Origin of the sequence: Acidovorax sp. A1169 (genome assembly GCF_030704685.1) — a bacterium.
In the GTDB taxonomy this organism is placed as follows: Bacteria; Pseudomonadota; Gammaproteobacteria; order Burkholderiales; family Burkholderiaceae_C; genus Acidovorax.
Genome location: NZ_JAUZDX010000003.1, coordinates 331527 through 386989, shown reverse-complemented (window position 1 = coordinate 386989; position 55463 = coordinate 331527). Strand labels below are relative to the sequence as shown.

Below are 55463 nucleotides of genomic sequence, written 5' to 3'. Positions count from 1 at the left end.
GGCGCACCTTCCAGCGCCGCCATGCGCTGCAGCACGCCATCCGCACCCACCCAGCCAATGGCCGATGCCACGCATTCGCCGTCCGCATAGCTGTCGTCGGTGTTCTCGGCCACGGCGCTGAACAGCCAGCCCTCGCCATTGGCCAGCGCCGCGCCATCGGTAAAGCCCAGTGGCACACCGTCCACCATGCCCAGGTCGAACTGGGTGGTGCGCAGCGCCGCCGGTGGCTCTGTGCGCGTGCCGGCCAGCCAGGCCAGCAATGCTGCCAACGGGTAGCTGATGCAGGCATTGCGCGCATCGTCCTTGTTGCCGCGCTGCAGCAGGTGCAGGCAGTCATTCGCGATGAATGCGCCTTCGATGTTCAGGTCGGCAAACTCCGCGCGCAGGGGCGCGTAGAGCGCAGACAGGTCCACCACCTGCGCAGCGCCATCGGGCCGCCCGGTGGCATCGAGCGCGATGACAACGCCCCGCTGCCGATTGGGCTTGGACCCGGACCCGAGGGCCAGCAGCGCTCCGCTCGGGTGCGCGGGCGACGCGGGCAGCAGGGCCAGCGCTTCCAGATCGGGCTTGCGCTTTTTGCGAGCCTTCGGCTCGGCTGGCAGGTCGCCTGGCAAGATGCGGTGCAACTGCACCAGAGGTGCCTGTGGCAAGTGCTGCAGCACGGCTGCGCCGGCTGGCAGCAGGCCCAGGTGGTGCTCATCGTCGGCCACCAGGTAGAGCCATGCCCCGGCCCGCACCAGTCCGCTGGCCGCGCTCAGGTGGGCCTGGCCACGCGGGTGGGTGGCGGGGTCGAGCAGCAGGTCCTGCAGAGGGGTTGGTGTGATGAGGTGCATGGCGATGTGAGCATAGATGAAAGCAAGGGCGCAGACGAAAAGGAGAGGGGGCGCCAAAGCCAGTTCCATGCCGTCTGCCTCCCGGAAGTGGGCTAGGATTCAGCGTCTGAAATCAAAGGAGGAGGGTGCATGAAATTCCCAACCATGGCGTTCCTGGCAGTGGCGGCCTTGCTGGCCCTGCCAGCATGCAGTTCGACCGAGGTGGTGCGCGCGCCGGTCGAGGCCACCATCGGCCAGCAGTTGATCGACCTCAAGAGCGCGTTCAACAACGGCGCATTGAGCCGCAGCGAGTACGACAGCCAGCGCCGCCGGCTGATCGACAGCGTGAAGTGAGTGAGAACAGCGCCATGAACAAGCACAGCAACCATCGGATTGCCACCATCACCATCGTCTGCGCATGCCTGGCATCGCTGGCCGGCTGCGTCAGCAGCAGCACCTCGAGCGTGACCGTGCAGGAGGGCGTCAAGTTCTCCAAGGGCCGCGAGCTCGATGACCTGGTGAAGGCCTACGACGCCCAGGCCGTGACCCGCAGCGAGTACGAAGAGCTGCGCCAGGTGATCATGAAGCGGCCCAACTGAACTGCCATTGCGAAGGCGAGGGCGATGTCATGAAACCCCCGGCACCGCCAGGCCGGGCCCTGCGCGACCTGGCGCCGCACTCACGCCCCAGCAGAGCGCCCGGTTTTCTGCCCGAGCTGTGGCTGCTCGTGCCGATCGAGTACCAGCTGCGCAAGACTCTGCGCAAGCTTGGGCTGCGCACGGGCAGGGACATCGCCAAGGTCAATATCTACGGGGTGGAGCATCCGGTAGCCTGGTCCGGCGAGGTGTTCGATGGCTGCTCCGATGTGGAGATTGAGGCCACTGGAACGCCATTGCCCTGTTGCCTGCCCCCGAGCGGGCGCTGGCAGCCCATGCTGCCCTTGTGGCGGGGCTGCAGACCGTGCTGGATGCCTGCGGGGTGGACCGCAATGCCTACCTGCCGGGCTTACAGGCGTTGGCAGCCGAGGGCTTTTGCCACGCAGTGAAAATGGCCACGGTGAAGCACGACAGCGGGGTATTGGCGCTGTGGCTGGAGTGGGATGGCTCGCTGGACCTGGCTCGGCTGGTTGTGCGCGGCAAGGTGGGTGCGCGCAAGGCTGCCACCGAGCAGTTGCTGGGCCACGCCTGGCCCGACTTCGATGGCATCCGCCCGCAGGACGTGGCGGTGGGCGAGGGCGGGCGCGTCAGCATAGAGGTGTTTGCGGGCTTCATGAGCATCTCCTTCACTAACCCTCCATCCCCGGAAACCAGGCCCGAGAAGTGTGCCAGCCCTTCACGATCAACGTGGCGGACGCGGACGTAAGGGGCGTGATGATGCCCTTGCCTGTGACCGGGCTGGGCACTAATTTTGCCATCCGAATATCGTTGGAACGGCGAACAGGAATGCGGCGATGGCGACTCCGAAAACGCCGCCCATCCAGCAATTTGGCGAAGGAGTTGCAACGACTTGATGGGCGCCTCTACGACACGCAGCGGGCCGGCAGTTGGACAGTAAACGTCGAGCCTTTCCCAAGACCTTGGCTGGTCACCCTGACGTCACCCCCGTGCAGCCGCACAATCTGCTTCACGAGCGCCAATCCGAGGCCCAAGCCTGATTGTTGACTGTGCCCTGCGGGGGCCTGCACAAATGGCTCGAATACTGATTCAAACATGTGCGGCTCGATGCCGACGCCATAGTCGACTACGCTGACTTCATATGTGTCGCCGACCTGCTTCGCCTCTACGTCCACTGTGCAGCCCTCCTCGCTGAACTTGATGGCGTTGGTTAGGAGGTTACTGAAGACTTGGATGAGCCGCCCTGCATCGGCCTCTAAAGCCATTTCCACATCAGGTAGGCGCAGCTCGACGTTGATGGACTTGTGCTGGGCAAGTTCTAGCGAGGCTTCCTTCGCTGAGTGCAGTATCGTCTTCAAGTCTGCAGCAGATCGGGTCAACTCGACAACGTTGGCTCGGATGCGGTTAAGGTCCATGAGATCCTGAACCAAACGCGACATCTGGGTCGTCTGTCGCCGCATTGCAGAGATCGTTCGACTGAGCGCCGGGGGAGGGTCGGGTAGGCGCTCCAACAAAGCAATTCCGGCGGCAAAGGTCATCAGCGGGTTTCGAAGCTCGTGAGCGACAGTCGCCAACATTTGATCTTTCTGTGCATCGTGCGCCCGCAGGGCGCGTTCGTGTCGGTCAATCTCGGAAATATCTCGCGTCACCCCCAGTACCGATTTAACAGATGCCCGTTCAGGACCGAACTCCGGTACTAGTGTCGCAGCAAACACGGCACCTTCATATTCGAAACGTAAGGACACCGGGCGAGCCTCACGGAACACAGATGCGAGCGCGTTCTCCCACAGATTGCAGAGGTCGTAGGGCATTCCCAATTCGCGATTGGTTTTGCCGATAAAGTCGGAGATCGGCCTCCCGGTCAGGCGCTCGATGGCACCGCTCACGAACATATGCCGGTATTCGCTGTCGAAGCGGGTCAGCACATCTGGCGAGTTCCCCGTAAGCTCACGAAGATCCCGCTCGCGGTCGGCAGCCAGCCTGCGAGAGCGGCGAAGCATGTGCAGAACGACGCACTCCACCAGCAATATTGAGCTGAAGAAAATCAACGCGATCAAGTCCCCCTTCTCGAGTCCGGTGAAGGTTTGCGCTTCACGTGGGATGAAGGACGCGTAGGCGGCCGCCACACTCAATGCTGCGCACAGCAGGCCGGGGCCAAACCCAAAGAAATAGGCGGCCAGCATGACTGCCGGGAAAAATGTCAGGAACGGAAAGCCCTGTGGGGGCAGGATGCCGACAAGCGCAAAGCGGGCAACGTATGCCAGCGCCCACTGCGCGACGCTGGCAAAGTAACCACATGCGTTGAGCCAGGCTGTCCGATGGTCGGAATAAGGTCGCAGAAGTGGCATGTGACTGGTTAGACGGGGCATTCTAGCGGGTAGCTATGTGTCCCTCGCGGGCTGAAAAAACACCTGCCGCTCGCCCAACGGTGCAGACAAACCCGGTACGCTTGCATGCATGTGTTCGTGCGTGCAGTCTATCGATGTTGTTGCATTGCCTGAACGGGGTGACCCGCCAAGCGGCGCGTTGCATGAACTTCGCGTTTCAGTGGCAATGGAGCCGCCACTGACCCGCGAGGCTGGTCCCAAGCCAAAGCGCCTGGTAGATGCGAAGTTCGATCTGGCCTGCCGACAGTCCGTGGTAGCCCACGATGACTGAAGCGGCGCAACTGAGCGGCCATGGCGAAGGGGAGGGCGATACCATTGAAGCCACGGCATTGCCGGGCCGGGTCCTGCGAGACCTCGCACGCCAATCGCGCACCAGCGGAGCGCCCGTTTTTCTGCCCGAGCTTTGGCTGCTCGGGCCTATCGAATACCAGTTGCACAAGATCCTGCGCAAGCTTGGGCTGCGCACGGGCCGAGACATCGCCAAGGTCAATATCTACGGGGTGGAGCATCCGGTAGCCTGGTCCGGCGAGGTGTTCGATGGCTGCACCGAGGTGGAGATCGCTGCCGACTGGAGCGCCATCGCCATGCTGCCTGCCCCCGAGCGAGCGCTGGCGGCCCATGCCGCCTTTGTGGCGGGGCTGCAGACCGTGCTGGACGCCTGCGGTGTGGAGCGCCATACCTACCTGCCGGCCTTGCAGGCTTTGGCCGCCGATGGTTTTTGCCATGCAGCGAAACTGGCCACGGTGAAGCACGACAGCGGCACATTGGCGCTTTGGCTGGAGTGGGATGGCTCGCTGGACCTGGCTCGGCTGGTCGTGCGCGGCAAGGCGGGCGCGCGCAAGGACGCCACCGAGCAGTTGCTGGGCCATGCCTGGCCTGACTTCGATGGCATCCGCCCGCAGGACGTGGCGGTGGATGACAGCGGGGGCATCACCATCGAGGTGTTTGCGGGCTTCATGCAGCCAGACCGGCTGTTGAGGGGCCGCCCTTACATCGACATCCCTGGTGCGATGAGGACGGCGGTTCGGGGGCGGGAGCGGATCTCGCTCAGCTTCACCCTGCCGCAGGTGGGGCCTGTATAGCCCATGGCTTGCTCTGGTGGTAGCCACCCACACGCCAGCGTGCGCCGCCGAGTCACCTGCGGGGCCATCACCAATCTTCGCTGCACAAAAGTAACAGTTCGTTATAGGATATCGCCAAACTGCCCGACCCCAACGCTTCCATTCCTCATCCATGGGCACCGCCAGCGGGCCCCCCCGCATCTCTGAGGACTCCGCGCCCACCTTGCGCCTGAGGGTGCTGCTGCGCTTTGAGTCGGCGCAGCTTGAGCGAGCGTTTGGCGAGCACTACCTGTCGTTCTACTACCGCTATGCGCAGGGCGCGCTGGTGTTGGGCCTGTTGCTGGTGCTGGGCGACTTCCTGGTCGACTGGCTGGCCTACCCCACGGTGGCGGGCAACGCGCTGCGGCTGCAGGTGGCCGTGCCCATTTTGCTGTTGGGCCTGGCGTATACCTTTTTGCCGCAGACGCGCCGGCACTGGCAGCCGGTGCTGGCCGGCTTCATCGTGGCGCTGTCGCTGTGCCTGTTCTGGATACTGCTGCGCATCGATGCGGCCGGCGGTGAGGGGCTGACCTCCTGGGTCGGCATCCTGAACTTCACCTTTCTGGAGTTCTATTGCTTCATCGTGCTGGGCCTGCAGTTCCGCTGGGCGCTGATGGCGGGCCTGTCCATCCTCGCGGCCTTCTGCGCCACGCTGTGGTGGCACCCCGGGCAGTCTCTGGCCGAGGCTGCCTACTGGTCCTACCACGTGCTCACGCTGTTTTTGCTGGCGGTGGGGGTGGGCTGGTGGCGCGAGTTCATCGTGCGCAAGGACTATGCGGCCCAATGGGCGCTGGAGCGTGCGCGCCTGGCGGCCGAGCAAATGGCCCTGGTCAAGAGCGAGTTCCTGGCCACCATCAGCCACGAGATCCGCACGCCGCTCAATGGCGTGCTGGGCATGAACGAGCTGCTGCTGGGCAGCGGCCTGAGCAGCGAACAGCGCGGGTGGGCCGGTGCGGTGCAGGCTTCGGGCCGGCACCTGCTGGCGCTGATCGACGACGTGCTGGATGTATCCAAGATCGAGGCCGGGCAACTGCGGCTGGAGCGGGTCGACTTCGACCTGCGGCGCGAGATCGATGGGGCGCAGGCCATGTTCGTGCAGCCCGCGCTGGCCAAGGGCCTGGACCTGCAGGCGCAGGTGAAGTGGCATATGCCCGAGTGCCAATTTGTGGGCGACCCGCTGCGCCTGCGCCAGATTGTGGCCAACCTCATCGGCAACGCGATCAAGTTCACGGAACAGGGCCAGGTGGGTGTGCAGGTGTTGGTGGCGCCGGCGCAGGTGGCCGGGCGCGCCCAAGTGGACATCGTGGTGCAGGACTCGGGCATTGGCATACCGGCCGAGGCGCAGCAGCGCATCTTCGAGCGCTTTGCCCAGGCCGACGGGTCGACCACACGCCGCTATGGCGGCACGGGCCTGGGGCTGGCGATCTGCCGCGACCTGGCGCGGGCCATGGGGGGTGATATTGCGGTGCAGAGCCAGCCGGGGGCCGGCTCGCGCTTTGCGGTGCAACTGGAGCTGCCCTTGGCCGGCCCAGTGCCCGCCCGTACCGACCGCGAGGAAGGTGCTGCAGGGGCGGTTGCAGACGCCGTGCCCCGGCTGCAAGGCACGGTGCTGCTGGTGGAGGACCACCCGGTCAACCGCGCCGTGGCGGCGGGCATGCTGCGCAAGCTGGGGCTGGCCTGGCGTGAGGCGCACGACGGCGCGCAGGCCATCGAACAGGTGCGCGCGCACGATTTCGACGCCGTGCTCATGGACTGCCAGATGCCCGTGGTGGATGGCTATGCCGCCACCCGGGCCATACGCGGCCTGCCGGATGGACGCGGGGCCAGCCTGCCCATCATCGCGCTCACGGCCAACGCCCGTGCCGACGACGCGGCCCGGTGCCGCGCCAGCGGGATGGACGGCTTCATCGCCAAGCCTTACGGCATGGGCACCCTGGCGGCCGCCCTGGCGCCCTGGCTGCAGGCCCCGAGTGCCCCGCCTGTGGAGGTGCCGGGGGATCCCGTGGCGCCGGCCGGTGACCACGCGACCATCGACGCGCGCGCGGTCGAGACCCTGCTGTACCTGGACGAGCACGGCGGCACGGGGCTGCTGCGCGAGGTGGTGACAGGCTTCCTCGATGCCGCCGCGCAAGGCCTGGCGGGCATGGAGCAGGCGCTGGCCGATGGCCGGCTGGCCGATGCCGCGCGCATTGCGCACAGCCTCAAGTCCTCGGCCGCCCATGCGGGCGCGCTGGAGCTGGCCGAGGGCCTGCGCAGCGTGGAGCGCCACGCGGTCGCGGGCGACGCCCCGGCGGTGCGCCAGGGGCTGTCGCGCATGCACGCTGCCCACAGCCGCACCGTGGCCGGCCTGCAGGCTGTGCTGGGGGCGCACCCATGAGCAAGGAGGCGCTGGCCTTGCTGGATGGGAAGCCGCCTGAAGCGGCGCCGGTGGCCGCCACCCGCGTGCTGATCGCCGACGACGACCCCGGCATGCGCGCCATGTTGCGGGCCGCCGTGCGCAAACTCGGCTTCGAGCCCGTGCTGGCCGAGGACGGGGCCTCTGCGCTGCTCGCGTTCCGCCAATCGGCCTGCTCGCTGGTGCTGCTGGACGTGGAGATGCCTGGCCTCAACGGCTACGAGCTGTGCAGCATCTTGCGCGGCGAGGCCGGCCCCTTCGTGCCCATCATGCTGGTCACGGGCAATGACGACGTGGCGTCCGTCGAGAACGCGTATGCGGCTGGCGCTACGGACTTCATCTCCAAGCCTGTGAACTGGCCCATCCTGGGGCACCGGCTGCGGCACCTGCTCAAGAACTTCGGCATCCAGCGCGACCTGCAGCGCGCGCAGGCGCGCAACGCGGCCATCCTCGATGCGCTGCCCGACCTGCTGTTCGAGCTCGATGCCCAGGGCCGCTTCATCCAGTGCAATGTGCCCGCCAACGAAGAACTGGCCACGCACCACCGCGCACTGGTGGGCCGTACGGTCAGCGAGGCCCTCTCGCCCAAGCTGCGCGAGCTGGCCATGGCCGCCGCCGCCGAGGCGCGCACCCTGGGGCATGCAAGCCCGCGCACCTACCGCCTGCACCTGCCCGCCGGAGAGCGCTGGTTCGAGCTGTCGGTGGCGCGCAAGCCGGCCGATGGCCTGCGAGAGGGGCAAGAAGGACAAGGCGGGCCGGAGGGGCCCACCTTCATCGCCCTGTCGCGCGACGTCACCGCGCGCAAGCACGCCGAGCGCCGCATCTCCGACCTGGCTGACTCGCTGCGCCAGGCCAATGCCGACCTGCGGCGCGCCAACGACCAGCTGCAGCGCCAGGCCTTCGAAGACCCGCTCAGCGGCCTGCCCAACCGCGCCATGTTCCACGAGCGGCTGGACCTGGCCCTGCAGCGCATTGCCGCGCAGGGCGCGGCCACGGGCGCAGGGCTGCACTGCGCGCTGGGCGTGATGTTCATCGACCTCGACGGCTTCAAGCCCATCAACGACACCTTCGGCCACGCCGCGGGCGACGGTGTGCTCAAGGAGGTGGCGCGGCGCCTGCAGTCGGTGGTGCGGGGCGCCGACCTGCTGGCCCGGCTGGGTGGGGACGAGTTCGTGGCGCTGATCGAATCGTCCACGGCCGACGAGGACGCCATGCGCGTGGGCGGCCGCATCATCGAGGTGCTGCGGCGCCCTTACTCGGTGGGGCGCCACCGGGTCTCGCTGTCGTGTTCGATCGGTATCGTGCTGCACCCCGCGCAGGAGCCCTCGGGCGATCGCCTGCTGGCCTGCGCAGATGCGGCGATGTACGAGGCCAAACGCGCCGGCGGTGGCTGCTGCGTGCTGTATGACCAGTCCATGTCCGACGATGGGACCGAAGAGGTCCTGATGCGGCAGGCCTTGCGCGAATCGCTGGAGCGCGGCGACCTGGCGCTGCACTACCAGCCCAAGGTGGACTGCACCCAGGGCCAGGTGCATGGCCTGGAGGCCCTGCTGCGCTGGGAGCACGAGAAGTTCGGGCAGGTCAGCCCCGAGATCTTCATTCCGCTGGCCGAACGCTATGGCCTCATCGGCGCCATCGGCAACTGGGTGATCGACACGGCCTGCGCGCAGCTGGCGCATTGGCAGGCGCAGGGGCTACGGTGCCATATTGCCATCAACCTGTCGCCCCACCAGTTGCGCCAGCCCGATCTGGTGGATCGCATCGGCCAGGCGCTGGCGGCGCACCGGCTGCGCCCCTCGCAACTGGTGTGCGAGATCACCGAATCGACCATGATGGAGCATTCGGTGCAGGAGCGCGCCACGCTCGAACGCATCGCGGCCCTGGGGGTGCGGCTGTCCATCGACGACTTCGGCACCGGCTACTCGTCACTGGCGCACCTGCGCCACATTCCTGCACAGCAGCTCAAGATCGACCGCAGCTTCGTCACGGACCTGGCCAGCAGCGAACAGGCGCGCCATGTGGTGCAGGCCGTCATACAGCTTGCTCACGGGCTGGGCATGGAGGTGGTGGCCGAAGGCGTGGAGACCGAGGCGCAGATGCAGGTGCTGAGCAGGCAGGGCTGCGATCTGGTGCAGGGGTTTCACATAGCCTCACCCATGCCGGCGGCGGACGTGCCGGGCTGGATGCGCGACCGCGAGCACACGCCCAGCCTGTGGAGCCCGCTCCCGGGTCCTGCCGCCTGATCTGCCTGGGCTCCAACGCCACCGTGCTGTGGTTGCAGCGCTGTCGGGCGGGTCGTTACTGCGGCAGCGTGGTCGATAGCGCCGCCGTCCTCTGTGCCACGAAGTCCCTGAGCACCCGCACCAGCGGCGTGAGCTGCCGGCGGCTGGGCACCACCAGGAACAGCGGCGTGGGCTCCGTGGTCCACCCCTGGCACAGCGCCTGCAGCCGCCCTGCGGCCAGGTCCGCCGCCACATCCAGCCCGGCCTTGTAGGCGATGCCCTTGCCCAGCAGGGCCCAGCGGCGCATGGCGTCGCCGTCGTTCGACACGTTGACGCTGCGCACGCGCACGCTCACCTCGGGGCCGCCGTCACCGGGCGTGAAGCGCCAGCGGTCGTGTACCTCATCGCCGAGCATGAAGCACAGGCAGTCGTGGCCCGTGAGTTCGTGCGGGGTGGCGGGCGCACCATGCTTTGCGAGGTAGGCAGGTGACGCGCACAGCACGCGGCGCACGCCGGGGGCCAGGGGCAGGGCGACCAGGCCCGAATCGGGCGGCTTGCCGTAGCGAAAGGCGGCGTCCACCGGGTCGCTGTAGACATTGGCCACGCGGTCCGACAGCTGCAGGCGGATGTCCACCTGCGGGTGCTGCTCTTTGAACTCATGCAGCCAGGGCAGCAGCACGTTGCGCCCCAGGTCCGACGGGGCCGAGAGCTGCAGCACCCCGCGCAGCGCCTGCTCGCCGGCGGCCAGTTGCTGGCCGGCCTGCTGCAGCGCTGCGAGGGCAGGGCGGCACTGCTCCAGGAACAGCTCGCCCTGCTGCGTGAGCCGCAGACTGCGCGTGGAGCGCACGAACAGCTGCACGCCCAGCTCAGCCTCCAGGCGCTTCAGGGCCGCGCTGGTGGCGGCAGGCGTGAGGTCGAGCGCGCGGGCGGTGGCCGAGAGGCTGCCGTTGTCGACCGTGCGCACAAAGATGTCGAGGTCTTGCAGGGCTTTCATGTGTGAAGGGGCAGGGCAATGGCTTGATCTTCAATATTTTATTGAAAGTGGCTTCAATGGGGCAGGGGTTTTTCAATCGAGCGCAAAGGCGGACCATTGCGGCATGGCAATGGCAATGTCGCCGTCCCGCCCTCACCAGATACCGGAGCTCCGCTTATGACCGCCACCGCGTCCCCCTTGTTCCGCCCCCTGCAACTGGGCCCGCTGGCCCTGCCCAGCCGCATCGTGATGGCGCCCATGACGCGCGCCCGCAGCAGCCAGCCGGGCGATGTGCCCAACGCGCTGATGGCGCAGTATTACGCCCAGCGCGCCAGTGCCGGCTTGATCGTGAGCGAGGCCACGCAGATATCGCGGGAGGGCCAGGGCTACAGCTTCACACCCGGCATCTACAGCGATGCGCAGGTGGACGGTTGGCGCCGCGTGACCGATGCGGTGCATGCCGAGGGCGGGCGCATGGTGCTGCAGCTGTGGCATGTGGGCCGCATGTCGCACGCCAGCTTCCATGCCGACGGCTTGCCCGTGGCGCCCTCGGCCATTGCGCCGCAGGCCCAGGTGTGGGTGGCGGGCGATGACGGCGTGGGGCGCATGGTGGACAGCCCGGTGCCGCGTGCGCTCACGGCGGCGGATATCCAGGCCGTGATCGGCGACTTCCGCCGCGCGGCGGCCAATGCCATGCGCGCTGGCTTCGATGGCGTGGAGATCCACGGCGCCAATGGCTACCTGGTTGACCAGTTCTTGCGCACCACATCGAACCAGCGCACCGATGCCTACACCGGCGCCACGCTGGAAGGGCGCACGCGCTTTGCGCTGGAGGTGGCCACCGCCGTGGCCAGCGAAGCCGGGGCCGAGCGCACCGGCATGCGCCTGGCGCCCTTCATCACCCAGCGCGGCATGGACTGCTCCGAGATCATTCCCACCATATTGCACCTGGCGCGCCAGCTCGACGCCACGGGCCTGGCCTACCTGCACCTGGTGGAGGCCGATTGGGCCGATGCGCCGCAGATCCCCGACGCATTTCGCACCGCGCTGCGCCAGGCCTACCAGGGCCGCGTGATCGTGGCCGGCGGCTACGACGTCGCACGCGCCAGCCAGGTGCTGAGCGATGGCTTTGCCGACCTGGTGGCGTTTGGCCGGCCTTTCATAGCCAACCCCGATCTGCCTCGGCGCTTGCGCGATGGCCTGCCGCTGGCCGCGTTTGACCCCAAGGCGCTGTTCGGCGGTAGTGCGCAGGGCTACAGCGACTACCCACCTTATGAGGCTGCCACCGCCGACCTGGAAATCGCCTGACCCGTTCAACTGTCTTCTTTTTTGCTTACGCTCTTCCCTGAAAGGACCCTTCCCATGAAAGCCGTTGGTTACCAGCAATCCCAGCCCATCAGCCACCCCGATGCGCTGCTCGACATCACCCTGCCCGAACCCGTGGCCACCGGCCGGGACCTGCTGGTGGAGGTCAAGGCCGTCTCCGTGAACCCCGTGGACACCAAGGTGCGTGGCAGCAGCTCGCGCAGCGCCCCGGTCGAAGGGCAGGACTACAAGGTGCTCGGCTGGGACGCCAGCGGCATCGTCAAGGCCGTGGGCCCCGAGGTCACCCTGTTCCAGCCTGGCGACCGCGTGTGGTACGCCGGCTCCATCGCCCGCCCCGGCACCAATGCCGAGCTGCACCTGGTGGACGAGCGCATCGTGGGCCATGCGCCCCAGACGCTCGACTTTGCCCAGGCCGCCGCGCTGCCCCTGACAGCCATCACCGCGTGGGAGATGCTGTTCGACCGCTTGGGGCTGCAGCCCGGCAAGAAGCCCGAGGGCAAGACGCTGCTGATCATCGGCGCATCGGGCGGGGTCGGTTCCATCATGACGCAGCTGGCCTCGCGGCTCACCAGCCTCACGGTCATCGGCACCGCATCGCGCCCCGAAACCCAGGCCTGGGTGAAGGAGCTGGGTGCCCACCATGTCATCGACCACAGCCAGTCGCTGGCCGCGGAGCTCAAGGCCATCGGCTTCCCCACGGTGGACTACATCGTCAGCCTGACCCAGACCGACGAGCACCTGGCGCAGATCATCGAAGCCATCGCCCCGCAAGGCAAGTTCGGCCTGATCGACGACCCCCAGGCGCTGGACGTGATGCCCTTCAAGCGCAAGTCCGTCTCCATCCACTGGGAGCTGATGTTCACCCGCTCGCTGTTCGGCACCGCCGACATGGTCGGCCAGCACCATCTGCTCAACGAGGTGGCCGCCCTGGTCGACGCCGGCCTGCTGCGCACCACGCTGGCCGAGCGCTTTGGCAGCATCAACGCCCAGAACCTGAAGAAGGCGCACGCGCTGCTCGAATCGGGCAAGGCGCGCGGCAAGGTGGTGCTGGAAGGGTGGGCGTGATGGCGGCGCAACCAAAGCCAACCACGCCCCTGGTCATGTTGGCCGTTCTGCAGGCCCGACCGGACCAGCATGACCAGCTGCGCGCCGCCCTGAAGGCGCTGGTGCCCCTGACCCGCGAGGAACCGGGCTGCATCGACTACACCCTGTTCGAGCAGGCCGATGCACCCGGCACCTTCTACATGCGCGAGTCGTTCACCGACCAGGCGGCACTGGATGCACACATCGCCACGCCGTACTTCCAGGCGTTTGCAAAGCGCTTCGATGAGCTGCTCGATCGGCCGCTGCACCTGATCTATCTGAACGAGGTGGTTTGATACGGGCCGGGGCCAGTGCTGGCGCCCCCGTTGCACGCGGGCCTGGGCGCCTCAGGGCCGTGTGCGAACCTGTCCTTATAAGACGCCCTTAAGGCGCAGGCCGCAGCATGCAGTGATCTGTCTCCCGTAGCCACTGCCCGCTTGCATCACACGTTCACGCCATCTCTGTCCAGGCCAGTCCATCGCGCGCTGGCCTGGGCGGGTGCGCAGCCCGTGTCTTGCCAGGGCATGCATACGCCCGATCCGATAAGCGATGTTGTCTTGGATCAAGCCCGTGCGGGTTGGTCTCTGTTGTACTGGCCCACAGGCTGCGGGACGTGCGCCGCCGTACGGACGCAGGCCCTTGCGTTGGCAGATGCTTCATTCAACGATAAGGCCCCCACCATGAACGCCGATCCACGCTCCCATCCTGTTTTGCCATGAACTGGCGCAACACCAAACACCACTACGGTGCGCTGTCGATGGCGCTGCACTGGGCGATGGTGCTGCTCATCGCGGCGGCGTATGCCAGCATCGAGCTGCGCGAATTCTTCCCCAAAGGCAGCGGCTTGCGCCAGGACATGAAGACCTGGCACTTCACGCTGGGCCTGTCTGTGCTGGTGCTGGTGATGCTCAGGCTGGCGGTGGCCCTCACCAGCACCGTGCCCCGCATCCAGCCCGAGCCGGCCCGGTGGCAGCACCGGCTGGCCCGGCTGGCGCATTTCGCGCTGTATGGGTTGATGCTCGGCATGCCCCTGCTGGGCTGGCTGGCCTTGAGTTCACAAGGCAAAAGCATCCCGTTCTTCGGCATGCAGCTGCCGCAGTTGGTGGCTGAAAACAGATCGCTTGCCCATTGGGCCGAGGACATCCATGAAGCAGTCGGCTCCTTCGGCTACGCGCTGATAGGGGTGCATGCCGCAGCGGCGCTTTTCCATCACTACCTGATACGCGACAACACCTTGCGGCGCATGCTGCCCTGGGGTCAAAAGGGCGTTTCGGAGCTGCCGTGAACGCTCCTTCCACAGCGCCATCGCTGCGGTACAGGCCAGCCAGTTCCCCAAAGGAAAGACCCATGAAAATCCCCACCGCGACCGATGCCCCCCGACCCTCCCTGAATGCCGTCAGGTGCGCAGGCTCACGGGCGCTTGCGAGCACGCCCATCGGCCGCCGCCGGGTTCTGCCACGGCAGCCACTGGCGACCTTGGCCAGCACTTCGGTGGTGGTGAAATGATTCAGGGCGGCAATTTCCCTGACGAGTCCGAGGACACGCAGCACACTGCGGACGAGCGGGCGGCAGCGGGCTCGCGCAGCACATGGGTCAGCGTGGGCGTCAACATCTGCCTGACGGTGGCGCAGGTGTCCATCGGCATCCTGTCCCAATCACAGGGCCTGGTGGCAGATGGCATCCATTCGCTGTCGGACCTGGTGTCCGACTTCGTCGTGCTGCTGGCCGGCCACCAGGCCAGGAAAGACGCCGACGAAGACCACCCATACGGCCACCAGCGCTTCGAGACAGCAGCGTCGCTGGTACTGGGTGGGCTGCTGCTGGCGGTGGGCGTTGGCATGCTGTGGTCCGCATTTCGCAAGCTGGAGTCTCCCGAGACCGTGGCGCAGGTCCACATCGTCGCACTGTGGGCGGCGGGCGGTGCGCTGGTGGCCAAGGAGCTGCTGTTTCGCTACATGCTGGCGGTGGCCAAGCGGGTCAAGTCGAGCATGCTGGTGGCCAATGCATGGCATGCGCGCTCAGACGCTGCCTCTTCGCTGGTGGTGGGCCTGGGCATCATTGGCAATCTGGCCGGCTACCCGATCCTGGACCCCATTGCAGCCCTTATCGTCGGCTTCATGGTGTCGCGTATGGGGTGGAGTTTTGGCTGGGATGCCTTGCACGACCTGATGGATCGCTCGGCGGACGAGACCGAGGTCGCCGCCATTCGCCAGACACTGGCGCAGACGCCCGGCGTGCAGGGCGTGCACGACCTGCGCACCCGCAAGATGGGCGACCTGATCGTGGTCGACGCCCATCTGGAGGTCGATGCCGCCATCAGCGTCGAAGCGGGCCACGACATTGCCGTACAGGCCCGCCTGCGCGTACTGCAGCGCCACCGCGTGCTCAACCTGATGACGCACGTGGACCCCTGGCGCCGGCCTGACAGGGACCATGCCGGCGCCGCTGCGCCGGCGGCCTGATCCGGGCGAGCCCAGTGGCACTGTCCCTGCGCGCCGACTGCCTCATCCTGCCATCACCCGTCACCGCTTGCTGTGCCAGGCAGACGGGGTGGGTGCAACTTCACAAAGGACTGGTACCCTCTGCACTCTTTTTATAGGCAGGCAATCACCCATTGGGGTGGCTGACCCGCCATTCACAGGGAGTGAACAACATGGCCAGCAGCAAGCCAGAGATGAAGCCGCCTGCGCGCAAAGTGGCAGCGGCGAAGTCTTTACCTTCCAAAGCGAAAGCGCCCACCAAGGCGCCCGTGAAAGCGCTAACCCCCACGAAGAAGACTGCGGCCCTGGCCAAGCCCGCACCTGCGGCAACCAGGAGCGTGGCAGCTCCGGCCAGGAAGCCCACTGCCGTGGCCAAGAAAGCCGCAGCGCCCGCCAAAAAAGCCGCGCCCGCCAAGAAGCAGCCCTCCGCCGCACCTGCCAAGTCCGCCGCCAAGCCCGGGCTTTTATCAGGCGACAACCCCCAGATCGCCAAGGCCGACGGCGATGCGCCCGTGCAGGCCTATATCGCCGCCATCCCCGATGACTGGCGGCGCAGCCTGTGCGCCCGGCTCGATGCGCTGGTCGAGGCCAACGTGCCCCAGGTGACCAAGGCCGTGCGCTGGAACTCGCCGTTCTACGGCATCGCGGGGCAGGGCTGGTTCCTGGGCTACCACGTGTTCGCCAAGTTCATCAAGGTGAGCTTCTTCAAGGGCGCATCGCTCACACCACCGCCCGAAGGCGGCTCGGGCGAGGATGCGCGCTGGATCAACGTCCACGAAGGTGGGCTGAACGAGGCGCAGATGGTGGCATGGATCCGGCAGGCAGCAGCCTTGCCAGGGTGGGGCAAGAATTGAGCCTTGCCGAAGTCTGTCGATAGCGAGTTGGCTCGCGGACAGGCTTGGCGGATCTTTTGGGTTGAGCGCCAAAAACCAACAGGGGGTGGAGCCGTGATCGCGGTGGTTCCATTTGCCATTTGGAGTTGACTCGCCTATCCACTAAGCTCGCGCTCGTCCTACCAACCGCCTGTGCCTTTTTATGGATGAACCCGCAAACAACGAGATGAGAATTCAGTATGAACTCAAGTTTCGGGACTTACTTCTCTTCAGTGCTTCGCACCATTTTTTGAGCCCGATCACACAAGCCTTTTACTTGGTGATTCCATGGATAACCTTCAACTCAGCGCGCGATGACGGTCAGTCATTCGGAGTTTCCGTTGCCGGCGCGGCACTCTTCTATCTAGCGGAATGGGCAGCGCTTTTCGCCATCCTCGCGCTCGATTATTTTCGTCGCAACGTCACTGTATTAACTGAGCACACGTTAGAGACTAGGCAAGATGAACTTGTCGAAGCGACGCCCTTTACCAAGCTGTTTGTGAAGTGGCCCGGTGTGAGCCGGGTGGTATCCAGGCCGGGGTTTGTCGGCGTCTACTTGGCGCATAACAAGGCGCATGTCATACCCAATAGGGCCTTCGCATCATCCGGGAAACGCCGTGAATTTGTCGCTTTTGTGCGGGAAAAAATCCGCGCCGCCAATGGCAAAAAATAAGCAAGTGGACAAGGATCGGCAGATGTCAGACGTAATCGCCACATCTGCTTCTCGCCTGCGGTAAGCGCCTGATAGGTCGTCAGGCGGTGGCAGCTGCGGCACGTGCCGCCTTGCGCCCCGCCAGCCACTCGAAGATCCCCATCCCCGCCAGCATGGCCAGCACGAACACCAGGGCGTTGGGGCTCGCCTGCGCCCAGTGAGACGATGGCCGGGCCCGTGGCAAAACCCCGCGATGCCCCAGCGCACGCTGAACCCGCCGAGCAGTTGTACCTCAAGGCGCTGGCACTTATGGATGCGCAGATCGACCGGGTCATGCGGACGGCGTGGCTAGCCAACTGGGGGTGAGCCGGCGCTATCTCGACAAACTGCGCCCGTCTCGCTGCCCCTCACTCCCCGGCCGAAAACCGGTCGAAGTGCAGCAGTGCCGCCACCACCAGCAGCGCCCCCACCACGCCCGCCAGCGGGTGCAGCACAAAGGCCACCACCGGCACCAGCAGCATCAGCTGCCGCAGGCCCCAGCTGTAGAGCAGGCCGGCCTTGCGCACATAGGCGCTGCCGGCGGCGGCCCAGCGCTGGCGCTGGGGCGCGCCCACGGGCATGCCGCCGATGAAGCCCGCATGGTTGTAGTAGCGCACGGCCATCACCGATGCGACGAGCGATGCGAACAGCAGGCACAGCAGCACCAGTTCCATCGCCAGCCGGGGCGTGACATGCGGCCAGGCGGCCGTGCCCGTGACAGCCTCGCCCAGCGTGGCATGCAGCGTGGGGGCGGTGAGCGACAGCGCGCCCATGAGGCCCAGCACCGCAGTGGACGCCGTCATGGTGGCCGACATCAGCGAGTTGCGCAGCGTCTGCACGGCCAGGATTTCGGAGCCTGGCTGCGCCGAGATGGCGGCAAACCAGTCTTCGCGCAACGAGGCGTGGGCCGTGCGTGCCAGCCGCCCAGGGGCCAGCCGCTGCGCAATGTTCAGCCAGCCCTCGTATGCGGCAATGATGCCCAGGGTGGCGATGGCGGCAAGCCACGGGCTGGTGATCACGGCGTTCATGCCCGTTCAAACCCGCTCAGGCCGCCTGGGGTGCGCTGCGCGCCCGCTTGCGCAGCTCCATCCATTCAAAAGCGCCCATGCCCGCCAGCATGGCCAGCACGAACACCAGGGCCTTGGGCTCGCCTGCGCCCAGCGACACGATGGCCGGCCCGGGGCAAAAGCCCGCGATGCCCCAGCCTGCACCGAACAGCAGGCTGCCCAGCACCAGGCGCCGGTCGATGTGGCGTGCAGTGGGCAGTTGCATGGCGCCGCCCAGCACGCTGGTGGTGCGTTTGCGGGCCACGGCGAATGCGAACACGCCCACCAGGATGGCGCCACCCATCACGAAGGCGAGCGAGGGGTCCCACAGGCCGGCCAGGTCGAGAAAGCCGAGCACCTTGCCGGGGTCGGTCATGCCCGAGATGATGAGTCCCAGGCCAAAGACCAGGCCGATGCCGAATTCGGAAATGCGTTGGAGCTTCATGGATCAATCCTTCTGTGATCAGGCCAGCACGTGGCGGATGAGGTAGACGGTGGCAAAGCCCGCGCCCATGAAGGCCAGCGTGGCCACCAGCGAGCGCGGCGACAGGCGCGACAGGCCGCACACCCCGTGGCCGCTGGTGCAGCCCGAGCCGTAGCGCGTGCCCACGCCCACCAGCAACCCGGCCAGCACCACCATGCCCCAGCCGGCGTCGATGCGCACCTCGTTGGCGCCCACCGCCAGGCGGTAGAGCAGGGGGGCGGCCAGCATGCCCAGCACGAAGGCGACGCGCCACGCAACGTCCTTGCTGCGCGGCTGCAGCAGGCCACCAAGGATGCCGCTGATGCCCAGGATGCGGCCATGCAGCAGCACGAAGGCGGCCGCCGCCAGGCCCAGGACCAAGCCGCCCGCGAGGGCTGCCCAGGGGGTGAATTGGTTCCAGTCAATCTGCATGGGGTGCCTCCTTGGGTGCACAGAATTGTTCGAACAGGGTTTGCATGACGGCCAGCGCCTGGGGGCTGGCGATCTGGTAGTAGATGTGCTTGCCGTCGCGGCGGGTGGTCACCAGCCCTTCGTCACGCAGCACACCGAGTTGCTGCGACAGCGTGGGCTGCGTGATGCCCACCAACGCCTCCAGCTCGCCCACGCGCTTTTCTCCCTCGGTGAGCTGGCACAGCAGCAGCAGCCGGTCGGGGTTGGACAGCGCCTTCATCAGCCGGCAAGCGCTGTCGGCCGAGCGGCGCAGGCTTTCCAGGTCCATGGGGGTGGTGGCTTCGACCTGCATGGGTGCTCCATAGGTTGCTGGTTGCGGTGAGGTGGATCAATGTCCTGGTCGATAGTTTATTGACAAACAAAATATCTGTCAATAAACTATAAACATCTTAATTGATGGCGCAAGGACACACACCATGCAACCGCACGACCAGCCCCAACCCCAGGTTCAAGCCTTCTTCGACCCCGCCACCTGGACGGTGACCTACGTGGTCTTCGACCACCCGGGCGGGCATTGCGCCATCGTCGACCCGGTGCTCGACTACGACCCCAAGGCTGGCCGCACCCGCACTGCGTCGGCCGGCAAGGTGGTCGACTTCGTGCGCGCGCAGCGTCTCACGGTGCAGTGGATTCTGGAAACCCATGCCCATGCGGACCACCTCACGGCCGCGCACCACCTGCGCGACGTGCTGGGCGGGCAGATCGCCATTGGCGCGGCCATCACCCAGGTGCAGCAGGTGTTCAAGGGCATCTTCCACCTGGAGCCGGGCTTTCTTGCCGACGGTGCGCAGTTCGACCACCTGTTCGCCGATGGCGAGTCGTTTCGCATCGGCAACCTGCAGGCGCAGGCCCTGGCGGTGCCGGGCCACACCCCGGCCTGCATGGCCTACCAGGTGGGCGACGCCGTGTTCGTGGGCGACACCCTGTTCATGCCCGACGTGGGCACGGCGCGCTGCGACTTCCCGGGCGGCGATGCGCACACGCTGTACCAGTCCATCCGCCGGCTGCTGGCCCTGCCGCCCGACACGCGCCTGTTCATGTGCCACGACTACCCGCCCGCCGGCCGCGATCCCGCCTGGCAGACCACGGTGGCCGCGCAGCGCGCGCACAACATCCACGTGCACGACGGCGTGGGCGAGGACGAATTCGTCACCATGCGCACCCGGCGCGACGCCACGCTGGAGATGCCGGTGCTGATCCTGCCTTCGGTGCAGGTCAACATCCGCGCCGGCGACCTGCCGCCCAAGGACGACAACGGCGTGGCCTACCTGCGCATACCGCTCAATGCGCTGTGACGGCCAAGGCCCCGCAGCCCTGCATACCGCAACCCAACAAGGAGAGTCGTCACCATGAAAACCGCACACGAGCTCGTGGCCGAGGCCAAGGCCCATGTCACCGAAGTGCCCATCGACCAGGCGCAAGACGCCATCCGCGCCGCCGACCTGTTGATCGACGTGCGCGAGGCCGACGAGTTTGCCGCCGGCCACTTGCAGGGCGCCCTGGGCATGCCCCGGGGCGTGCTGGAGTTCCGGCTTGCCGGCAACCCGGCTTTCGAGCGGCGCGACCTGCGCATGGTGCTCTACTGCAAGACCAGCGGCCGCGCTGCCCTGGCGGCGCGCTCGCTGCAGTCCATGGGCTACCTGAACGTGCAATCCATCGCCGGTGGCATCGAGGCCTGGATGCAGGCGGGCCTGCCCATCGTGCTGCCCGAGCAGCCCTCTTTCGACTGAGGTGCATGCCCCTTTGCATGTCTGCCCCGGTGCCGCACTGCTCAAAGAGGCCGTCAGCTAGGGCACCATCGTCTCGCTGGCCATCGTGCCGCTGTCGCTGCTGTTCAATGCGCTGGGCCTGCGGGCAGATGGGGTTGCCCGCCATCTGGCCCAACCTGGCGGGGCACATCCTCTTCGGAGCCTGCATCGGGTTCACCTCGCGGTGCTTTGTACGGGACTACCGAAGAGCGGGTGCGAGGCCCACTACCAAGTCTTCCCGGAAAAGCCCGACCACAGCTCGTTGAGGTCCGGAAACTTCCATTGGTCCGGGTCTTCGCGCGCCACGATCTTCTCGGTGCATTGCGGCTCGGCCAGATCGATGGTTACGGGCGGAATGCGCATGTCCGACTTGGTGGAGAAGAACACCTTGACCTTGGGCGAGGTCAGCGACTGCTGGCCCTGCTCGGTCACCACGCCGATGCGCCCGGAGGTCAGCCGCACCAGCGAGCCCACGGGGTAGATGCCGATGCTCTTCACAAACGCCTGGAAGAGGCGCGGGTCGAAGTGCCCCTTGGTCCACTCGGCCATGCGGCGCAGCGACTCCGCCGGGTCCCAGCCGCGCTTGTAGGGGCGGTCGGAGGTGATGGCGTCGTACACATCGCAGACAGCCGTCATGCGCGCGATCAGGGTGATCTGTTCGCCCTTGAGCTTGTCGGGGTAGCCTGAGCCATCCATCTTTTCATGGTGGTGGCGGCAGGCATCGAGCACCGCAGCCTCCACACTGCAGCCCTCCTGCAGCATGAGATAGCCCTGCACGGGGTGGCTCTGCACCACGGCAAACTCTTCATCCGTGAGCTTGCCGGGCTTGTTGAGCACTGCCAGCGGAATGGCCGCCTTGCCCAGGTCATGCAGCAGCCCCGCCATGCCGGCCACGCGCGTGTGCTCTTCATTCAGGTTGATCTGCTTGGCCAGCGCCACCATCAGCGCACACACCGCCACCGAGTGCATGTAGGTGTAGTCGTCTGCTGTCTTCAGGCGGGCCAGGCTGATCAGCGCGCCCGGGTTGCGGGTGACCGAGTCCGAGATCTCTTCGACCAGGCTACGGGCGTTCTCCGAGTTCACCGCCTTGCCCATGCGCGCTTCGCTGAACATCGAGACCATGGCCTGCCTGGCCTCGCCGCAGATCGAGGCGGCCGCCTGCAACTCGCTGTGCATGCTGGCGGCAGCCCGGCCACTTGCGCGCCGGGGTGCCGGGGGCGGTGAAGGCGGGGAGGGCGGGTCGACCTGCAGGGGCGGCAGCTTGTCGAGCATGCCGAAATCGGTCTCCACCTGAAAATCCGCCTCCTCGCGCGAGACGGAGCGCACACCGGCCGCCACGTCCAGGCCCTTGGACGTGTCGATCCAGACCTCTTCGATGGACGCGGCCTTGATGCGCGCAAGGTCCTTGGGATCTTTCAAGACGAACTTGGCCCGCCAGAACGGGTGGTCCATCCACGATCCGCAGAAATCGTGCACATACATGCCCAAGGCAAGGTGCTGAATGCTGATGCGCTTGAGCATGGGGGTGTCCTCTGGCGGCCAAGTGCCTGGTCCATTCTTGTCCATAGCCGGTCTGGCAACAAGCGGGCGATTGCCAATGTGGCAAAAACTCCCTTGCTGCCAATGTGGGCGAGGGCCCTCAGCCCGCCGCTTCGACCAGCGCGCGCCCCGCAGCGCGCAGCACCTTGCCCGCGCTGTCGCCCAGCAGCAGCGAGCCACTGCTGAAGGCCCCGTCGACCAGCAGCGACAGCTGCGCGGCCGTCACCTCGGGCTTCTTCACCCCCATGCGCTTGCACAGCGCGGCCAGGCGTTTGCGCTGCTCCAGCCGGTGCGCGGCCGATATGGCGCGGGCCGGGTGGGCCGGGTCGGCAAACTCCGCTGCCACGTTGAGCTGCGGGCAGCCGCGGTAGCCGGGGCGGGCCACGCGCTCGCCCACCCAGGCGAGCAGGGCGTCGAGTTCGGCCGCGGCATCGGGGGAGTGCGGTGCGGCGGCCTCTTCCCACTGCTGCCAGAACTCCCGGTCCTCGCGCTCCAGAAAGGCGGCGACCAGGTCGTCCTTGGTGCGGTAGTAGCGGTACAGGCTGGTCTTGGCGATCTGCGCGCGCTCGATGACCAGGTCGATCCCCACGGCGCGCACGCCCTCGGCATAGAACAGCTGGCAGGCCGTGTCGAGGATGCGCTGCTGCACGTCGCCCACCGGCGGTGTGGTCGTGGTCGCGGTGGGCACAGCCGGGTCGGAGCGGGCTGCGCTGTTGGTCTTGCGGGCGGCGTTAGGGCTCATGCCGGCATTGTCCCATACTCCGTGTTGACACGATACAGACCTGTATGTAGCATCGCGCCGTCCTAAACAAAACGTACAGGTCTGTATCGTGATCGAAAACACTTCCACCGCTTTATCTTCGTCTTCTTCCGCTAAATCCCGCCCTGTGCTGGTCTACGGCGCCGCCGGGCACACCGGGCGCTTCGTAGTGCAGGCCCTGCGCGAACTGGGCCACGCCGTGCTGCTGGCCGGGCGCGATCTCGGCAAGCTGCATGCCGCCTTTCCCGACGCACCTGCAGACCAGCTGCGCGTACAGGGGCTCGGCGATGCCGCTGCCCTCACGCGCCTGCTTGCCGAGTCTTCCCTGGTCGTGAACTGCGCCGGCCCGTTTGCCGACAGCGCACCCCAGCTGCTGCAGGCCGCGCTGCAGGCCGGCGTGCACTATGTGGACGTGTCGGCCGAGCAGCCCACAGCGCGCGAGGTCTTTGGGCAATGGGGCGAGCGCTACGCCGCCGCCGGCCTGTGTGCCGCGCCCGCCGCGGCCTTCTACGGCGCGCTGGGCGATCTGCTGGCCACCAGCGTCCTTGGTGACTGGCCCGACGCCGATGCCATCGAAGTGCATATCGCCCTGGACAGCTGGCACCCCACCGAGGGCACGCGCAAGACCGGCCAGCGCAACGCGGGCCGCCACGTCGTGTACGCCAACGGCCAGTTCCAGGCACCGCCCGCCGTGGCCCCGCGCAAGACCTGGGCCTTTGCCGCACCGTTTGGCGAGCAGGCCGTGGTGGGGTTTTCCAGCGCCGATGCCGTCACCATCGCCCACCACGTCCGCGTGCCCGACGTGCCCGCGTGGATGAACGAGACCCCGCTCACCGAGCTGCGCGCTGCCGATACGCCCGCGCCCGTGGCGGTGGACCCATCGGGCCGCTCGGCCCAGCGCTTCCTGGTCGAGGTGGTGGTGCGCCGGGGCGGCGAGGCGCGCCGCGCCAGCGCCAGCGGGCAGGACATTTACGCCATCACCGGGCCCCTGGCGGCGCAGGCCGTGGGGCGCATCCTGGCGGCGGGCGGGGCGCTCACCGGGGCCTTGTCGGCGGGGCAACTGGGCGATGCGCGCAGCTTTTTGCAGGCACTGGCGCTCCGGTACCTGCAGCTGGATTTTGGTGGGTGACCGGGCAGGGGCCATGCCCCTGCGGCTTGCCATGGAAACTGGATTGGGTTTTTGCCAGCCCCATGCGATCATCCAAAGCCATGACCAGTCAACCAACCGCGGGAGCTGCAGTGTGAGCGAGATGGCCAAGGCTGAAGAACCCAACGCTTTGCTGCTGCAGCAGCAACAGGCCGCATCCGGCCTGGAGGATGTCGAACGTGTCGTGGCCGAGCCGCTGCGCTTCAAGGCCAGGCTGGCCATCGGCGAGAACGCCTATGCCTCGCTGCGCATGGTGAACCGGGGCCGCGAGCTCTGGGACGTGCTGGGCGCGGCCGGCGCCGGGGCGGCCATCGCCAAGTCCGGCCTGGTGGCATCGGCGTTCTTTGCGCCCTCGGGCCTGTTGGGGGCGCTGGGCGTGGGCGCGGCGGCAACGCCCGTGGGCTGGGTGGCCTTTGCCGCGCTGGCCTCGGGCGGTGCCTGTTATGGCATGTACCGCTGGCTCGGCCATTCCAAGGGCAGCCGGGTCATCGAGATCCCCCGCTACCTCAATACCCCGCTGGACACGCTGGGGCTGGCGCTGTTCGACCTGATCGCGCCGCTGTCGCTGCGGCTGGCCGCCTCGGCCGATGGCACAGTGGCGCCGCAGCGGCGCGCGTTTCTGGCCGCGCACCTGGTGGACGAGTGGGGGCTGGATGATCGCTTCGTCACACAGGCCATGGCCGCCATCGAGCCCGGCTTGGCCGATGCGGCGGCGGGCGATCTGGCGCGCGAACTCTCGGCCTTCCTGCATGCCAACCCGGACTGCAACCACAAGGTGATCGCGGCAGAGATGGGCCGCTTTTTGGCGCAGATGCTGGAGGCGGGCGGGGCGCCGCTGGCCGACCCCGAACGGCAGTTGTTGGCCCAGGTGCAGCAGACCCTGCTGACACCACCGCCCGGCGAAGTGGCCAAGGCCTGGACCCGCGCCAGGGAGCACGCGGGCCAATACAGTAGCCAGGTGGCCGAGGTGGCCGGCAAGGCGGCCACATGGACCAAGGAACAGCTGCCAACCGTGCAGCAGATGGAGGAACTCAGAATGCGTGGTACCGAACTGCCCGGTCAGATTGCGGGCGCCGTGGGCAAGGCCGCCAGCTGGACCAAGGACCAGATGCCCACCGCCGAGCAGGTGGAGGAATTGAAGAAGCGCGGCGGCGAGCTGACGGGCCAGGCGGCCGAAAACCTGCGCAGCGCCACCCGCGCAGCGCAGGAGGCGTTGCCCACGGCCGAACAAGTCCAGCAAGGGGCGCAGCGCACGGGTGAACTGGCCCGCAAGGGGCTCGATAGGCTCCGGGCGAAGCTCGGTCGTTGAACCGGGCTGGGCGCGGGGGGCTGCGCATCGATCTGTCTATGATGCTGCGCGTATGAAGATTCCCCTGCTCGCCGCTGCGCTGTTCCTGCCCCTTGTGCTGTCTGGCTGTGACGACGCACACAGTGCCCGCATCGAGGAAACCCGGGGCCGCATGGTCGGCACCTGGCTGCGCGAGGCCGAGTTCGAGGGGGCCAAGATGCGCATGGTCGTTGCCCTGGGCCAGGACGGAAAATTCAGCGAACACGCGAAGGTCGTGGCGCCGGATGGCACCACGGAAAGCGAGCACTACAGTGGTGAATGGAGCTATGACGGCACCAACTTCAAGCGCCGCTATCTTCAACAAGGCGGCCGCCAGTTCTCAGGCGGTGGCATCCGCTACGCCACCTACCAGCTCACATTGCTGACCCGCACGGATTTCACGGGCAGAGACAACCGCGAGGGCCGCGAGATCACCTACCGCCGGGTGAGTGAGGGTACGGAGCCGTGAGCCTGAGGCCGGCTATCGCTGCTGCGCTGCCAGCCGCAACCCCAGCGCGATCAGGATCACGCCCGGGATGCGCGACTGCCGGCCCATGAAGCGCCCGTTGCCCACCAGCCGCTCGCGCATGCGGTAGAGCACCGCCATCGTCGCGCCCAGCAGCAGGAACTGCGCAACCACCGAGCCTTGCCGCTGAACACGGTATTGGCGGATGGCCATGGGCTCGACGACCCAGGGCAGTCATTCGGCACCGCTATAGTGTCAAGGCAGGGCCGCGCCTGGAGAGGGGCACGGCTCTTGCAACCAGAAACGGTTGGACAAAAGCACCGCAAAAGAAGGAACACCCCCATGCCCGGACCCCACCTCGACGCACCCCTGTTCATCAAGGACATCTACGAGACCCAGGTCGACACCGCCACAACCCCGTTCTTCTACAACGACGCGGGCATGCCGGTCTACCTGGCCGAGCCGCCCGCCGATGTCACGCCGCTCACGCCCGCCGCCACCGACCCGGCCCTGGCAGTGGGCAACGAGTACCTGGTGGCCAACGTGCTGGGCGTCAAGCCCACGCCGCCCTGGGGTGTGGAAACGCAGCTGGGCTTTGCGGCCGAGCAGGTGGAGTTTGCACCGCTGTGGGCCACGCGCAGCATCGCGGCGGCCTTTGGCATGACGCTGGTGGAGCCGGGGCAGGCGGTGCGGATCGAAAGCCCGGTCACCGCGCTGCAGCAGGTGGAGTACGAATACGGCGTCTTCGCCGGCCACTGGTCACCGTACCAGGGTACCGGCAATGCCCTGCTCAGCGTGGTCTGTACCGACCTGGAGCACCATGATTTTCCGCATGTGTTCGCCTCCACCGACCCCACCCAGCCGCTGGTGATCTCTGTGGGCCGCTACTGGCCGGCGCTGGGCAAGATACGGCTGGCAGACCTGTGGGTGCCCCGCGGCAGCGCGCTCTACGTGCCGCCCAAGCCGGCCAGCAGCGACCCGGCGGCGGTGATCGACCTGCACAACAACCGCAACTCGGCCCGGGCCTGCTGGGGTGATATTCACCAGAACAGCATCACCACGCACACATTGCTGCAGACCGAGGGCGGGTTTTTCTACTGGTACTGGAATGGGATTGCGACCGTGCACAGCCGCCCGGTGGCGGTCAACTGAGCCCATGGTGTGAAGATCGACAGGGAGCAATGACATTGGACATGTCCGACGTGAAAGAACTCGGTAGCGGCGACAGCGATAGCGTGGTCTACAAGACCCTGCTCGAATCGACCCGCGCCATCCCCTGGAAGATCGACTGGGCGACGATGCAATTCGCCTACATCGGTCCGCAGATCGAACCGCTGCTGGGCTGGAGTGGACCACGAGGTCGACTACCGCGCCCTCACCAAGGACAACGGCTATGTGTGGATACGCGACGTGGTCCACGTGGTGCGCAAGCCCGATGGTGAGGTCGAGGCACTGATCGGCTTCATGTTCGACATTACCGAGCGCAAGAAGACAGAAGAAAAGCTGCTGGCACTGCAAAAGGAACTCGAAGCCCTCTCGTTCAAGGACGGGCTGACCAACATCGCCAACCGGCGCCGCTTCAATTCCGCCATCGAGCTGGAGTGGGAGAGTGCGCGCAATGTCGGCAGCGGTGCGCCCGTGTCGGTGCTCATGCTCGACATCGATTTCTTCAAGCAGTACAACGACCTGCACGGCCACATCCAGGGCGATAAGTGCCTGATCAACATCGCCCAGACGCTGAGCCTGGCGCTGGAGAACCCGCGCGACCTGGTGGCGCGCTTTGGCGGCGAGGAGTTCATCATCCTGCTGCCCGGCGCCGATGCCGCCGCCGCCCTCAAGGTGGCCGAGCGCTGCCAGCGCCTGATCCAGAAGCAGGCCATCGCCCACGCACAGTCACCCCACGAGCAGTGCGTGACGCTGAGCATCGGCGTGGGCACCGCCACGCCGGGAAGCTACGCCAAGCCTGCGGACTTCATCGATGCCGTGGACCAGCGGCTGTATGCGGCCAAGAAGAATGGGCGCAACCGCATAGAAGTGGTGTGAGCGCGCAGCCTGGGCTGCCGAGCAGGCCCCAGGCTCTTACTTCAGATCACCCGCACACGGCAGGTACAGGCCCTCGGCCGTCGTGATCGACCGCGCCGCCCGCACGGCCCGAGCCGTGGCAATCGCTGTGGCCTCGGCCGCCATGGTCGACAGCACCATCATCCCCGGGTTCTTGCCCGAGACGCCCGTGCCCAGGGTGAACAAGGTGTCGCCATCGGACATGGTGTGCACCGGGTTGATGCTGCGCGCCAGGCCGTCGTGCGCGGCCACGGCCAGGCGGTGGGCCTGCACCTTGGTGATGGTGGCATCGGTCGCGATCACGCCGATGGTGGTGTTGGTGCCGGCCAGCAGGGGTTTGGGCAGCTCGCCGCGCAGCAGGGCACGGCGCGTGTCGCGCAGCTGGCGGCCATCGTCCGTGCGGGCGCCGGCGATCACCTGCGCCGTGTCGGGGTCGATCACATCGCCCAGGGCGTTGCAGGCGATGAGCGCGCCCACGGTGACTCCATCCACTGTGACCGACGCCGTGCCGATGCCGCCCTTCATCGCGTTGTGGATGCCGAAGATCTTGCCCACGGCCGCTCCCGTGCCCGCGCCCACATTGCCCTCGGCCGGGTCGGCGCGCGAGGCGGCCTCGCACGCCGCATAGCCCGCCGCGGCATCGGGGCGTATGCGCATGTCGCCCACCTGCAGGTCGAACAGCACGGCGCTGGGCACCAGCGGCAGGCGGCCCACCACCACATCGAAGCCAATGCCGCGCTCTTCCAGCCAGCGCACCGCGCCGCTGGCGGCATCGAGCCCCCACGAGCTGCCGCCCGCCAGCATGATGCCGTGCACCTTTTCCACCAGGTTCGACGGGTCGAGCAGGTCCGTCTCGCGCGTGCCGGGGGCGGCGCCGCGCACGTCCACACCGCCCACCGCGCCGTCGCGCGCCATGACCATGGTGCAGCCCGTGGGGCGGCGCGGGTCGGTGAAATGGCCGACCTCGATGCCGGGGACACGGGTGATGCTGCCGGCGTCGTGGTGGCCGTCGTGGGGGCTGGAAAAGGCGGAGTTGGTTGTCGTTGGCGTCGTCATGGCCTGTGATTATGGGCGGTGCAAAACCGCGGCCAGCAGGTCCGGTAGATCGACCTGTTTTCGGCCCTGATGTAACGGTGTGTTTTAAGGGCGTTTGAACGTGACGGGTATCACCTGTCCCGCAAGCACGGAGCACCACAATGGGGCAACAAAAGCGAAGAGAGGAAGGATCACCATGGCGACACCACCCTGGCGTCAGGCTTTGGCCTGTCTGTTGCCCGCGCTGCTGGCGGGCCTGGGTTCATCGGGCGCCGTGCAGGCGCAGAGCATTGCAACGGGTTCGCGCCACGGGCTTGCACTGCAGCCCGATGGCAGCGTGCTGGCCTGGGGCGACAACCGGCAGGCGCAATTGGGCCAGGGCAGCACTATCTACGCCGACACTCCGCGCGAGATCGCGCTGCCGGTCAAGGCCAGGAAGGTGCAGGCCAGTGCCACGGGGGCGTTGCTGCTGGATGCCCAGGGCGATGTGTGGAGCTGGGGCACCAACCGCAAGGGGCAACTGGGCGATGGCACGCATGCGGACCGGGCCGAACCCAAGCTCATCTTTCGCGGCGCGATCGAGATCGTCAACGGGGGCGACACCGCGCCTTCGTTCCTGATCGACAGCGAGGGCCAGCCCTGGTGGTGGGGGCCTCTGCCCACGGGCGGTGATGCCGCATCGCCGCAGCGCGCAGCCCAACTGCCGGCCCGCCTAGTGCGCTTGAAGCACGAGGCCAATACCACCGTCGCCCTCGATGAACAGGGCATCGTGTGGTCCTGGGGGCGGGGGGCGGCATGCTCCGATTCGACCGGCGTCAGCGCTCCGGTGGCGATGCGAGGCCTGCCGCGCATCACGGAGTTCTCTCAGACGGTATGGACACCCTTGTCCTACCAACCCGAGCATTCGCGCTGGAACCCGCCGCCCGCATCCCTGGTGTATGCGAAGGATGTCGATGGCAACATGTGGCAATGGGGAACCGCGATGCGCGGCTACCCTCCCGACTCGGGGAATCCGCCCATGGTGGTCTGCCCTGCGGCCCGCATCGCCATGGATGGCAGCCAATTCGGCGTGTCCATCTATGCCCCCTATCCCGCCCTGGAGCAAATGGGCGTGCGCTTCCTGCGGGCCGGGTACCTTGGCGGCAGCAACATCACCACGGGACTCGCGGAAAACGGCGACCTGTGGCAGTGGCGCAATCCCACGTCGGAAAATCCGGACGGGACGGCTGTCACGGTCAACCGGATAGCGACGGGCGTGGCGGACTTCAGTGCCTTCCTGCCCGATCCCCGCCTTGCGGCCCAGGCCCAAGGGGTCTTGTTCATTACCAGCGAGGGCCGGCTGTATGGCACGGGGCTCAACACCAGCCTGCACCTGGGCCCGTTTGACGGCGCGCAGGGCTCTTCGTCCAGCCCGCAGCCATTGCGTTTGCCCGGCAAGGCCGTGAGCGTCCATGCGCGTACCACCGGCAGCTTTGCGTTGCTCGAAGATGGCCGCGTCTACGGTTGGGGCGCTGCCGCAGGGGCCGCCAGCCCGACAAGCAACATCAACTGGCGGACTTTCCGGCAGGTGCCGACGCTGATCGCGCTGGGTGCGCCGGTGGTCAAACTCGCGGTGTCCGAGACCACCGTGTTCGGCGTGGATGCACAGGGCCAGCTGTGGAGTGCCTACGGCCGCGGCAATGGTGAGTTTGCCAGCCGCACCTTCAAGCCGGCCCTGGTGAGCCGCAGCACGGGAATGCCGCTGGTGCGGGATGTCGCTACGGCGGTGCAGGGCTTCGCTGCAATGGTGGGAGTGGACGGCTCGGTGTGGACGATCGGCAGCCCTGTCGCGGTGCAGCAGCCAGCGGGGCAGGAGGGCTTTTCGTGATTCCAGTCACCCGGGCAGGTGATCGGCTTGCCACCCTCTATCGTGCAGGTAGCCGCCACCGGGTATGCAACATCCTTTGCGCTGGATGCATCTGGAACGGTGTTGTACTGGGGCGGAACGCCGCAATTCGGTGTCACGGCAACTCCTTTTGACTGGAACGCGAGCCCGGTCCGGGTTCCCGCCGCGCTGCCGCTGGGCCAGAAGGCGGTGTCCATCCACACTGGCAGCGACTACGCATTCTGTGCCGTTCTGCAAGACGGCTCGGCGCAATGTTATGGCCGAGATCTCAATGAGCACCGGGGCACGCGCTTTCGCCTGCATGCCCCCATCAAGGAGATGTCCATCAGCGGCGATGAAGTCATCTCCAGCCCGCTGAGCGGCAGATCCACCGGCACCATCCACTTTCGCCTTGCTGACGGCACCGTCTGGGCCTGGGGCCAGGGGCGCCAAGGCCAGTTGGGTGCTGGGGTGTATGCCAACGCCGCAGAACCCGTCCCCGTGCTCAACGAGGCCGGCACCGGCGACCTGGACCTGGACCCCGCAACGCCCAACTTGGCCACCGCCAGCCGCCCTCCATTCCGTGTGAAAGCGCACCTGGCGGGCAACCTGCGCACGCTGTCGTTCAGCGCGGACGTGTTCGGTGCTGCGACGGGGGGCGGGACGGGCGACGGCAGCACCAACGTCTACGCCTTCGCCACCGCAGACCTGAGCACCTGGGTGCAGCTGGACGAGCAGGGCCAGTGGAGCCTGCTGCGTTCGCCGGTGCCTGCCGCCGCCAGCAAGGTGCCGCTTGCCGGTGAAGGCCAGTCGGTGCCGCTGCCCATCCTGTCGCAGTTCGTGGGCACGGGCCTGGCCGGCGCGCGGATTTTCGTGGGGCAGGGGCGCGATGCGCAGGAGATGCTGCAGGCGCAGCGCTTTCGCGAGGTGCTGGAGCTGGCGCCGGAGGAGTGAGTTCTCTGTCGTAAGGCGGTGTGCTCTCAGTTCGCCACCGGCTCGATGCGCGTCACCACATAGGCCCCTGCCTGCTGTTCGGCGCGAAAGCGCACCTTGGCCCCCGCCTTGACCTGCGCGGCCTGGGCCGGGTCGGTGATGCGGAACACCATGGTCATGGGCGGCATGTCCAGGTTGCGGATGGGGCCGTGGCGCAGCGTGACCTTGGCGCTGGCGGCATCCCAGCGTACGACTTCGCCCTCGCTCAGGTCCGCGGTGGCAGCGGCAGGGGCGGCATGGCTGCCGTGGTCCTCGCCATGGTCATGGTCGTCGCCTGCGAAGGCGGTTGCTGCGCTGAAAAGGAGTGTGGTGGCGAGCAGGGCGATGCGCAGTGGGTGGGTGGTGTGGTGGGTCATGTCGATGCCTTCTGATTTCCGGGGTAGTTCTTGAAAACGCGGGTGCTGCCATTGCGTGCGACCAGCAGCACCGCATAGCGGTCCTTGCGGCCGCCATAGGCGGGGCCATCCATGCCGGGCGACCCAATGGGCATGCCCGGCACGGCCAAGCCCAGCGCGTTGGGCTTTTGCTGCAGCAGGGCACGCACGTCGCTGGCGGGCACATGGCCCTCGACCAGGTAGCCGCCGACCAGGGCCGTGTGGCACGAGCCCAGCTTTTGCGGCAGGCCCAGCCGCGCGCGCACGGCGTTGTTGCCGGTGTCGTGCACCTTCACGGCAAAGCCATTGGCCTGCATGTGGTCCACCCAGTCCTGGCAGCAGCCACAGTTCGGGTCTTTCCAGACCTCGACCGGCGTGGGGGCAGATGCCCCTGCTGCCATCGGCAGCGCGGTTGCGGCGAGCATGGTCAGCCAGGCGCGACGGGTGCTGGCGGTTGGTGTGTGAGTCATGGGGTGTCCTTTCTCTTCCAGGGTCAGCCCTTGCGGGGCAGCACATTGATGGTGCCCACCATGCCGGCCTGGTAGTGGCCGGGGATCAGGCAGGCGAAGTCGAAGCGGCCGGGGCGGTTGAAGGTCCACACGAGATCGCCCTTGCGGCCGGCCTTCACATGGGCCATGTAGGGCTCGTCGTGCTCCATGCCAGGGTGCTTGAGCATCATCTCGGCGTGCTGCGCCAGCGAGGCCTGCGTGCCGAGCACGATCTCGTGCAGCAACTGGCCCCGGTTCTGCACCACCAGGCGCACGGTCTCGCCCTCGCGCACCTCGATGTGGGCGGGGGCAAAGCGCATGTCGTCGCCCATGCGCAGGGTGATGGTGCGCTGCACGGCCTTGGCATTGCCGGCAATTCCCCAGTCCTGCTGCTGGGCGGACATGGCGGCCTTCACTGTCGCGTGGGGCGCATTGCCATGGGCCCAGGCAGCAGCGCTGCCGGTCAGCAGGGCCGCTGCGGCGACGAGATGCAGGGCCAGGCGGTTCAATGGTCGGGTGTTGTTCATGGTATGTCCTTGGGTGGAGTCAATGCTGGTGGCTGCCGCCGGTCGCCGCAGGCTTGCGTGCATTGGCAGCCCCGGGCGCGGTGCCCGGCGTGGTGGCCCGTGGCGGGGCCGGCGTGGCGGCGGGCGCGCCCTGCCATTCATAGGCCTGGGTGCCCGGCGGCTGGGCGTAGTGGCCGGGGTCGCGGTAGTCGCCCGCGGCCTGGTTGGCACGCACCTTGAAGGTGGTGAACATGCCGCCCATCTCCAGCGGGCCATAGGGGCCGGTGCCGGTCATCATGGGGAAGGTGTTGTCGGGCAGCGGCATCTCCATGGCGCCCATGTCGGCCATGCCGCGCTCGCCCATCACCATGTAGTCGGGCACGATCTTCTGGATCTTGCCGACCAGGCCTTTGTGGTCCACGCCGATCATGGTGGGCACGTCGTGCCCCATGGCGCCCATGGTGTGGTGGCTCTTGTGGCAGTGAAAGGCCCAGTCGCCGGGCTCGTCGGCGATCAGCTCCACCTGGCGCATCTGGCCCACGGCCACGTCGGTGGTCACCTCGGGCCAGCGCGCGCCCTTGGGCACGGGGCCGCCGTCGGTGCCGGTCACCTCGAACTCGTGGCCGTGGATGTGGATGGGGTGGTTGGTCATGGTGAGGTTGCCCACGCGGATGCGCACGCGCTCGCCCTGGCGCGCCACCAGCGGGCTGATGGCCGGAAAGACCCGGCTGTTCCAGCACCAGATGTTGTGGTCCAGCATGGTGTTGACCTTGGGCGTGCGCGCCCCGGGCTCCACGTCGAAGGCGTTGAGCAAGAAGGCGTAGTCGCGCTGCACCGTGGCGATGTGCGGGTGCGCGGCCCGGGGGTGGGTGATCCACAGGCCCATCATGCCCATGGCCATCTGCACCATCTCGTCGGCATGCGGGTGGTACATGAAGGTGCCGGGGCGCCTTGCCACGAACTCGTAGACGAAGGTCTTGCCCGGCTGGATGGCCGGCTGGTTGAGCCCGCCCACGCCGTCCATGCCATTGGGCAGGCGCTGGCCGTGCCAGTGGATGGTGGTGTGCTCGGGCAGGCGGTTGGTGACGAAGATGCGCACGCGGTCGCCCTCCACCACCTCGATGGTGGGGCCGGGGCTTTGCCCGTTGTAGCCCCACATGTTGACCACAAAGCCCGGCGCAACCTCGCGCACCACGGGCTCGGCCACCAGGTGGAACTCCTTGACCCCGGCGTTCATGCGCCAGGGCGCGGTCCAGCCGTTCAGGGTGACCACGGGGTTGTAGGGCCGGCCGGTGGGCGGGTGCAGCGGCGGTGCGGTGTCGGCACTGGCCTGCATCGCGGGCTCGGGTAGCGCGGCCAGGGCCACGCGGCTGACGGCGGCGGTGGCCACGGCCGTGGCGGCGCCTGCCGTGAAGAAATGGCGTCTTTGCATGTCAATGGCCTGGTGGGGTGGAAGGGGTGGCGGCGCTCGATGCGAGGCCTTGCAAGGCACCGGGCGAGGTGCCCGTGAGGGCCAGTTGCAGATCGGTCTCGGCCAGCCAGAAGTCGCGCTGCGCCTCAATGGCGCCGGCCACCGCCTGTGTGCTGACGCGCGCCTCGGCCAGCAGCTCCCACACGCTGGCGAGCATGCCGTTGTAGCGCAGCGTGGTCTCGTCCGCGATGAGCTGGCGCAGCGGCACCACCTCATCGCGCTGCTGGCGCGCCAGGTCGAGCGCGGTGCGGTAGGTGAGCCAGGCGCTGCGCACCTCGCTGCGGGCGCGCACGGCGGTGTCCTGCAGCGTGGCGGCGCTCTGCTCCACGCGCGCCTGGGCGCGGGTGCGCGCGGCGCCGCCCCAGTCGAACAGGGGCAGTGGCACATCGAGCTCCCAGCCGCGCGTGGTCTCGCGGTGGCCGCTCTCGCGCTCGGTGGCGGTGTTGCGCTGGTAGGCAATGCCGATATCGCCGAACACGGCACCCGCGCGGGCCCAGCCCTGCTGGCGCGCCTCGGTGTCGAGCTGGCGGCGCGCGGCCTGCACGTCCAGGCGCTCGCGCAGCGCGGTGGCTTCGATCCCATCGGCAGGCAGCGCCGTGGTTGGCAGCGCCGGCAATTGCCCGGCCAATTGGTACTGGGCCTGCGTGCCCCACAGGCCCATGCTGCGGCTGAGCTGCTCGCGCGCCGCGGCGGCAGCCAGGCGGGCGCGTGCGCGCTGGGCGCTGGCCTCCTGCAGCACGGCCTGTTCGCGCGCGTGCTGCAGGCGACTGAAGTTGCCCACGCGGGCCATGCGCTGGGCCAGCTCGGCACCGGCCTCGGCGGCCTCCACCATGCGCTCGTGCGTGGCGGCCACCTGCTCGGCGGCCACGGCGCGCAGCCAGGCGCGGCGCGTGTCGGCGGCCAGGGCCACCACCTCCTGGGCGGCTTGCAGGGTGGCCACCTGCATGCGCTCGGCCTGGCGCTCCATGCGCCAGGGCAGGGTCAGCAGGTCCAGCAGGCTGAAGGCCAGCGTGCGCTCGATCTCGCGCTCATGGCTGTTGGTCAGCCGCGCGATCGAGAACTGCGGGTTGGGCAGGGTGATGGCCTGCACGCGCTCGGCATCGGCCACGCCCAGCGCCGCCAGGCGGGCCTGCAGGCCAGGGTTGTGCAGCAGGGCGATGCGCACGGCCGCATCCTGCGTGAGCGGCTGGGCCAGCCAGCCGTCGATGGCCTGGCGCGCCTTGCCGCGCGCGGCGGGGTCGGCGGCGGGCAGAGTGGCATCGGCCGCGCCGGTGCGGCCCTGGGTAAGGGCCTGCACGTCGCCGCGCAGGCCGTCGGGCGAGACACTGGCGCAGCCTGCAAGCAGGGCGCCCAAGGCCAGCGCTGTCAGGCGGGGAATGTTGCGGCTCATGGCTTGTGCCCCCCGTGCGGGTGGGGGCTGGCAGGCGCCGCCGCTGCTGCAGGGGCGCTGCCCTGGCCGGCCTCCCAGCGCACGATGTCGGCGTGGCCACGCGGGAAGGCGGCCACGGCCTGGTGGGCGGCGCGCCAGTCGGCCAGCGGCGCATCGGCACCTGGCAGCGGCAGCTGCACCTGCATGGGGGTATGGGCCAACGGGGCCTGGGGTGCTTGCGGGGCTTGCGGTGCGGCCGCCGGGGCCGGGTCGGCAGGCGGCTGTGCCCCTGCCATCGCGGGCAGGAGCAAGGCCAGCCACGCCAGGGGGCGCAGCAAGGGCCAGCGAAGAGCGAAGAAGTCGCGCATGGTGCGGTCTCCAGAAAAATGGGAATGGAACGCCGCTGCGGCCTGCGGTGCATGCGCCTTGGGCGCGTGCAGGCATGGGCGGGCTCGGGGCGGGCGCTGTTCAGTCCAGGCGGGGGCCAAGTGCAAGCCCAGGCGCCGCAGCAACGGGCCGCACGGGCGCCCGTGTGGGCGGCATGGGGTGTTGCCAGGCGCTCCCGCACAGGCCCAAACAGGCCCTGGGGATGCTCAAACCATCAGGCTATGGGCGGCTTGATGGCCAGCGCGGCGGTGGCGCTGTCAAACGGGGTGGCGGCCGCAGGTGGAGCGCCGGCCAACAGGGGCAGGGGGGCGGCCGGCATGGCCGGTGGCTCCATCAGGGCCGTATGGCAGATCTCGCAGGCCGTGCAGTTGGCGTGCTGGTTGTGCGTGGCGCAGCCGGGTGCGCTGCTGTCGCAGGCCAGCGCAACCGCATCGGTGCTGCCATGCCCGCCACCATGCATGCCGCCATGGTCTGCGGTGTGGGCTGCATCGGTTGTGGATGCGTGGCCGTGCTGCCCATGGTGGTCTGCAGCCGCAGCCGGCACTACCGCCGCCGGCGCATGCTGCATGGGCAGCATGCCTGCGGCCATGGCGGTGCCCATCAGGCCCCGAAGGACCAGCACCACCATCAGCAGATAGAACAAGGGGCCGCGACGCATGCCGCAATGATAAGACCTTTGCCCTTGCTCCAGCTTGTCCCATGGTTTACCCGCAAACCCGGCGCGAGCGCCAATCCAGGGGTACGATGTATCCAGATGTTCGTATGGCTGCCGCCTGCCTGCCTTGGCAGGTGACGGCGGACCGGTTGCCAGGGCCACAGGGTCAGGCCGGTTCAGAAACCATCCTTCCTCTATCGCGAAAGGCCCCATGCGTGCTTTGCCGCCGTTGGCTACGGGCTCCCTGTCTGCCAGGATACGGCTGCTGATCCTGGTGGCCACGCTGCCCGCCCTGGTGCTGGTGGCCTACCAGGCTCGAGCCAACCGTGACGAGGCGCTGGCCGCCGCGCGCGAAAATGCGCTGCTGATCACCCGCACCATGGCCTACAGCCAGCAGAGTCTGATCGACACCACCCGGACCTTTCTGCAGCAACTGGCCACGACCCGCCGGGCGCAACAGCTCGATGCCCCCGATTGCTCGCAGTACCTGGCGGAGGTGCTGGCGCTCAACGCCACCTACGTCAACATCGGCCTGCCCCGCGCCGACGGGGATTTGCTGTGCAGCGCGGTGCCGCTCAGGGCTCCGGTGAACGTCACCAACCGGCCCTACTTCCTGCGGGCCATCGTCGCGCGCGAGTTCTCGGTAGGTGTATTCCAAGTGGACAAGGCGGTCGGTGTGGCCAGCGTGAATTTCGCGCAGCCGGTGATTGACCCCGAGACCCGTGCGGTGCTGGGCGCCGCCGTGGCGGTGGTGTCGCTTGACTGGTGGAGCCGTCGCCTGCACGAACTGGGCCTGCCCGAGGGGGCGGTGGCCCGCGTGCTCGACCCCGATGGCCGGGTGATCGCGCGTTTTCCGCCCGATCCACAGGAGCTTGGCACTCAGCCCGAACTGCCCCGGGCGGGGGCCGGTGCACAAGCCGTGCAAGGCGGCGCCACCGTGTTGGAGACGCATGGCGATGCCCCTTACATCGAAGTGGCGCGGCCCCTGCTCGAATCCCAGGGCAGGCCGGTGGCCACCATGCGCCTGTCGATGCCGCTCGACGCGCTGTATGCCCGGACCACGCAACAGATGTGGCGCGACATCGGCTTTTTGCTGCTGGGCTTGCTGGCCTCGTTCGTGCTGGCGCACGAAGGGGTGCGCCGCGGCGTGGGCAAGCCGCTGGCACGGCTGCTGCGGGCCACCGACCAGCTCGCCCAGGGCCAGCAGGTGGCTGCGGTGCCCGAGACGGGCTTTCGCGAGCTGGCTCAGCTGGCGCAGCGCTTCAACCACATGGCCCAGGCGCGCCAGCAGGCCGAGGGCGAACTGCGCCAGAGCGAGGAAAACCTGGCCATCACCCTGCACTCCATCGGCGATGCGGTGGTGGCCACCGATCACCGGGGCCTGGTGGTGCGCATGAACGGCGTGGCCGAGCAGATGACCGGCTGGCCGCTGCGCGAGGCGCAAGGCCGCCCGCTGACCGACATCTTTCGCATCGTCAACGCGCACACCCGCGAGCCGTCGAAGGATCCGGTGCAACTGGTCATGGCCAGCGGCCAGGTGGTGGAGCTGTCCAACCACACCACGCTGATCGCCCGGGGCGGCACCGAGTACCAGATTGCCGACAGTGCGGCCCCGATCCGCAATGCCGCAGGCGATATCACCGGGGTGGTGCTGGTGTTCAGCGACGTCACCGAATCGTACAGCGTGCGCCGCCAGCTGGAAGACAACGAGGCGCGGTTTCGTACGCTCACCATGCTGTCCTCGGACTGGTACTGGGAGCAGGACGCGCAGATGCGGTTCGTGACCCTGGAGGGCGAGGCCGCCAGGCGCACGCTGCCGGGCCCCCAGTGGCATGTGGGCAAGACCCGGCGCGAGGTGGCTACCGATGACGGCGGCGGGGTCGCTGCGTCGGACGGCATTGCGGTGGACTGGGAGCAGCACGAACAAACCCTGCGCGAGCACCGCGAGTTCCGCGATTTCGAGTACCCCCGCCACTCCACGGGCGGTGCGGTTGAGTGGGTCTCGGTGAGCGGCACGCCGATGTTCGGCGCAGACGGCACTTTCCTGGGCTACCGGGGCATCGGCAACAACATCACCGAGCGCAAGAACGCAGAACGGGAGTTGCGCATCGCCGCCATCGCCTTCGAGTCGCAAGAGGGCATGCTGGTCACCGATGCCGACACCGTGATCCTGCGCACCAACCGCGCCTTCACCAAGATCACCGGCTACGACAGTGCCGATGCCGTGGGCCGGCGTGCCAGCTTTCTCGCCTCGGGGCAGCACGACGAGGCCTTTTTTGCCAGTCTGCGCCGGACCCTGGACAGCGCGGGCGAGTGGAGCGGCGAAATCTGGAACCGTTGCAAGGATGGGCAGGTGAACCTGCACCAGATGGGCATCACGGCCGTCAAGGACGCCCAGGGGCGGCTCACGCACTACGTGGCCTCGCTGAGCGACATCACGCAGAAGGCCGCCGCCGCCCGGGAGATCGAGCACCTGGCCTTCTACGACCCGCTCACCCTGCTGCCCAACCGCCGCCTGATGATGGACCGGCTGCAGCAGGCCTTTGCCAGCAGCGCCCGCTCGGGCCAGTACGGCGCGCTGCTGTGCCTGGACCTGGACCACTTCAAGACCCTCAACGACACCCTGGGCCACGACATGGGCGACGTGCTGCTGCAGCAGGTGGCCCAGCGCCTGAAGGCCTGCGTGCGCGAGGGCGACACCGTGGCGCGCCTGGGCGGCGACGAGTTTTTGCTGCTGCTCAAGGGCATGAGCAGCGAGCCCACCGAGGCCGCCGAGCACACGCAGGGCGTGGGCAACAAAATCCTGGAAGCGCTGAACCAGCCCTACCAGTTGGCGATGCACCACGTTCACAGCACGCCGAGCATCGGTGCGGTGCTGTTCAGCGGGCAGAGCCAGTCGGTGGACGAGCTCATGAAGCGTGCCGACCTGGCCATGTACGCCGCCAAGACCGCAGGGCGCAACGCCGTGCGCTTTTTCGACCCGCGCATGCAGGCCGCCGTGACGGCCCGCGCCGCGATGGAGAACGACCTGCGCACGGCCCTGGCCGAGGACCAGTTTCGCCTGTACTACCAGGTGCAGGTGGGGCAGGGGGCGCGGGCCATCGGTGCCGAGGTGCTGATCCGCTGGCAGCACCCCGAGCGCGGCCTGGTCATGCCCGGCGAGTTCATCCCGCTGGCCGAAGAGACCGGGCAGATCCTGGCCATCGGCCTATGGGTGCTGCGCACCGCCTGCCGGCAACTGCGCCAATGGCAGGACGACCCCGCGCGCAGCCACTTGCAGCTGGCCGTGAACGTGAGCGCGCGCCAGTTCCGCCAGGGCGACTTCGTGGACCATGTGTTTGCCGTGCTCAGTGAAACCGGCGCCCGCGCCGACCACCTCAAGCTGGAGCTGACCGAGAGCATGGCGCTGGACAACGTGCAGCAGACCATCGCCAGGATGAACGCGCTGCGCGCGCTGGGCGTGGGCTTCTCGATGGACGACTTCGGCACCGGGCAGTCCTCGCTGTCCTACCTCACGCGGCTGCCGCTGGACCAGCTCAAGATCGACCAGAGCTTCGTGCGCAACATCGGCATCCAGCAAACCGACGCGCTCATCGTGCAGACCATCATCGGCATGGCGCAGAGCCTGGGCATCGACGTCATCGCCGAGGGCGTGGAGACCACGGCCCAGCGCGAATTCCTGGCGCAGCACGGCTGCAACCTGTGGCAAGGCTACCTGTTCAGCCGGCCGGTGCCGTTGGAGAACTTCGAGCAGCTGATGGCGCAGCGGTATGCGGTGAACCCCTAGGAGCGTGCGCGGCAGAAGGAGCATCGGCTGCAACGCCCGACAAACCGGTCTCGCCGGGTATCACCTCCGGCTCCCAGGGGTCCACCCTGGGCTTGTCGGTACTACCCAGCGATCCTCGGTTTTCGGACGTTTCGCTTCGATGCCTTCTGCCGCGCACGCTCCTAGCAGCCGCAGCCCACTCGCCAGCCATGGCGGCCTTGCAGGTACCGCGCGGCCATGCCCAGGCTGCAGTGCATGGCACGGAAAATGCTGATACGGTGAATGCCTTTTCGGGCATGGCCTGACCGCCGACCAGGCTCCTGGAGCCCAGGCCCCATTCTGTGAGCGCGGCTCCACAGAGAGATAGTGAAAAAATAGGCATTCAGACCCGCCGACACCCATGCACCAACCCCAGCCTGCAGTCTCCAACGCGCCCAGGCCCGCCAACAAGGGCGGTCCGTGCATCGGCCGAGCGCCCCTCCCGTGACAATTGCGCTCAAGTCCCACTTCCAGCCGATCTTCAGCCTGGCCCATCGCCGTGTGGTCGGCTACGAGGCCCTGCTCCGGGGTACCACGCCCGACGGCACGCCCGTGCCGCCGCCCGAACTCTTCGCCCGCTGCCAGTCGGTCGAAGAGCAGACCGCGCTCGATGTGGCCGCCTGCGAGCTGCACGCCGGCAGCTTTGCGCGCTTTCCCCGGCAGGCGCACTGGCTTTTTTTGAACGTGGATGCATCCATCTTCTCCAGCGGCAATGCCATGTCTGCCTCGCAGCGCCTGTTGCAGGTCTGCCGCCAATCGGGCCTGGCGCCCCACCAGATCGTCGTCGAGATCCTGGAGACCGCGATCGATGACCACGTCGACCTCGAAGCGCAGGTGCGCGAGCTCAAGGCCCAGGGCTTTCTGCTGGCGCTGGACGACTTCGGCGCCGGCCACTCCAACTTCGACCGGGTGTTCACCCTGGCACCCACGCTGGTCAAGCTCGACCGCAGCGTGGTCGTCAAGGCCGCGCAGAGCCAGACCGTGCGGCGCGTGACCACCCAGATGGTCTCGCTGCTGCACGAATGCGGTGCGCTGGTCCTCATGGAAGGCATCGAGCGGCGTGAGGAAGCCGTCATCGCGCTCGACTCCGACACCGACTTCGTGCAGGGCTACTTCTTCGGCCGGCCCGCCGCGCAACTGCTGCCGCCGGCCCATACTTGCGCAGAGATCGAAGAAACCTGGGCCCTGTGCGGCGACCGCTGGCACGATCAGCGCCGCGAGTACCGCGACCGCCTGCAGCCCTATGTGCAGGCCATGCTCCATGCCTGCACCCGCATGCAGGCCGGCGCCTCCCTGGCCGAAGCCTGCGCCGCCTTTCTCGGGCTGCCCAATGCCGACGTCTGCTACCTGCTGGACGCCAGCGGCCACCAGGTAGGTACCAACCTTTTCTCGCGGGGGCACGGGCCGGTGCTGGCCGAGCGCGATGCCTTCGCCCCGCTGCGCGACACCACGGGCGCCCGCTGGTCGCGCCGGCCGTACTTTCGGCGTGCCTTGGGCGACACCGGCGTGGTCCAGGTCACGCGCCCCTACCGCACCATGCAGAGCCTGAGCATGTGCATCACGCTGTCCGTGGGCTTCGAGCAGCACGGGCAGCGCCTGATCATCTGCGGCGACATGGAGTGGACGCCGGTGGACGTGCGGCCGGATTTTTCGGATACGGTGTCCTGACCGAAGCGGCCAGGACGCGGGCATCGGGCGAGGCCATGGCCACCGCCGCTGTCACCACCCATTTTGGTGCTGGCCTTCGGCCCATCTTCAGGGTACAAGCTCCAGTCCATCCGTTTGCACTGGAGACCCATGCGACTTCGCAACGCCCTGGCCCTGCTGGCCCTGATCGCGCTCACCGCCCTGCAAGCCGTTCATGCGCAAAAGACCAGCCCTTACGAATACGACGAGATGCGCGACCGGCTCAAGCGCTTCGGCACGGGCAATGCACCGGTGTACGTGTGGGTCATGGCGGGGTTCGATGCCCTCACCATGCCGGCCGACCGCCGGGCGGTGGAGCTGCAGGCGCGCATCCAGCAGGTGGTGACCGAACTGGGCAGCGAGGTGCTGCCGGGCGGGCGCAGGGTCAACCCGCTGGGCGGCGTCATCCTGTGGGTGACCGAGCCGGGCCTGGAGATACTGCAGGCCAGCGGTACCGCGCGCAGGGTGGCCATAGGCCGTGAGTGGTGGTACGACACATTCCTGTCCAGGGAAAACGGCCTGGACGAGATCGAGCGCCGCCTGCGCCAGAGCACCAACGGCAAGGTGGATGTAGAAATCACCGTCGATGTGCCCGGTACCGAGTTTGACATCGACCGCCACACCGGCGAAGCCAGCCAACTGATCCAGACCCCGGAGCAACAGCGCACAGCCGTGCAGTCCGCACTGGCCTTGCTGACCGTGCTGGGCGTGCCCATGTACCCCCCGCCCGCCACCACTGCGAGCGGCGCCATCACCGTGCTGGACATTTCGGGGGTGGAGCGCAATGGCACCATGCTGCTGCGGGCCAACGAACAAGGGCTGGCAGAACTGGCCGGGGAGCAGCGGGGCATCATCGCAATGCGGCCCGTGGGCTATCTGCCCATGCGCCCTGCCTACATCAGCGCGCAACCCTACGGCAACCCACAGGGTGCGGGGCAGACACGCGTGTCTCTGTCGCTGAAACGCGCCTACATGGCCAGCACCCCTGCCAGTGTGGCGCCGTACCGCAGGTCCAACCAACGCCTTATGGACAGCGTGCTCGATCCCTACACCGTCATCGGAACACCGCAGTGGGGTTCGGATTTCAGCTATATCCAAGCGGTGCTGTCGGATGCCGACGTGGAGCGCCTGCTGCGCAGCGGCGACCAGCGCCTGCAGGCCATCGGCATTGAAAAGCCCACCAATCGGACCGTGCCAGCGCCCTGAGCGCATCCCTGCATATGCAGGTTTCGAGCCCGTGTCGGCGTGAAGGTGCTCAGGTCCCCATGTACCGCCCCGGCCGGTGGTTGATGGCCAGCACCAGGTTCAGCGCCACCGCCCCCGCAATCGACCAAAGCACGCGCAGCGGCTCCACCGTGAAAAGCGCCAGCAGCACAATGCAGCAGTCCACCGCCATCTGGATCTTGCCCGCGCGCCAGCCATAGCGGTCCTGCAGGTACAGCGCGGCAATGCCCACGCCGCCCAGGCTGCAGCGGTGCCTGAACAGCACCAAAAACCCCGTGCCCGTGATGGTGCCGCCTGCAATCGCCGCGTACAGCGGCTGCAGCTGCGCGAACTGCAGCAACTGCGACTGCAGCTCCGTCAGCGCCGACAGCAACAGCACCGCGATGAAGGTCTTCACCGTGAACGCCCGCCCCAGCTTGCGCAGCGCCAGCCAGTAGAACGGCAGGTTGATCACAAAGAACAGCTTGCCAAAGCCGATGCCCGTGGCGTAGTGCGCCAGAAACGCCAGCCCCGCCGTGCCGCCCGTGAGCAGCCCGGCACTGGTGAAGAAGGCTACGCCCACGGAGATCAGGAGCACGCCGGTGAAGATGGCGATGGCGTCTTCGGTGGGGGTGTGGGGGGCGGGCGGGGCGGCTGTGGGCAGGGCCGGCGAGGGCGCTGCGGGTGATGCGTTTGGCATTGTGGCGGCTGAGGGGGCGTGGCTGGTCATGGCGAGGGAGTCACTGGGCGGGGCATGGATTGGACCACGCAAGCCGCGTGTCCCGGTTGCCCTACGTCAATATCGAATCGGGCCCATCGGCATCTCCGACGAGTAGGAACTGCGCATCGACTACAGCGTGACAGGCAACGCCAACCGGGTGGAGCTTGGCTCACTGGTCATTTACAGTTGGGATCGCCTTGCCAAGCCGGCTGGATTGTTCTGAGCGAAATTCTGGGGGGTGTATGAAACTTGGTCTTTGCAAGCTGTGCCTTAGGGAGGGCTTGCTTCAAAAAAGTCACATATTTCCGAAATCAGTAGCTAAACCGCTTCGAGGCGCAAAGGGACACTTGCTCGAGGTCCATGGTAGAGGACGCTATGGGGTTGAACCACGTCAGGATGGCCTGAAGGAAGAGCTACTGTGCACGGAATGCGAGGCCTTTTGCAATACTAACTATGAAGTGCCTTTCCGAGATACTTGGAAAAAATTACGCCCAGTGGAGCCATGGGTACCTGGGACGATGATTCAAGCAAAGGTCGACTATTCAACGTTCAAGTTGTTTCACCTTCTTAATCTGTTCCGCGCGGGCATCAGCCAATTAGTCGAACTTCGCGGGGTGCAGCTTGGGCCTCACGAGGCTGTTCTTCGCCGAATGATTCTGGAGGGTGATCCTGGTGAAACCCAGCAGTATGCGGTCGCTGGATTGATACTGTTCGACAAACGGGATGGCAGCTTAATGCACTTCAATGGTTACCCCAAACGCGATATCAGAGACAGAAGAACGTCCTACTCAATGATCTATCTGCACACTGAATGGATAGTGCTGATCTCAAAGGGTGGAGCCGATATGGTGAGGCGCTTGGCGCTTCAGCAGGATGGGGCCTTGATGCTTATTGGCCATCCTTGGCAGGAGCATCCAATTCTGGCGGAGATGGCAAGTCGGACTGTCGGGAAGGCGGAACTTCCTCCACCGTAGTTCCATTCAATGGGGCAACTCGTGCAAGACTGACTTATCGTTTTAGAAGTAGCTGAAATTTGCGGCGCACGTCGGCAGGTTTGGCGTTGCCGTGCCAGCTCAACCCGCCCGCCCCACCACCGCCGCAATATGCTCCACAAACAACCGCACCGCCTCCGCCGTGTTGTCCTTCGCCCAGACCACCCCCACCGGCCCGAAGCGGATCGTCCGGTCCAGCGGCAGGATGCGCATATTGCCCAAAGCCACCTGGTACTCGGCCATGGCCTCGGAGCACACGCCGATGTAGTCGCCCTGGTGCACCAGGGCCTGCAGGGTGGTGATGGCGGCTGTTTCGACCTTGGGCAGCAGCCAGGTGGCGCCGGCGTCGAGCAGGGCCGCATCGAGCTGTGAGCGGGTGAGCGTGCCCTTGGGCGGCATGATCCAGTTATCGTGGACCAGGTCGATCAGGCGGATGGGGGCCTTGGCGTCCCAATGGCGGCTGGCACGGCCCACCACCAGGCAGACGTTGTCGTCGAACAGCTCGCGGTGCTCCAGCCCGTCCTTGTAGGCGCGTGAGTCCAGGGAGCACACCGCCACGTCGAGCTGCTTGTTGTCGATGCCTTCGAGCAACTGGGTCAGCGGGCTCTCGGACACGGTGACCGAGATGTAGGGGTACAGGGCCTGGAACTCGACCAGCGCCTGCGGTATGGCGCGCGCCACGCCGGCCCATACGCTGCCGATGTGCAGGCGCGCGGTGCGGCCCTCGGCCAGGGCGCCCAGCTCGGCCTGGGTGCGCGAGATGTCGCCCAGCACGCTGATGGCCAGGCGCTTCATGATGATGCCGGCTGGCGTGAGCTGGATGCGCCGCCCGCGCGTGACCAACTGGGTGCCCACCAGCTCCTCCAGGTCTGCCAGCCAGTGCGACATGGCCGACTGCGTCATGTGCATGCGCGCGGCGGCCTCGGTGAGGGTGCCGGCGTCGTCCAGCACCATGAACGATTCCAGATGCTTCACCTTGAGCCGGCGGGCCCATGCCACTTGGTAATAGGTAGTCATGAGTGAATGCTAATGGATCCATCGCGCGAATTCACTGTTCGCCTGGGCGACGGCACCGAATAATTGCCGGCATGCCTGCAGCGCTTTCTTTCATGCTGCTGCCACCCTCAAGCCGCCCACCTCCCGGAGATCTGCCGATATGAAGAAACCTTTCTGCTTTGCTGCTGCCGCCAAGGCCGTGGCGCTCGCCCTGTCGCTGGCCGCTCTGCCTGCCGCCCAGGCGCAAGATGCCAACTACCCCAGTCGCCCGATCCGCCTGGTCGTCTCGCAGCAGGCGGGCGGCAGCTCCGACACCGTGGCGCGGCTGTGGGCCGAGCATGCGGGCAAGGCCATCAACGCCACCATCACGGTGGAGAACAAGCCCGGTGCCGGCGGCATCATCGCCGCGCAGCAGGTGCTGGGCCAGCCGGCCGATGGCTACACGCTGATGTTCGGCGGCGTCTCGCAGATGGTGCTCAACAAGTTCGTCTACAAGCCGCTGCCTTACGACCCCGAGAAGGACTTCGTGGGCGTGGGCATGCTCAGCACCGTACCCTTCATCCTGGTGGCCAACCCGGCCACGGGTTTCAAGTCGCTCGACGACCTGGTGAAGTACGCCAAGGCGAACCCCGACAAGCTCAACTTCTCGTCCTCGGGTCTGGGCAATTCGACCCAGCTGGCGGTCGAGCTGCTGCAGAAGAAGCTCGGTATCAGCATGGTGCATGTGCCCTTCAAGGGCGAGCCCGACGGGCTCATGGCCACCATCGGCGGGCAGACGCAGGTGATGGCGCCCGTGGGCGGCTCGGCGCTGCCGCACATCAAGAACGGCAAGATCGTGCCCCTGGTGGTGCTGGCCCCCTCGCGCCTGCCCGAGCTGCCCGACGTGCCCGCCGCCAACGAGCTGGGAGTGAAGGACTTCGACACCATGGGCTGGAGCGGCATCGTCGCCAAGGCCGGCACGCCGCCCGCCATCATTGCCAAGCTGCACGAGGGCACGCGCGCCTTCCATGCCAGCGCCGAGGTGCAGGCCAAGCTCAAGGGCATGAATGCGATCTCCATGGCCGGCCCTGCCAGCCAACTTATGGACGTGGCGCGCCGCGACACCAAGGCCTGGGGCCCGACGCTCGAAGCCCTGAACCTCAATCCCAAGTAAATCCGGCCCGTCTTCGCGGCGGTCGCCCTGTGTGGCGGCCGCCGCGCAGCCGCTTTTTCTCTCTTTCATTCTTTTCCGAGTCTCCCGATGAAAAAACAAGCAATGGTGTCCTGCCCGCAGCCCGAGGCGGCGGAGTCCGGCATCGAGATCCTGCGCGCCGGCGGCAACGCGGTGGATGCCGCCGTGGCCATGGCGCTGTCGCAGACGGTGGTGGACCCGCTGATGTGCGGCATCGCGGGCTTTGGTACGGCGGCGGTGTTCCTGCCGGACAAGGTGGGTAAGGAGGCGCATGAGTACTTCGACTTCCACGCGCCCGCGCCGCTGGCCGCGCGCGAGGACATGTGGGCGGATCTGCTCGAAGGCGAAACCAAGGACGGCTTCGGCTTCATCCTCAAGGGCCGCGTCAACGACATCGGCGCACAGTCCATCGGCACGCCGGCCACGCTCAAGGGCCTGGCGGCCATGCACAGCGCACACGGCCGCCTGCCGTGGAAGGAGGTGGTGGCCCCGGCCATCGCCTGGGCGCGCGATGGCTACTTCGTGCGCCCCGGCATGTACTCCTTCTGGATCGACCAGACCCTGGCCGGCCGCGCCAGCAACATGGACCGCCTGCACTACAGCGACGAAGGCCGCGCGCTGTACTGCCGGCCTGACGGCAGCGCCAAGCCCATCGGCACGCCCATCGTGAACGAGAACTACGCCCAGGTGCTGGCCCAGTTGGCCGAGGAGGGAATCGCCCCGTTCTATGAAGGCGAGCTGGCCCGGCGCATGGTGGAGCATGTGCAGTCGCTGGGCGGCCTGCTGAGCATGGACGACCTGAAGCGCTACGAAGTGCGCCGCACCGCACCGCTGGTGGGCCGCTACCGCGACCGCGTGGTGACCACCAACCAGCCGCCGGGCGGCGGCGCCATGCTGCTGCAGATGCTGACCATCCTCGAAGAGTTTGCTCTCGGTGGTATCGAGCACAACAGCCCCGAGTACCTGCGCATCCTGAGCGAGGTGATGAAAAAAGCCACCACCGACAAGGACCGCCACATCGGCGACCCGGCCTTCGTCGAGGTGCCGCTGGACCATTTGCTGTCCAAAGACAATGCGGCGCGCGTGGCCGCCGACATCCGCTCCGGCAAACGCCACAGCGTGGAGCGCGTGAACCTGGGCGCCCCCGTGCCCAAGGACACCACCCAGGTCAGCGTGGTCGATGGCGAGGGCGGCTGCGTCTCCATGACGCATTCGCTGGCCATGCCCTCGGGCGTGATCACGCCGGGCATGGGCTTCTTCTACAACGGCTGCATGGGCGTGTTCGACCCAAGGCCGGGCCGGGCCGGCAGCATCCAGCCGGGCAAGAGCCGCTTCACCTCGTCGTGCCCGAGCATCGTCTTCAAGGACGGCAAGCCCGAGATCGTGCTGGGCGCCCCCGGCGGCACGCAGATCGCCATGGGCGTGCTGCAGGTGCTGCTCAACCTCATCGACCACGGCATGGGCATGCAGGAGGCCGTATCGGCCCCACGCTTCTCATCCACCAGCAACTCCATCGACGTGTGCAACCGCATACCCCGCTACGTGGCGCGCGCACTGCAGGCCCAGGGCTACGAGGTGCTGCGCAACCCGTACAACTACACCATCGGCTGGGTGCACGGCGTGCAGATCGGTGCCGACGGTGCGTTGCATGGCGGGGCCGATCCGGGGCGTGACGGAGTGGTCTACAGCACTGCGGTTGCCTGAATGACCCAGCGCACCGGGTCTTCTCCTACAAGGCCGTCAGTGCACGGCTGACAGGGTGGCGTGGGGCTGGCACGGACAGTGGGGTGCATGCGCCTTTCGTCCCCTGCCAGCACCCGACTGCCTTGCCCGCTGGCGCGGCGCGAGTGCTTGCGGCGCCTATTTGAGCCCGGCCAGGTAGGCGGCGATGTGCCGCGCGTCGGCCGGGCTCAGGCCCATGGCCGGCATGGCCGTGCCGGGCTTCACCGCCTGCGGCTCGCGCAGCCAGCGCTCCAGGTTGTCGGCGGTGTGCGGCAGTACGCCGGCGATGTTGCTACGCAATGCAAAGCCTGCGAGCGAGGGGCCCACATGCGTCTCGGGTCCTGTCACGCCGGGAATCATGTGGCAGGCGTTGCAGGCATGCTGGTACAGGGCCTGGCGGCCCAGCACGGCGTTGCCCATGGCGGGCGGCGCAGCGGCCATGCGCGCCGCCCCGCAGGTGGCGATGGTCCCCGCGCTGCGTGCGGCGTCCACCTGCTCCAGCGTGATGGCCTTGAACGCGGCCACGTCCAGGTCCGGCAGGCGCTGCAGAAAGGCCACGGTGGACCACAGCTCCTCCTCGTCCAGCCGGTGCTCCCAGGCGGGCATGCCGCTCATGCGGATGCCGTGGCGGGTCAGCCAGTACATCTCCTTGGTGCTCCAGCGCCGCGCCGCGTCGACCAGCGGGCCGGGCACGGGCTGCATGCTCTTGCCGATGTCGCCCTGCGCCACGCCGGGGCCGCCATGGCATTGCAGGCACTGGTCGCGGTAGCAGCCCGCGCCGCGCAGCGCCATGGTCTCGGTGAAGGGCGGCGGTTCGTCCACGCTGCTGCGCGCGCGCAGCTTCACCGACTGGTGCATGGCGCTTTCGAGCAACTGGTACACGGGCTTGAAGTGCTGCTCGCTGGCGGCCACGTTGTACAGGCCCAGGTAGACCGTGGCGAGGCCGGCTGCGGCTGCCAGCACCGCCACGCCGAGCAGCGTGGCGAAGAGGGTGGCGTAGACGGTCCGTCGTCGGTGGGGCATCGCATCATTATGTGGTTGTGCCATGCGCAGGGCTGTAGGACGCGGGGATGCGCATGAGGCGGTTGCTACAGATCCTGGCGCTTGAGTTGGCTTGTGCATTGGCATGGCCCGTGGCGGCCTGGGGCGGTGATGCACCTCCCACCGACCGGACCGTTGGCGATGCTCAGCGCGGCGCCCTGCTGATCGCCCAGTACCAGTGCGGCGCCTGCCATGCCATCCCGGGCATCGCCAGCGCGCGTGGCACCGAGGGCCCGCCGCTGGCGGCCTATGGCCTGCGCAGCTACATCGCCGGCCGCGTGCCCAACCGGCCCGACCTGCTGGCGCGCTGGATCGCGCAGCCATCGGCCCTGGTGCCATCGACCACCATGCCCGACATGGGCGTTCCCGAGCGGGACGCGCGCGACATGGCGGCCTGGCTCACCGAGCAGCGTTGAGGTACTGCCATGTCCACTTCGATGTCCATGCTCCCACCCCTCGTCCCCGTCCTCTCGCCGGCTGGCCCTTACGCGCAGGCCATTGCCGAGGTCAGCTGGGTGCTGATCATCGGCGCCACGCTGCTCTTCTTGGGCACCATGGCGCTGCTGGCCTGGGCGCTGTTCAGAAAGCAGCGTGGCGGCGAGGTGCGTAGCACCCTGTGGTGGCTGGCGGGCGGCGGGCTCGTGCTGCCACTGGTCGTGCTGACCGCGCTGTTCTTCTACAGCCTGCACCGCGCCCCGCCATGGAAGGCTGTGCCGCCGGCCGATGCGCTGGTCGTCTCCGTCACGGGCCGCATGTGGTGGTGGGAGATCAGCTACCGAGATCCGGTGAGCGGCGCGACCGTTGCTACTGCCAACGAGCTGCGCATGCCCGTGGGGCGCCCGGTGTACCTGGGCCTGTCGAGCGCGGAGGTGATCCACAGCCTGTGGATCCCGGAGCTCGGGGGCAAGATGGACATGGTGCCGGGGCGGGTGAACCATTTGTTGCTTCAGGCTTCGCGGGCGGGGGTGTACCGGGGGCAGTGTGCTGAATTTTGTGGGGAGGCGCATGCGCGGATGGCCTTGCATGCGGTGGCGATGGAGGCTGGGGATTTCGATGCCTGGCTGGCGGGGCAGGCGCGGCCAGCGGTGGTTTCTTCGTCGTCTGCTGTGTCGCTGCAGGCGGGCAGGGCGGTGTTTGAGGGGCAGAAGTGTGCTGTGTGCCATACCGTGCGGGGGGTGGCCGAAGGCTCGAAGTTGGGGCCGGATCTGACGCATGTGGGGAGTCGGTTGTTCATTGCTTCTGGGACCTTGAAGAATGGGCCTTTGGAGATGAAGCAGTGGCTTGCGCGGGTGCATGAGGTCAAGCCGGGGGCGCGGATGCCTTCTTATGCGCGGTTGTCGCAGGGGGAGATGGATGCGTTGGTGCAGTGGTTGGGGGCGTTGAAATGATGAGCTGGCGTTGGTGGTCCTGTTTTGGTTGCTGTGGCTTTGTTGAGGGCGGAGGCCGGGATGTGCGTCCGGCGGGGAGGCCTCGCTTTTGCGGTCTGCTCTCGCTGGTTACCGCATGCCTGTATGCAGGGCGGAGGCCGGGTCTCGGCCCGGCGGCCGAGGTACCTTTCTTTGCTTCGCCAAAGAAAGGTACCCCAAAGAAAGGCGACCCCGCTGCCCGTGTCCCCACCCGCCCGTTGGGCGAGTGGGGCAGCCTGCGATGCTCGGTCCTGGGGTGTGCCGCAGAACTCGCTGCGTTCTTCGAACTCCGCTCAGACAGCTGCGGCAAGCTAGACAACGATGCGCGTGTCCTTCGGCACGCGCTCACCCCAGGCCCTGCGCTTCTCGGCACGGTCAGAAGGGGGTGGGAGCGGGCTCCCTACGGGCCATTGCTTCGCTCGGCCCGGTGTGCCGTCGCTGCGCTCGGCCTGGGTAGAGCCATCGCGCCCGAGCCGTCGGCAGCGCGCACTGCGCGCGTCACCGCCCCCCGGCGCAGCTGCGAAGCAGCAGCCGTGTTTGTCTCCGCTCCCCACCCCTGCTGGCTGCGCCGAGAAGCGCAGGGCATGGGGTGGGTGCGTGTGCCGAAGGACACACGCACTTCGTGCTCTAGCTCGTCGCGGATGTTTGAGCGGAGTTCGAAGAACGCAGCGAGTTCCGCGACGCCACCCAAGGCACGAGCATCGCAGGTTGCCCCCATCGCCCCACAGTGCGATGGGGGACGCAGACTGGGGGTCGCCTTCTCTTTGGTGACTTTCTCTTGGCGACGCAAGAGAAAGTTACTGCGCCGCCGGGCGCACACCCCGGCCTCCGCCCTCAGCAAGAGCACACACCCACCACAAACAGCAAGCCGCAGGGGCCCGCCATGACACGAGACCCCACAGACAAGGCCCCTCCCGCTCTCAACCCTTTGCCCCGCCCCGCAGGCGAACGCGAGGCCCTCGAACGTGCCTGGCAACCCCCGTCCGGCTGGCGCCTGCTCTCCGCCGTCAACAACACCCAGGTAGGCCTCTTCTACATCGGCACAGCACTGCTCTTCTTCGTCCTGGCCGGCGTGCTGGGCCTGATCATGCGCGCCCAGCTGGCTGTGCCCCAGGCCGACCTGGTATCGGCCGCCACCTACAACCAGATCTTCACCATGCACGGCACGGTGATGATGTTCCTCTTCGCCGTGCCCGTGGTCGAAGCCATGGCCGTGTACCTGCTGCCCGGCATGCTGGGCACGCGCGACATGCCGTTCCCGCGCCTGTCGGCCTATGGCTTCTGGGCCTACGCCATCGGCGGCATCGTTTTCTTTTGCACCATCTTCTTCGGGGCGTCGCCCGACGGCGGCTGGTTCATGTACCCGCCGCTCACGGGCAAGGAGCACTCGCCCGGGGTGGGGGCCGACTGGTGGCTGCTGGGCATCGGCTTCATCGAGATATCAGCCATTGCCGGGGCCATCGAGATCATCATCGGCATCCTCTTCACGCGCGCGCCGGGCATGACGCTCGCGCGCATGCCCATCTATGCCTGGGCCATGCTGGTCACGGCGTTGATGATCGTGTTTGCGTTTCCGGCCATCATCGCCGGCACGCTGCTGCTGGAGATGGAGCGCGCGTTCGACTGGCCCTTCTTCATCCCCGCGCGCGGGGGCGATCCGGTGCTGTGGCAGCACCTGTTCTGGTTCTTCGGCCACCCCGAGGTGTACATCATCTTCCTGCCCGCCGCGGGCATGGTGTCGATGATGGTGCCCGCGCTGGCACGCACGCCCATCGTGGGCTACCGCTGGGTGGTGGCCGCGTTGCTGGGCGTGGGGCTGCTCAGCTTTGCGCTGTGGGTGCACCACATGTTCACCGCCGGGCTGGGCTCGTTCACCATGCACCTGGTGTCGGCCGCCAGCTTTGCCGTGGCCGTTCCCAGCGCGGTGCAGGTGTTCTCGTGGATCGCCACCTTCTGGCGCGGGCGTGTCGAGGCCAATGCACCCACGCTGTTCCTCGTGGGTTTTCATGCCATCTTCGTGCTGGGCGGGCTCACCGGCATCATGGTGGCGGTGCTGCCGTTCGACTGGCAGGTGCACGACACGTATTTCATCGTGGCGCACCTGCACTATGTGCTGATCGGGGGCATGGTGTTCCCGGTGTTCGCGGGGCTGTACTACTGGCTGCCGCTGATCAATGGCCACCGCATGTCCGAGCGGCTGGGGCGCTGGGTGTTCGGGCTCATGTTCGGGGGCTTCAACCTGGCCTTCTTTCCGATGCACATCGCCGGGCTCATGGGCATGCCGCGCCGGGTGTACACCTACGACGCGGGTTTGGGCTGGGAGTGGCCCAACCTGCTGTCCAGCATCGGGGCCTTCGTCTTCGCGCTGGGGGTGGTGCTGTGCTTTGGCGATCTGGTACGCGCCTTCCTGCGCGGGGGCGGGCCGCCCGCCAACCCCTGGAACGCCCCCACGCTGGAATGGGCCTCGGGCGGGGAGTACGGGCTGCGCAGCATCCCGCCCGTCAGCTCGCGCGAGCCGCTGTGGCAGCACCCGGGCCTGCGCGAAGCGGCGGAGCAGGGCGCCTACTGGCTACCGCGCACCGTCTTCGGCGGGCGCGAGTCGCTGGTCACCAGCGCTGTGCACGCCACGCCGCGCCAGTTGCTGCTGCTGCCGGGCGACGGCTGGTCGCCCTTCATCGCGGCGGCGGGCACGGCCGGGTTCTTCCTGCTGCTCACGGTCTCGCTGGTGGTGCCGGCCGTGCTGTGCGGCGTGATCGCGCTGGTGGCCATGGTGGTCTGGCTCTGGCAGTCCGACCGGCCCGTGCCTGCGGCCACGGCCGAGGTGGCGGCCGGCATCTTCTTGCCCACGCGCCTGGTGGGCCGGCATTCGCACTCGTGGTGGGCGGTGGTGGTGCTGCTGTGCGTCGATGCCAGCGTGTTTGCATCGGCCACCTTTGCGCACCTGCATGTCTCCATGGCGGCTGACATCTGTCCGCCGCCCGGCGCTGCCTTGCCGCAGCTGGCGTGGCCGGTATCGTCGGCGGCGCTGTGGCTGCTGGGCTCGGGGATGCTGTGGGCGGCCCAGCGGTCTTTCGCCCAGGCTTCGTCCGGGCAGTTCTGGTTGCGGGTTGCCACCGTGCTGGCAACGGCCTGCGCCTGCGGCGCCATGGCGCTGGATTTCATGGGCCACCTGCAGGCGGGCCTCAACCCTCGTGCCGATGCCTGGAGCGCCACGGTCGCTGCGCTGCTGGGCTGGCAGGCGATGCACGTGGGCATCCTGCTCATCATGGGTGCCTATCTGCTGGCCCGCTCGCTGGCCGGGCACCTGAAGCAGGGCGCCCGCGCCACGCTCGACAACACGGTGCTGTTCTGGCACTACGTGACGGTGCAGGGCATCGTGGGCGCGCTCATCGTGCAGGTGCTGCCGGCGCTGATGTGACCGGTGCCAGAGGGTGGCCGCCCCGCCGGTATCCCACGCGCGCCGGGCTGCTGTCTGGCAGTGCCTTCAGCCACAGCGCGGTGTTTTTGCCTGGGCATCCGCAGGCGCACTCGGCCCACTTCCTGACCAATCATGGCCAGGCAAGTGAAATATCTGCACGCGACGTCGGCTTGAGTG

51 protein-coding genes and 1 pseudogene (1 of these 52 only partly in view) are annotated in these 55463 nt (G+C 67.4%); 31 read left to right on the top strand and 21 right to left on the bottom strand.

What is annotated here, in order from left to right:
• Positions 1-833 carry the 5' portion of a hypothetical protein gene (locus QYL93_RS07950; protein ID WP_305743150.1) on the bottom strand. It extends 103 nt beyond the left edge of the window, so the window shows 833 of its 936 coding nt (coding positions 1-833); it begins with the start codon at positions 831-833; its stop codon lies beyond the left edge, outside the window.
• A 129-nt stretch (positions 834-962) separates the two neighbouring features.
• On the opposite strand from QYL93_RS07950, the gene QYL93_RS07945 reads away from it, so the two are divergent.
• The 3 genes from QYL93_RS07945 to QYL93_RS07935 all read left to right on the top strand — a co-directional run bounded on the left by QYL93_RS07945 (position 963) and on the right by QYL93_RS07935 (position 2174).
• A complete protein-coding gene (locus tag QYL93_RS07945) occupies positions 963-1166 on the top strand; it encodes a hypothetical protein (protein ID WP_305743149.1) in 204 nt (67 codons plus the stop codon).
• Positions 1167-1180: 14 nt separating this feature from the next.
• Positions 1181-1411: a hypothetical protein gene (locus QYL93_RS07940; protein ID WP_305743148.1), complete on the top strand. Its 231-nt coding sequence runs from the start codon at positions 1181-1183 to the stop codon at positions 1409-1411.
• A gap of 301 nt (positions 1412-1712) precedes the next feature.
• Complete coding sequence (locus QYL93_RS07935) at positions 1713-2174, top strand: hypothetical protein (protein ID WP_305743147.1); 462 nt, start codon at positions 1713-1715, stop codon at positions 2172-2174.
• Between the two features lie 157 nt (positions 2175-2331).
• On the opposite strand, the gene QYL93_RS07930 is transcribed toward QYL93_RS07935, so the two are convergent.
• The gene (locus QYL93_RS07930) at positions 2332-3774 is read right to left on the bottom strand and encodes an ATP-binding protein (protein WP_305743146.1); all 1443 of its coding nucleotides are present in this window, start codon (positions 3772-3774) and stop codon (positions 2332-2334) included.
• Positions 3775-4076: 302 nt separating this feature from the next.
• Between QYL93_RS07930 and QYL93_RS07925 the strand changes: the two genes are divergently transcribed.
• From QYL93_RS07925 to QYL93_RS07915, 3 genes are all read left to right on the top strand, one after another.
• Entirely contained in the window at positions 4077-4895 is an 819-nt protein-coding gene (locus QYL93_RS07925; RefSeq protein WP_305743145.1) for a hypothetical protein, read from the top strand.
• A gap of 151 nt (positions 4896-5046) precedes the next feature.
• On the top strand, positions 5047-7290 hold the full coding sequence (locus tag QYL93_RS07920; RefSeq protein ID WP_305743144.1) for an ATP-binding protein: 2244 nt from the start codon (positions 5047-5049) through the stop codon (positions 7288-7290).
• A complete protein-coding gene (locus QYL93_RS07915) occupies positions 7287-9551 on the top strand; it encodes an EAL domain-containing protein (RefSeq protein WP_305743143.1) in 2265 nt (754 codons plus the stop codon). The genes QYL93_RS07920 and QYL93_RS07915 overlap by 4 nt, the downstream gene beginning before the upstream one ends.
• Positions 9552-9606: 55 nt before the next feature.
• Here QYL93_RS07915 and QYL93_RS07910 read toward each other — a convergent pair whose 3' ends face one another.
• Positions 9607-10524, bottom strand: coding sequence for a LysR family transcriptional regulator (locus tag QYL93_RS07910; RefSeq protein ID WP_305743142.1), 918 nt, complete (start codon positions 10522-10524; stop codon positions 9607-9609).
• 156 nt (positions 10525-10680) lie between these two features.
• Between QYL93_RS07910 and QYL93_RS07905 the strand changes: the two genes are divergently transcribed.
• The 7 genes from QYL93_RS07905 to QYL93_RS07875 all read left to right on the top strand — a co-directional run bounded on the left by QYL93_RS07905 (position 10681) and on the right by QYL93_RS07875 (position 16937).
• Positions 10681-11811, top strand: a complete 1131-nt coding sequence (locus QYL93_RS07905) for an alkene reductase (protein ID WP_305743141.1) — start codon at positions 10681-10683, stop codon at positions 11809-11811.
• Between the two features lie 54 nt (positions 11812-11865).
• Entirely contained in the window at positions 11866-12894 is a 1029-nt protein-coding gene (locus tag QYL93_RS07900) for a zinc-binding alcohol dehydrogenase family protein (protein WP_305743140.1), read from the top strand.
• 35 nt (positions 12895-12929) lie between these two features.
• Positions 12930-13208, top strand: coding sequence for a putative quinol monooxygenase (locus tag QYL93_RS07895; RefSeq protein WP_305743139.1), 279 nt, complete (start codon positions 12930-12932; stop codon positions 13206-13208).
• A gap of 419 nt (positions 13209-13627) precedes the next feature.
• Entirely contained in the window at positions 13628-14197 is a 570-nt protein-coding gene (locus QYL93_RS07890) for a cytochrome b (RefSeq protein WP_305743138.1), read from the top strand.
• A 217-nt stretch (positions 14198-14414) separates the two neighbouring features.
• Positions 14415-15374, top strand: a complete 960-nt coding sequence (locus tag QYL93_RS07885) for a cation diffusion facilitator family transporter (RefSeq protein WP_305743137.1) — start codon at positions 14415-14417, stop codon at positions 15372-15374.
• 287 nt (positions 15375-15661) lie between these two features.
• Entirely contained in the window at positions 15662-16246 is a 585-nt protein-coding gene (locus QYL93_RS07880) for a DUF1801 domain-containing protein (protein WP_370876950.1), read from the top strand.
• A 181-nt stretch (positions 16247-16427) separates the two neighbouring features.
• Entirely contained in the window at positions 16428-16937 is a 510-nt protein-coding gene (locus tag QYL93_RS07875) for a YcxB family protein (protein ID WP_305743136.1), read from the top strand.
• 386 nt (positions 16938-17323) lie between these two features.
• Here QYL93_RS07875 and QYL93_RS07870 read toward each other — a convergent pair whose 3' ends face one another.
• The 4 genes from QYL93_RS07870 to QYL93_RS07855 are packed head-to-tail and all read right to left on the bottom strand — an operon-like array spanning position 17324 to position 19227.
• Positions 17324-17983 carry a DUF599 domain-containing protein gene (locus tag QYL93_RS07870; RefSeq protein ID WP_305743135.1) on the bottom strand — a complete coding sequence of 220 codons (660 nt, stop codon included), beginning with the start codon at positions 17981-17983 and terminating at the stop codon, positions 17324-17326.
• A gap of 16 nt (positions 17984-17999) precedes the next feature.
• Positions 18000-18446, bottom strand: a complete 447-nt coding sequence (locus QYL93_RS07865) for a DUF6691 family protein (RefSeq protein ID WP_305743134.1) — start codon at positions 18444-18446, stop codon at positions 18000-18002.
• A gap of 18 nt (positions 18447-18464) precedes the next feature.
• Entirely contained in the window at positions 18465-18896 is a 432-nt protein-coding gene (locus QYL93_RS07860; RefSeq protein WP_305743133.1) for a YeeE/YedE family protein, read from the bottom strand.
• Positions 18886-19227 (bottom strand): helix-turn-helix transcriptional regulator, encoded by a 342-nt coding sequence (locus QYL93_RS07855; protein WP_305743132.1) that lies wholly within the window; start codon positions 19225-19227, stop codon positions 18886-18888. The genes QYL93_RS07860 and QYL93_RS07855 overlap by 11 nt, the downstream gene beginning before the upstream one ends.
• A 124-nt stretch (positions 19228-19351) precedes the next feature.
• Between QYL93_RS07855 and QYL93_RS07850 the strand changes: the two genes are divergently transcribed.
• Positions 19352-20230, top strand: coding sequence for an MBL fold metallo-hydrolase (locus tag QYL93_RS07850; protein WP_305743131.1), 879 nt, complete (start codon positions 19352-19354; stop codon positions 20228-20230).
• A gap of 54 nt (positions 20231-20284) precedes the next feature.
• Positions 20285-20665 (top strand): rhodanese-like domain-containing protein, encoded by a 381-nt coding sequence (locus QYL93_RS07845; protein WP_305743130.1) that lies wholly within the window; start codon positions 20285-20287, stop codon positions 20663-20665.
• 243 nt (positions 20666-20908) lie between these two features.
• On the opposite strand, the gene QYL93_RS07840 is transcribed toward QYL93_RS07845, so the two are convergent.
• Positions 20909-22204 (bottom strand): HD-GYP domain-containing protein, encoded by a 1296-nt coding sequence (locus QYL93_RS07840; RefSeq protein WP_305743129.1) that lies wholly within the window; start codon positions 22202-22204, stop codon positions 20909-20911.
• A gap of 118 nt (positions 22205-22322) precedes the next feature.
• A complete protein-coding gene (locus QYL93_RS07835; protein WP_305743128.1) occupies positions 22323-22964 on the bottom strand; it encodes a TetR/AcrR family transcriptional regulator in 642 nt (213 codons plus the stop codon).
• An 88-nt stretch (positions 22965-23052) separates the two neighbouring features.
• On the opposite strand from QYL93_RS07835, the gene QYL93_RS07830 reads away from it, so the two are divergent.
• The 3 genes from QYL93_RS07830 to QYL93_RS07820 all read left to right on the top strand — a co-directional run bounded on the left by QYL93_RS07830 (position 23053) and on the right by QYL93_RS07820 (position 25925).
• Positions 23053-24111: a saccharopine dehydrogenase NADP-binding domain-containing protein gene (locus QYL93_RS07830; RefSeq protein WP_305743127.1), complete on the top strand. Its 1059-nt coding sequence runs from the start codon at positions 23053-23055 to the stop codon at positions 24109-24111.
• A gap of 121 nt (positions 24112-24232) precedes the next feature.
• Positions 24233-25438 carry a hypothetical protein gene (locus tag QYL93_RS07825; protein WP_305743240.1) on the top strand — a complete coding sequence of 402 codons (1206 nt, stop codon included), beginning with the start codon at positions 24233-24235 and terminating at the stop codon, positions 25436-25438.
• A 52-nt stretch (positions 25439-25490) separates the two neighbouring features.
• On the top strand, positions 25491-25925 hold the full coding sequence (locus QYL93_RS07820) for a hypothetical protein (RefSeq protein WP_305743126.1): 435 nt from the start codon (positions 25491-25493) through the stop codon (positions 25923-25925).
• Positions 25926-25937: 12 nt separating this feature from the next.
• On the opposite strand, the gene QYL93_RS07815 is transcribed toward QYL93_RS07820, so the two are convergent.
• Positions 25938-26135, bottom strand: coding sequence for a hypothetical protein (locus QYL93_RS07815; RefSeq protein ID WP_305743125.1), 198 nt, complete (start codon positions 26133-26135; stop codon positions 25938-25940).
• Positions 26136-26264: 129 nt separating this feature from the next.
• Here QYL93_RS07815 and QYL93_RS07810 point away from each other — a divergent pair, with 129 nt between their 5' ends.
• Both QYL93_RS07810 and QYL93_RS07805 read left to right on the top strand, forming a co-directional pair.
• Positions 26265-27074: a hypothetical protein gene (locus QYL93_RS07810; protein ID WP_305743124.1), complete on the top strand. Its 810-nt coding sequence runs from the start codon at positions 26265-26267 to the stop codon at positions 27072-27074.
• Between the two features lie 41 nt (positions 27075-27115).
• Positions 27116-27965 (top strand): annotated as a pseudogene (locus QYL93_RS07805) (diguanylate cyclase domain-containing protein).
• Positions 27966-28001: 36 nt separating this feature from the next.
• Here the strand turns inward: QYL93_RS07805 and QYL93_RS07800 are convergent.
• A complete protein-coding gene (locus QYL93_RS07800; protein WP_305743123.1) occupies positions 28002-29039 on the bottom strand; it encodes a P1 family peptidase in 1038 nt (345 codons plus the stop codon).
• Positions 29040-29214: 175 nt separating this feature from the next.
• Between QYL93_RS07800 and QYL93_RS07795 the strand changes: the two genes are divergently transcribed.
• Both QYL93_RS07795 and QYL93_RS07790 read left to right on the top strand, forming a co-directional pair.
• Positions 29215-30885 carry an RCC1 domain-containing protein gene (locus QYL93_RS07795; RefSeq protein WP_305743122.1) on the top strand — a complete coding sequence of 557 codons (1671 nt, stop codon included), beginning with the start codon at positions 29215-29217 and terminating at the stop codon, positions 30883-30885.
• A gap of 27 nt (positions 30886-30912) precedes the next feature.
• Entirely contained in the window at positions 30913-31836 is a 924-nt protein-coding gene (locus tag QYL93_RS07790; protein WP_305743121.1) for a hypothetical protein, read from the top strand.
• A gap of 26 nt (positions 31837-31862) precedes the next feature.
• Here QYL93_RS07790 and QYL93_RS07785 read toward each other — a convergent pair whose 3' ends face one another.
• From QYL93_RS07785 to QYL93_RS07755, 7 genes are all read right to left on the bottom strand, one after another.
• Positions 31863-32231, bottom strand: coding sequence for a copper-binding protein (locus QYL93_RS07785; RefSeq protein ID WP_305743120.1), 369 nt, complete (start codon positions 32229-32231; stop codon positions 31863-31865).
• Positions 32228-32719 (bottom strand): DUF411 domain-containing protein, encoded by a 492-nt coding sequence (locus tag QYL93_RS07780; protein WP_305743119.1) that lies wholly within the window; start codon positions 32717-32719, stop codon positions 32228-32230. Before QYL93_RS07780 ends, QYL93_RS07785 begins: the two co-directional genes overlap by 4 nt.
• A gap of 23 nt (positions 32720-32742) precedes the next feature.
• Complete coding sequence (locus QYL93_RS07775; protein ID WP_305743118.1) at positions 32743-33264, bottom strand: cupredoxin family protein; 522 nt, start codon at positions 33262-33264, stop codon at positions 32743-32745.
• Positions 33265-33283: 19 nt separating this feature from the next.
• On the bottom strand, positions 33284-34675 hold the full coding sequence (locus QYL93_RS07770) for a multicopper oxidase family protein (protein ID WP_305743117.1): 1392 nt from the start codon (positions 34673-34675) through the stop codon (positions 33284-33286).
• 1 nt (position 34676) lies between these two features.
• Positions 34677-36104: a TolC family protein gene (locus QYL93_RS07765; protein WP_305743116.1), complete on the bottom strand. Its 1428-nt coding sequence runs from the start codon at positions 36102-36104 to the stop codon at positions 34677-34679.
• Entirely contained in the window at positions 36101-36451 is a 351-nt protein-coding gene (locus tag QYL93_RS07760) for a hypothetical protein (RefSeq protein ID WP_305743115.1), read from the bottom strand. The genes QYL93_RS07765 and QYL93_RS07760 overlap by 4 nt, the downstream gene beginning before the upstream one ends.
• A gap of 233 nt (positions 36452-36684) precedes the next feature.
• On the bottom strand, positions 36685-37128 hold the full coding sequence (locus QYL93_RS07755) for a hypothetical protein (RefSeq protein WP_305743114.1): 444 nt from the start codon (positions 37126-37128) through the stop codon (positions 36685-36687).
• Positions 37129-37336: 208 nt separating this feature from the next.
• Here QYL93_RS07755 and QYL93_RS07750 point away from each other — a divergent pair, with 208 nt between their 5' ends.
• The 3 genes from QYL93_RS07750 to QYL93_RS07740 all read left to right on the top strand — a co-directional run bounded on the left by QYL93_RS07750 (position 37337) and on the right by QYL93_RS07740 (position 43822).
• Positions 37337-40912: an EAL domain-containing protein gene (locus QYL93_RS07750; protein WP_305743113.1), complete on the top strand. Its 3576-nt coding sequence runs from the start codon at positions 37337-37339 to the stop codon at positions 40910-40912.
• 462 nt (positions 40913-41374) lie between these two features.
• Complete coding sequence (locus tag QYL93_RS07745) at positions 41375-42598, top strand: EAL domain-containing protein (protein ID WP_305743112.1); 1224 nt, start codon at positions 41375-41377, stop codon at positions 42596-42598.
• Positions 42599-42727: 129 nt separating this feature from the next.
• Positions 42728-43822 (top strand): hypothetical protein, encoded by a 1095-nt coding sequence (locus tag QYL93_RS07740; protein WP_305743111.1) that lies wholly within the window; start codon positions 42728-42730, stop codon positions 43820-43822.
• 49 nt (positions 43823-43871) lie between these two features.
• Here QYL93_RS07740 and QYL93_RS07735 read toward each other — a convergent pair whose 3' ends face one another.
• A complete protein-coding gene (locus tag QYL93_RS07735) occupies positions 43872-44519 on the bottom strand; it encodes a YitT family protein (RefSeq protein ID WP_305743110.1) in 648 nt (215 codons plus the stop codon).
• 263 nt (positions 44520-44782) lie between these two features.
• Here QYL93_RS07735 and QYL93_RS07730 point away from each other — a divergent pair, with 263 nt between their 5' ends.
• Entirely contained in the window at positions 44783-45514 is a 732-nt protein-coding gene (locus tag QYL93_RS07730) for a hypothetical protein (protein WP_305743109.1), read from the top strand.
• A gap of 99 nt (positions 45515-45613) precedes the next feature.
• On the opposite strand, the gene QYL93_RS07725 is transcribed toward QYL93_RS07730, so the two are convergent.
• Positions 45614-46549: a LysR family transcriptional regulator gene (locus QYL93_RS07725; RefSeq protein WP_305743108.1), complete on the bottom strand. Its 936-nt coding sequence runs from the start codon at positions 46547-46549 to the stop codon at positions 45614-45616.
• A 139-nt stretch (positions 46550-46688) separates the two neighbouring features.
• On the opposite strand from QYL93_RS07725, the gene QYL93_RS07720 reads away from it, so the two are divergent.
• Together QYL93_RS07720 and ggt are read left to right on the top strand one after the other, a co-directional pair.
• Positions 46689-47681, top strand: a complete 993-nt coding sequence (locus QYL93_RS07720) for a tripartite tricarboxylate transporter substrate binding protein (RefSeq protein WP_305743107.1) — start codon at positions 46689-46691, stop codon at positions 47679-47681.
• Positions 47682-47768: 87 nt separating this feature from the next.
• Positions 47769-49403, top strand: coding sequence for a gamma-glutamyltransferase (gene ggt, locus QYL93_RS07715; protein WP_305743106.1), 1635 nt, complete (start codon positions 47769-47771; stop codon positions 49401-49403).
• A gap of 156 nt (positions 49404-49559) precedes the next feature.
• Here the strand turns inward: ggt and QYL93_RS07710 are convergent, their stop codons facing one another.
• Positions 49560-50444: a c-type cytochrome gene (locus QYL93_RS07710; protein ID WP_305743105.1), complete on the bottom strand. Its 885-nt coding sequence runs from the start codon at positions 50442-50444 to the stop codon at positions 49560-49562.
• 53 nt (positions 50445-50497) lie between these two features.
• Here QYL93_RS07710 and QYL93_RS07705 point away from each other — a divergent pair, with 53 nt between their 5' ends.
• From QYL93_RS07705 to QYL93_RS07695, 3 genes are all read left to right on the top strand, one after another.
• A complete protein-coding gene (locus QYL93_RS07705; RefSeq protein WP_305743104.1) occupies positions 50498-50878 on the top strand; it encodes a cytochrome c family protein in 381 nt (126 codons plus the stop codon).
• Between the two features lie 9 nt (positions 50879-50887).
• A complete protein-coding gene (gene coxB, locus QYL93_RS07700; RefSeq protein WP_305743103.1) occupies positions 50888-51850 on the top strand; it encodes a cytochrome c oxidase subunit II in 963 nt (320 codons plus the stop codon).
• A gap of 901 nt (positions 51851-52751) precedes the next feature.
• Complete coding sequence (locus QYL93_RS07695; protein WP_305743102.1) at positions 52752-55286, top strand: cbb3-type cytochrome c oxidase subunit I; 2535 nt, start codon at positions 52752-52754, stop codon at positions 55284-55286.
• The last annotated feature ends 177 nt before the right edge of the window (positions 55287-55463 follow it).

Bases quoted from the DNA above. Each gene is read 5' to 3' on its own strand.
- QYL93_RS07910 (WP_305743142.1), bottom strand. From the start codon at position 10,524: ATGAAAGCCCTGCAAGACCTCGACATCTTTGTGCGCACGGTCGACAAC.
- QYL93_RS07865 (WP_305743134.1), bottom strand. From the start codon at position 18,446: ATGAAGCTCCAACGCATTTCCGAATTCGGCATCGGCCTGGTCTTTGGC.
- QYL93_RS07720 (WP_305743107.1), top strand. From the start codon at position 46,689: ATGAAGAAACCTTTCTGCTTTGCTGCTGCCGCCAAGGCCGTGGCGCTC.
- QYL93_RS07850 (WP_305743131.1), top strand. From the start codon at position 19,352: ATGCAACCGCACGACCAGCCCCAACCCCAGGTTCAAGCCTTCTTCGAC.
- QYL93_RS07930 (WP_305743146.1), bottom strand. From the start codon at position 3,774: ATGCCACTTCTGCGACCTTATTCCGACCATCGGACAGCCTGGCTCAAC.
- QYL93_RS07945 (WP_305743149.1), top strand. From the start codon at position 963: ATGAAATTCCCAACCATGGCGTTCCTGGCAGTGGCGGCCTTGCTGGCC.
- QYL93_RS07820 (WP_305743126.1), top strand. From the start codon at position 25,491: ATGAAGATTCCCCTGCTCGCCGCTGCGCTGTTCCTGCCCCTTGTGCTG.
- QYL93_RS07750 (WP_305743113.1), top strand. From the start codon at position 37,337: ATGCGTGCTTTGCCGCCGTTGGCTACGGGCTCCCTGTCTGCCAGGATA.
- QYL93_RS07800 (WP_305743123.1), bottom strand. From the start codon at position 29,039: ATGACGACGCCAACGACAACCAACTCCGCCTTTTCCAGCCCCCACGAC.
- QYL93_RS07795 (WP_305743122.1), top strand. From the start codon at position 29,215: ATGGCGACACCACCCTGGCGTCAGGCTTTGGCCTGTCTGTTGCCCGCG.
- ggt (WP_305743106.1), top strand. From the start codon at position 47,769: ATGAAAAAACAAGCAATGGTGTCCTGCCCGCAGCCCGAGGCGGCGGAG.
- QYL93_RS07725 (WP_305743108.1), bottom strand. From the start codon at position 46,549: ATGACTACCTATTACCAAGTGGCATGGGCCCGCCGGCTCAAGGTGAAG.
- QYL93_RS07740 (WP_305743111.1), top strand. From the start codon at position 42,728: ATGCGACTTCGCAACGCCCTGGCCCTGCTGGCCCTGATCGCGCTCACC.
- QYL93_RS07705 (WP_305743104.1), top strand. From the start codon at position 50,498: ATGAGGCGGTTGCTACAGATCCTGGCGCTTGAGTTGGCTTGTGCATTG.
- QYL93_RS07760 (WP_305743115.1), bottom strand. From the start codon at position 36,451: ATGCGCGACTTCTTCGCTCTTCGCTGGCCCTTGCTGCGCCCCCTGGCG.
- QYL93_RS07895 (WP_305743139.1), top strand. From the start codon at position 12,930: ATGTTGGCCGTTCTGCAGGCCCGACCGGACCAGCATGACCAGCTGCGC.
- QYL93_RS07765 (WP_305743116.1), bottom strand. From the start codon at position 36,104: ATGAGCCGCAACATTCCCCGCCTGACAGCGCTGGCCTTGGGCGCCCTG.
- QYL93_RS07770 (WP_305743117.1), bottom strand. From the start codon at position 34,675: ATGCAAAGACGCCATTTCTTCACGGCAGGCGCCGCCACGGCCGTGGCC.
- QYL93_RS07835 (WP_305743128.1), bottom strand. From the start codon at position 22,964: ATGAGCCCTAACGCCGCCCGCAAGACCAACAGCGCAGCCCGCTCCGAC.
- QYL93_RS07940 (WP_305743148.1), top strand. From the start codon at position 1,181: ATGAACAAGCACAGCAACCATCGGATTGCCACCATCACCATCGTCTGC.
- QYL93_RS07735 (WP_305743110.1), bottom strand. From the start codon at position 44,519: ATGCCAAACGCATCACCCGCAGCGCCCTCGCCGGCCCTGCCCACAGCC.
- QYL93_RS07845 (WP_305743130.1), top strand. From the start codon at position 20,285: ATGAAAACCGCACACGAGCTCGTGGCCGAGGCCAAGGCCCATGTCACC.
- QYL93_RS07905 (WP_305743141.1), top strand. From the start codon at position 10,681: ATGACCGCCACCGCGTCCCCCTTGTTCCGCCCCCTGCAACTGGGCCCG.
- QYL93_RS07855 (WP_305743132.1), bottom strand. From the start codon at position 19,227: ATGCAGGTCGAAGCCACCACCCCCATGGACCTGGAAAGCCTGCGCCGC.
- QYL93_RS07710 (WP_305743105.1), bottom strand. From the start codon at position 50,444: ATGCCCCACCGACGACGGACCGTCTACGCCACCCTCTTCGCCACGCTG.
- QYL93_RS07915 (WP_305743143.1), top strand. From the start codon at position 7,287: ATGAGCAAGGAGGCGCTGGCCTTGCTGGATGGGAAGCCGCCTGAAGCG.
- QYL93_RS07885 (WP_305743137.1), top strand. From the start codon at position 14,415: ATGATTCAGGGCGGCAATTTCCCTGACGAGTCCGAGGACACGCAGCAC.
- QYL93_RS07780 (WP_305743119.1), bottom strand. From the start codon at position 32,719: ATGACTCACACACCAACCGCCAGCACCCGTCGCGCCTGGCTGACCATG.
- QYL93_RS07870 (WP_305743135.1), bottom strand. From the start codon at position 17,983: ATGAACGCCGTGATCACCAGCCCGTGGCTTGCCGCCATCGCCACCCTG.
- QYL93_RS07755 (WP_305743114.1), bottom strand. From the start codon at position 37,128: ATGCGTCGCGGCCCCTTGTTCTATCTGCTGATGGTGGTGCTGGTCCTT.
- QYL93_RS07785 (WP_305743120.1), bottom strand. From the start codon at position 32,231: ATGACCCACCACACCACCCACCCACTGCGCATCGCCCTGCTCGCCACC.
- QYL93_RS07825 (WP_305743240.1), top strand. From the start codon at position 24,233: ATGGCCAAGGCTGAAGAACCCAACGCTTTGCTGCTGCAGCAGCAACAG.
- QYL93_RS07810 (WP_305743124.1), top strand. From the start codon at position 26,265: ATGCCCGGACCCCACCTCGACGCACCCCTGTTCATCAAGGACATCTAC.
- QYL93_RS07875 (WP_305743136.1), top strand. From the start codon at position 16,428: ATGGATGAACCCGCAAACAACGAGATGAGAATTCAGTATGAACTCAAG.
- QYL93_RS07730 (WP_305743109.1), top strand. From the start codon at position 44,783: ATGAAACTTGGTCTTTGCAAGCTGTGCCTTAGGGAGGGCTTGCTTCAA.
- QYL93_RS07860 (WP_305743133.1), bottom strand. From the start codon at position 18,896: ATGCAGATTGACTGGAACCAATTCACCCCCTGGGCAGCCCTCGCGGGC.
- QYL93_RS07815 (WP_305743125.1), bottom strand. From the start codon at position 26,135: ATGGCCATCCGCCAATACCGTGTTCAGCGGCAAGGCTCGGTGGTTGCG.
- QYL93_RS07695 (WP_305743102.1), top strand. From the start codon at position 52,752: ATGACACGAGACCCCACAGACAAGGCCCCTCCCGCTCTCAACCCTTTG.
- coxB (WP_305743103.1), top strand. From the start codon at position 50,888: ATGTCCACTTCGATGTCCATGCTCCCACCCCTCGTCCCCGTCCTCTCG.
- QYL93_RS07840 (WP_305743129.1), bottom strand. From the start codon at position 22,204: ATGCTCAAGCGCATCAGCATTCAGCACCTTGCCTTGGGCATGTATGTG.
- QYL93_RS07900 (WP_305743140.1), top strand. From the start codon at position 11,866: ATGAAAGCCGTTGGTTACCAGCAATCCCAGCCCATCAGCCACCCCGAT.
- QYL93_RS07890 (WP_305743138.1), top strand. From the start codon at position 13,628: ATGAACTGGCGCAACACCAAACACCACTACGGTGCGCTGTCGATGGCG.
- QYL93_RS07925 (WP_305743145.1), top strand. From the start codon at position 4,077: ATGACTGAAGCGGCGCAACTGAGCGGCCATGGCGAAGGGGAGGGCGAT.
- QYL93_RS07775 (WP_305743118.1), bottom strand. From the start codon at position 33,264: ATGAACAACACCCGACCATTGAACCGCCTGGCCCTGCATCTCGTCGCC.
- QYL93_RS07920 (WP_305743144.1), top strand. From the start codon at position 5,047: ATGGGCACCGCCAGCGGGCCCCCCCGCATCTCTGAGGACTCCGCGCCC.